Below are 56276 nucleotides of genomic sequence, written 5' to 3'. Positions count from 1 at the left end.
CCCCGCCGCCATCGCGGGCAGGACCGGCGTGAACACCTGGGAGCTGTCCAGCTTCAGCGCCGCCATCGCGCGGGCGGTGGGACCGCCCCAGGGGATGAGGTTCATGACTCCGGCGCCCAGGCAGACGACGCCCGACAGGACGAGCGGGCTCATGCCGAGCCGCCGGTAGACCGGCAGCAGCGCCGAGACCGTGATGAGGAACGTCGAGGCGCCGTCGCCGTCGAGGGCCACACACATGGTCAGTACGGCGGTGCCGACGGCGATGCGGAGCGGATCGCCCTTGGCCAGGCGCAGGATGCCGCGGATGAGCGGATCGAAGAGACCTGCGTCGATCATCAGGCTGAAGTACAGGACCGCGAACGCGATCATGATGCCGGTCGGCGCGACCTTGGTCAGCCCGTCGAGGACCATCTTCCCCAGCTCGCCGCCGAAGCCCCCGGCCAGCGCCGCCAGGACCGGGATCAGCACCAGCGCGATCAGGACCGACACGCGCTTGGTCATGGTGAGCAGCAGGAACAGAACGATCGTGGTGAATCCCAGGGCCGCTAGCATCGGTGTTCGCCTTCTTCCTCGCCCGGCTCGCGGGGGGTGACGTGCCGGAGTGTTACGGAAGAGTTTCCGAGCGAGGAAATCTCAGGTCCAGCATCAAAGCAACATTTATCCATGCGTTCTGCGCAAAAGTTCGGGTCTATGCTCACGCCATGGAGGCGAACCTGCGGCTGCTGGCCGCGTACGCCGCCGTGGCCAGAGCGGCGAGCTTCACGGCGGCGGCGGCCGAGATGCACGTGTCGCAGTCGTCGCTCAGCCGCGCGGTGGCCGAGCTGGAACGGCTGCTCGGCGCGCAGTTGCTGGAGCGCGACACCCGCAACGTGCAGCTGACGGCGGCCGGGGTGGAGACGCTGCGGGTCGCCGAGCAGATCGTGTCCGCGCACCGGTCGGGCATGAAGGAGCTGGAGCGCTACCTGCTCGGCGAGTCGGGCGTGGTGGCCGTGGCCACGCTACCGTCGGTGGCCGCGGTGCTGCTGCCCCGGGTGATCTCCGAGTTCCGGCTGCGGCGGCCGATGGCCGGGCTGCGGATCATGGACGGCCTGGAGCAGGTGGTGCTCGGCCGGGTGCTCTCGGGGGACGCCGACTTCGCGATCTCCACCGTCGGCGCCGCCCCCGAGCAGCTCGAACACCGCCCGCTGATCAAGGACCGCTTCCACGCCGTGCTGCCCGAGGACCACCCGCTCACCGAGCTCCCGGAGATCACCTGGGAGGAGCTGGCCCGGGAGCCGTTCCTCGCGATCGGGCCGGAGTCGAGCGTGCGGCGGCTCACGGACGCGGCGTTCGCGCAGGCCGGGGCGGTCCCGACGCTGGCGGCCGAGGCGGGGAGCGTGGCGACGGTGGGCGGGCTGGTGACGGCCGGGCTGGGGGTCTCGGCGATGCCCGCGCTGGTGCTGCCGCTGATGGGGGCGGGGCGGCTGGTCTACCGTCCGCTCGCCGAACCCGTCGTGGACCGCCGGCTGGACGTCGTGGTCCGGGCCCGCCGCACGCTGCCGGTGGCGACGAGCGCGTTCCTGGACCTGCTGGACGGCTTCCGCCGCGAGCTGCGGGACCTGCCCGCGGGCGTCTCCTGGAACCGCGACTGAGGCCACCTCGGGATTCATGCGCAAAGCGCATTGAATGATGGGTTTCTTGTGCTGGACACGCATTTCACCGCCTCGGCAGGATGAAACGGATCGGGAGGCGAAGGAGCGCGGGTGACAGGCACGGGTCAGGAAACGGGCGGAAGCGGCCAGGGGCAGCTGCGCGGGCTGAAGGTGGTGGAGTTCGCGCACGTGGTGGCCGGGCCGATGGCCGGCTCCATGCTCGCCGACCAGGGTGCGGACGTGGTGCACGTGGAGGCCCCCGGCGCCGGCGACGCCGCCCGCGCGATGGGCCCGGTACGGGACGGCGTGCCCCTGTGGTTCAAGGTCGCCGGCCGCAACAAGCGTTCGGTCACCCTCGACCTGCACCACGCCGCCGGACGCGAGATCGCCCACCGGCTGGTCGCCTGGGCGGACGTCGTGATCGTCACCCTGCGGGCCGGACGGCTGCGCGACTGGGAGCTGGACTGGGAGGCCGTGCACCGGCTCAACCCGAAGGCGATCCTGCTGCAGATCTCGGGGTTCGGGGCGACGTCCTCGCGGGCGAACGAGCCGGGCTTCGGCAAGATGGGCGAGGCCAGGAGCGGGGTGGTGCACCTGACCGGGTTCCCCGACGGGCCGCCCGTGCACACGGGGTTCTCGCACGGGGACGCGGTCACCGGGCTGATGGGCGCGTACGCCGTGCTCGCCGCCCTCCACCGCCGCGCGGGCGACCCCGGCTTCGACGGCGAGTGGATCGACCTGGCCCTCTTCGAGCCCCTCTACCGGCTGATCGAGTGGCAGATCATCGCCTACGACCAGCTCGGCGTCGTACCCGAACGGGCGGGCAACCAGCTCGCCGTCGCTCCCGCCGCGGTGATCAACACCTACCGCTCCGGCGACGGCGAGTGGATCACCGTGACCTCCGCGACCCTCCGCTCGGTACGCAACGTGGCCCGCCTGCTCGGTCTGCCCGAGGAGGACTTCGCCACGTCGGCGCAGCAGCACGAGGGCCGGGAGACCCTGGACAAGGGCCTGCGGGAGTGGGTGGCGGCGCGGACCACGGACGAGTGCCTGGCGGAGTTCGCCCGGGCGGAGGTGGTGGCCTCGCGGGTGTTCACCGCCGCCGACATCGCCGCCGACCCGGTCTACGCCGAGCGCGGCGACATCATCACGGTCGACGACGCCGACCTCGGCCCCGTACGCATGCAGGGCGTGATCCCCCACTTCCACCGGCGGCCAGGGAAGGTCTGGCGCACCGGCCCCGCGCTCGGGCAGGACAACCACCTCGTCTACCACGAGTGGCTGGGGCTGGCCGAGGAGGAGCTGGCGGAGCTGGAGCAGCACGGTGTCATCTGAGCGCCCCCTGCTCCGTTCGCTGCTCTTCGTCCCCGGCACCAGGACGGAGTGGCTGGCCAAGGCGGAGACGGCCGGGGCCGATGCGGTCATCCTCGACCTCGAGGACGCGGTCCCCGACGACGGCAAGTCCGAGGCCCGCCGCGCGGTGGCCGCGGCGGTGGCCGGATATGCGGGGCATCTGGCCCTGTTCGTCCGCGTCAACCCGCTGGACGGCTGGGCGGGGGCCGAGGAGCTGCGGGCCGTCGCGCACGAGCGGCTCAGCGGGGTCGTGCTGCCCAAGGTGAGCGGCCCGGAGGACGTGCGCCTCGCCGACCGGCTGCTCGCCTGGTGCGAACGCGAGCGCGGCCTGCCTCGGGGCCACATCGCCCTGGTGCCGCTGCTGGAGACGGCCTCCGGGCTGCGGGCGGCGTACGACGTCGCCATGGCGGCACCGTCCCGGATCGCCTACCTCGGCGCCGTCACCGCGCCGGGCGGCGACGTCGCCCGCGCCGTCGGCTACCGCTGGACCCCGGAGAGCACGCTCGGCCTGCGCTCCCGCGTGCTCCTCGACGTGCGCGCCGCCGGGATCCCCAACCCCGTCGCGGGCCTGTGGACGAGCATCGGCGACCTGGACGGGCTGCGCTCCTTCGCCGAGCAGAACCGCTCGCTCGGCTACGAGGGCATGATGGCCATCCACCCCTCCCACGTCCCCGTCATCAACGCGGCCTTCTCCCCCTCCCCCGACGAGCTGGCCCGCTACGCCCGGCTGATCGCGGCGGTGGAGGCGGCGCAGGCCGGCGGGTCGGGAGCGGTGACGTTCGAGGGCGAGATGGTGGACGAGGCCATGGCCGCCACGGCACGGGCCGTCCTGGACCGGTACGGCCGATAAACCGGTTGCGGGCGCCGCGAGACTGAACGGCATGGAACGAACGCTGATCAGCTCCATCGCCCACCGTGACCATCCGATCGCCGCTCCCATCACGCCCGGCAACCTCGACCGCCTGCTGCTCCGGGCCGCGCTGCCGGAGGGGGCCCGCATCCTCGACCTGGGATGCGGCGAGGGCGAATGGTCGCTCCGCGCGCTCGAACTCGTCCCCTCGGCCACGGCCGACGGCGTGGACCTCTCCGCGGAGGCCGTGTCCTCGGCGGGGCGGGCGGCGGAAGCACGTGGCCTGTCCGACCGGCTGAGGCTGCACGAGATGTCCGCGGCCGAGTTCTCCTCGGAGCAGCCTTACGACCTGGTGCTCTGCGTGGGCTCGACCCACGCGTTCCAGGGTCTGAAGGGCACGATGGACGCGGTCGCCAGGTTCGTCCGGCCGGGCGGGCTGGCGCTGATCGGGGAGGGCTTCTGGGAGCGGACCCCTGCTCCCGAGGTCGTGGAAGCCATCGGCGCGTACCCCGACCTGGCGGGCACGGTGGCCGCCGCCGAGTCCGAGGGCTGGCTCGCCGTCTACGGCCACGTGAGCACCCTCGCCGAGTGGGACGAGTACGAATGGTCGTGGACCGGCACCCTGGCCCGATGGGCCGCCGCCAACCCGGGCCCCGACGGCGACCAGGCCCTCGCCGTCGCGCGGGAGCACCGCGAGCTGTGGCTCACCGGCTACCGGGAGGCGCTCGGCTTCGTCACCCTCCTGCTCCAGCGGGTCTGAGAGAGCGGCCGGACCTCTCGCCGAGAGGCCCGGCCGGCGGGGACTAGCCGTTGATCAGGGCCACCGCCAGGTCGGGGTCGAACTGCCCGGCCGGCTTGGTGGAGGCGTTGCACACGCCGTCGGAGTCACCGGGCACCTTGACCCAGAAGATGTACTCGGCGCCGCTCAACTGCCTGACCGGCGAGGCGCCGAGCTTACGCCCGGGCGGGTTGCACCAGTTGTCCTCGGGCGTGCTGTCCGAGTAGGGGCCGTTGCCGTTGCGGCTGGTGTCGATCACGTACTTCTTGGCGCCCACGGTGCCCGACAGCTGACCGTTGACCCCGACGGCGTACGTCTCGGAGTCGGTGGTCCAGAAGTAGTTCGACACGTTCACGGAGAAGCCGCGGGTGTTGGCGATGCCCGACTTGACCAGCAGCGGCGCGATGACGTCGGGCGCGAGCCAGGTGGCGTTGGCCGCGTCCAGGTAGACCCACGCGTTGGGGGCCTGGGCCTTCAGCACCTGCGTGGCGTCCAGCAGCATCGCGTACTGGTCCTCGGGATTCTTGCCGATCTTGGTCACGCACCCGGCGGCGGCGACCGCGTCGGGCTCCAGCACGACGATCGCGTGCCTGGTGCCGATGGCCTTGGCGAACTCGGTGATCCACGCGTGATAGCCGGCCGCGTCGCCCGCGCCGCCGCCCGATTGGTTGGCGCACGCGTCCCGGTTGGGGATGTTGTACGCGACCAGCATCGGCAGCTTGTCCTGGGCCTGCGCCGCGCCGACGTAGGTGTCCACGGCCTGGGTGATGTCGCCGAACCAGCCGCCGAACCACTCGAAGATCGGCTTGTTGGCGATGTTCGCGGAGATGGCCGCGGTCTGGCTCGCGTTCGGATTGGCCGTGACCCACTTGGCCGGGTTGGACTGGTTCCACACGAACAGGGAGGTCGGGCGCGTCGTCTGCGTCTCCATCAGCGACACGTTGTCGAACCGGATCGCAGGCGTCCCGCCGGACCCGCCGAGCTGAAACGTCACCTCTGCCGCCGTGTCCGTGGCGGTCGCGGCCGTGAACGGGATGCTGTAGCGCTTGCTCGACGTGGTGAGCTGCACGCCCGTGGCCAGCGACTGGTTGGTGCTGGGCGTGGCCTTGTACTGCACCGTGGCGGTGGCCTTGAAGGCGACGGTGGAGTAGGCGTCGAAGGAGAGGGTGTAGCTCTTGCCCGGGTTCAGGGCGGCGGTGGTGGGGGCGGCCACCATGGCGTCCCAGGGGTTGGCGACGACGGCCTTCACGTCCACCCGCAGCCGCTGGGCGTCGAGCGCGACCGTCGTCTGGCCGATCGCGGCCCAGGGGGCGGTGGAGCTGTCGAAGGCGCCGTTCCCGATGAGCTGGGCGGCGGCTGAAGCGGGCTGGGGGACGACGAGAACTGCTGTCAGGACGGCGGCTAAAGCCGCGGTCTTGCCTGCGATGAATCGCACGTGTGCACCTTTCGGCGGGAGTCGCGGTTGATCATTACCGACCCCGTCTGACAAGGTCAAGAGGCGAAGTATGAACGTACGCACCGGCACCGGCGGTGACGGAGCGTGCGTGCTACGGCTCCGCTATGATCGGCCGCATGGTTCCTGGCACCTTGTTTCTCTGATCCGCGTCCCTGAGCGGACATCGCAGCGCTTCCGGCGACCCGTCGGCACGGGTCCGGCCGAGCGCTCTGTTCCGCGTTCTTCGACGCGTTGACCGCCGGCTTCCGGCATCCACCGAGAAACGAGTGCATTTCCATGACTTCCCGTTCCCTGTCAGGGCACACGACTGTCCTCAACACCCTCGACCCCGCCGACCCCGACCTCGACGACCTCGAGCCGCTGCGCGGCGTGGTCGGCGACGCCCAGGTCGTGGCCGTCGGCGAGGGCGCCCACTTCGTCCGCGAGTTCAACCTCGCCCGTGCGCGGCTGCTGCGCTTCCTCCTCGAACGCTGCGGGTTCACCGACGTGGCGTTCGAGCTCGGATCCGCGGACGCCGCCGCCGTCAACGCCTGGCTGGCCGGCGAGGGCGACGAGGCCGACCTCCTCCGGCTGGCCGGGCCCCTCACCCGCGGTGTGTTCGGAGAGCTGCTGCGCTGGCTGCGCCACTACAACCGGAGCAGGTCACGGCCCGTCCGGATCGTGGGGATCGACCTGCCCAACACCCTCACCCTGCGGCCGGACCTCGACCCGGTCGCCGAATACCTGCGGCTGGTCGACCCGGACCTCGACGACTTCGTGGCCGGCGTCCTGCGCGCGGCCGACGAGATCACCGGCGGCTCGGCCGCCGTGTCGGCGCCCGCGTGGGGCGCTCTCGACCCGGCGTTCCGCGACTCCCTCACGGCGGGCCTGTCCCGGCTGTCGCTGCGGCTGCGGGCGCTCGAACCGCTCTACGTCTCCCGCGCCGACCGGCACCGTTACGACACGGCCCGCCGCCACCTGGATGCCGCCCGCCACACCGACTACATGCTCCGGGCCATGAACGACCTGTTCTCCGGCGCGGGCCTGCCAGGTGACACGTCGGCGCGCGACCACTACATGGCCGCGGCCGTACGGTGGCATCTGGAGAGGGCCGGCGCCGGCGCGCGAGTCGTGCTGGTGGCCCACAACAACCACATTCAGAAGACCCCCGTCACCTTCGGCGGCCACCTGGCCGGCCTGCCGATGGGCCACTACCTGGCACGCGACCTCGGCCCGCGCTACCGCGCCGTGGCGCTGACCCACACCGCCGCCCAGGTGCCGGAGATGATCGTCCCCGCCGAGGGCTCCCCGGTCGGGTTCACGCTCGACGTCGTCGGCCTCGACGCCCCGGCTCCCGGGAGCGTGGAAGGGGCCCTCGTGGACGCCGGGCTCGGCGGGGCCGTCACCCTGACCGACCTGCGTACGGGGCCGCCGCTGGACCGCATCCGGTCGCAGAGCGCGACCGTGGACACGCCGCTGCACCAGGCCTTCGACGCGGTCGTGTGCACTCCCACCACGACGGCGGACTCGTCGACCATGTTTGGAGCATCCTCATGAACCTCACCAACGCCGTCGTCACCGGCGCCGCCGGCGGGATCGGCAGGGCGCTGGCCGCCCGGCTCCGCTCGGACGGGGCACGGGTCGTGCTCGCCGACGTCGACGAGACGGCGCTCGCCGAAGCCGCGGCCGAGCTGGGGGCCGAGGCCGTCCGGACCGACGTCTCCGACGCCGCGCAGATGGAGGCGCTGGCCGCCGCCGCCCCGGACGTCGATCTGGTCTGCCTGAACGCGGGCATCGTCGGCCGGGACCTGGGCGCTCCGTGGGAGGTGAGCCCGCAGGACTGGGACCGGGTGTTCGCGGTGAACGTGGGCGGCGTGGTCAACGGGCTGCGCGCGTTCGTCCCGCGGCTGCTCGCGTCCGGCCGGCCGGCGCACATCCTGATCACGGCTTCGCTGGCGGGGCTCGTCACGTTCCCGGCCGGTGGCGCGTACGCGGCCTCCAAGCACGCCGTCGTCGCCCTCGCAGAACAGGCGGCGCTGTCGCTGGCCGGCACGCCGGTCGGCGTGACGATGCTGTGCCCGGCCCTGGTCCGCACCGGCATGTCGCCCGACGGCGAGGACCCCGCGGACATCGCGGACCAGGCCCTCGCGGCGGTGCGGGCGGGCGCCTTCACCGTGGTGCCGGAGGGCTGGCCGGCCGCGATCACGCGGCGCGCCCACCGGCTGGCGACCGGAGCGCCCCCGGAGATGCCGGCCGCCGGGTGATTTTGACCCCCAGGTCCAGAAACTGCTAGCGTCGTAGCCATGGGGAGGCCGAAGCAGTTCGATCCGGACGTGGCCGTCGGGCACGCCATGGACGTGTTCTGGCGCAAGGGCTACGCGGCCACCACGCCGCAGGACCTGGTGGACGCGCTCGGCATCGGCAAGGGCAGCCTCTACAACGCCTTCGGCAGCAAGCACGCGCTGTTCGAGGCGGCGCTGAGCCGCTACCGCGACAGCCAGGCGGCGGCGCTGATCGAGATGCTGGAGGAGCCGGGCCCCGTCAAGGACAGGTTGCGCAGGGCGCTGCGCCTCCTGTCCGAGATGGACCTGGCCGACCCCGACCGGCGCGGCTGCATGGCCGTGAACACCGCGGCCGAGCTCGGCCAATCGGACGAGAGCGCGGCGCAGCTCGTGCGGCGGATGTTCGACCGCACTGAGGACGCCTTCCGCGCGCTGGTCGAGGAGGGCCGGCGCACGGGCGAGATCGCCGCCGACCGGGACGCCCGGGCGGTCGGGAGCCTGCTGCTGAACACCGTCGTCGGCATGCGCCTGCTGGCGCGCGTCGCCGACGGCCCGGACCGCCTCACCAGAGTGGTCGACGCGGTCGTCGACTCCCTCTGACCCGACCCCCGCCGGGATTTACCGCACCCTCATTTTGTACCTTGAGTTCAAGAAAATGGGAGAGATCATGAAGCTCGGACTCGAATCCAAGACCGCCGTCGTCACCGGCGCCAGCCGGGGCATCGGCCTGGCCACCGTGCGGACCCTGATCGACGAGGGGGTACGCGTCGTCGGCGCCGCCCGCACCATCACGCCCGAACTGGAGAAGTCGGGCGCCATAGCGGTGCCGGCCGACCTGAGCACCCCCGGCGGGGTCGCCACCCTCATCGACACCGCCCTCGCCGAGCTGGGCGGTATCGACCTGCTGGTCAACAACGTGGGCGGCGGAGACGCCGTGGAGCCGGTCGGCTTCCTCGACACCGGCGACGCGGAGTGGGCCGCCATCTTCGACGTCAACCTGCTCAGCGCCGTCCGCGTCACCAGGGCCGCCCTGCCCAGCCTGATCGAGCGGCGCGGCTCGGTGGTGAACGTCTCGTCCATCAACTCCCGGCTCCCGGCCGCCGGCCCCGTCGCCTACAGCGCCGCCAAGGCCGCCCTGACGGCGCTCGGCAAGTCCCTCGCCGAGGAGTTCGGGCCGCGGGGCGTCCGCGTCAACACCGTCTCGCCCGGCGTCGTCCGTACCGCACTCTGGGACGACCCGGACGGCTTCGGCGGCAAGATGGCCGCTCTGGCGGGCGCGGACCACGCCGCGTTCCTGGAGGGGATCCCGGCGGCGTTCGGCATCACCACGGGCCGTATCACCGAGCCGCGGGAGGTGGCGGCGCTGATCGCGTTCCTGCTGTCGGACGTCGCCGGGAACATCACGGGCTCGGACCACATCATCGACGGCGGCACCGTGAAGACCCTCTGACGGCCATGATCGTCTTGGGCGGCGCTGTGTGGTTCTCTGGGGGAATGTGGCCGAGATAACCGGCAGTCACCCGGCGGCTCCGCACGGGATGCCATTCGTCGTGGGCCGCACGCGTCGGCGATCTCCGTAGCACAGAGGGTTACGTCGAGCTACGTTGGGCGCATGATGAAGATCATCACCCAACGGGAGTTCCGCAACAACTCCGCCGCCGTCATGGATCAGGTTGAGGCAGGCGAGGTCTTTCACGTCACCCGCAACGGAGTCGAGATCGCGGAGTTGCGACCGATTTCACGCCGACGGCGCTTGAGCGCTGAAGAGCTCGTCGCCAGACACCGCCGACTTCCAGTCGTGGACTACGCAGCGATGTGTCGAGAGGCGGACGAGTTCTTCGACTCCGAGGACCGCATCGACGACGACCCGCGATGACTGAGAGGCACAGTGCCGGAGTGATAGACACGTGGGTTTACATTGATCTCGCCGAGATCTCTCCCGCTGATCTCCCGGCTTATCCCGAGCTCACAGCCATCACGCTTGCCGAACTTCACCAAGTTTGGCCATGGCCAAGGATCAGGCCACCCGAGCCGCGCGCATGGAGAAGCTGGGGGCTGCGGTGACCGACTTCGAGCCACTGCCCTTCGATGCCGACGCGGCGGCTCGCTACGGCAGCCTTGTCGCACTGACGCTCGCCGCGAAGCGTGACCCGCGACCTCGCCGAATGGACCTCATGATCGCCGCAGTCGCCTCCAGCCGAATGTTGCCGCTCTTCACGCGTAACACCGACGACTTCGTCGGACTGGAAAGCTTGGTCACCGTCGTTCCCGTGTAGACATCAATTCCTGGACGGCCCTACATGATGAGATTGGGGAGACGCCGTCCCAGTGCGCCGTGCGGGAGTCACGCGGTGGACATCCACCCCACGCAATGGCGGCAGCTCGACGACTATCTGTAGGGCGCTTGTCCGCACGTCGATTGACCCGACGGCGAGGTCTGGGGCCCCTGTCCAACGAAGCTTGCCTGATCCAGTCGGCAGGGTGGGCCGAAGTCGGCCCAGTCGCCCGCGATGCATCGATGATCCGGCTTAGAGCTCCTAACACCTGGTTCGGAGCTCTTAGCAGGCTGGAATCGGCACGGCCGACGGCTGCCACTCTCGCCTGATCAACCCGAACACCCATGAGTCGGACACCTCGCCGTTTACGACGCAGTCTTCCCGCAACGTCCCTTCACGTACGAATCCGATCTTCTCCAGAACCCGGGCAGATGCCACGTTGCGCGTATCGGCCTCGGCCTGAACACGATTCAGGTCCAGTGTGTCGAATGCCCACCGCACCAACGCGTGCGCGGCCTCCGTCGCGAAGCCGCGGCCCCACATCGCCCCATCGAGGCAGTAGCCCAGCGCCGCACTGCGGTAGTCCGGGTTCCATCGGGTCAGACTGCACCAGCCGACGAAGGCCCCGTCAGAAGCACGGTCGATGGCCACCCGCGCCCCGGTGCCTTCGTCCGCCATCTTCCGGCAAGCCGCGATGAAGCGCTCGGCGCGGGCCCGTTCGGTCCACGGCGGGGAGTCCCAGTAGCGCATCACGTAGGTGCTGCTGTGCAGCGCGAAGAGGGGGTCCGCGTCGGAGTCGGTAAAGGGGCGCAGTCGCAGGCGAGCGGTGTGCAGTATGGGGGTGGCCAGAGTCATGCGCCTCATCTTGCGTCCTCAGGGGGCGGGCAGACCACCGAATATCCGAGCCCGTCCGGTCCTCACGACTTGGGACCTCCAACACAATGATCAGCGGGCCGAGGGCCATGAAAGCCTCGTGGATGTCATCGCGGATCTCCCAGCGGATACGCAGCCGACCGAACCAGTGCGGCAGTGCGATGGTCTGCTCGATCACCCAGCGGTGGACGCCCAGGCCGGAGCCATGCCCGGCACCTCGGCGGGCGATCATCGGCTTCACGCCGGTGGCCCAGACCAGCCGCCGGTACTTGTCGTGGTCGTACCCTCTGTCGGCGTACAGCACCTTGGGCCGTCGGCGGGGCCGGCCACGCCGCCCGCGCACGGGCGGAATCGACCTCAGCAGCGGCACCAGCTGGGTGACGTCGTTGCGGTTACCGCCGATCAGACTCAGCGCGCCAGAGGGATGCCGTTGCCGTCGGCGATCACGTGATGTCTGGAGCCCGTCTTCCCACGGTCGACCCGGCTCGGACCCGTTTTGGGCCGCTCTTCAGCGCCCGGACGTGAGAGCTGTCAATCACCGCGAACTCTGGCTACTGCCAGCCGAATGCAGCCAGTGCTACGCCGGCTGCGCCGACGACCCGATCAACTGGCGAAGGGCTGATAGACGAGATCAACCGACGACGGGCCCCGCTTCCGGTACTCGCCTTGAGGGCGAGGCTCTACCCATGTCACGCCTGGGCGCGTTACAGCGGGGGGTGGCAGTCGCCTATCGGTGAAGGCTGGAACCGGCATTTACCTTACCCGCCCCGGAACGTAGTCGTACGATTACGATAAGCGACTCGTCTAGACGTAGGAGGCCGGCATGGGAAAGCACAAGGGCGAGGAGCCCAGCCTGAAGCCGTTCACGCCCCCGAAGGAGAGGAAGAGCCAGAACGACGGAGACGGCAGCGAGGGCAAGCGCGGCAGCGGTGACGGGGACAAGAAGGACGGCAAGTGACCCTCGACCTGGACGCCCGCATTGATGGCCTCATCGACGCCATCAGCGAGCGCCGCCCGGTCAGTGGCGCCATCGACAAGGCGTTGCGGTCCGTGCCCCGGCATCGGTTCGTGCCCCCTGCCGGGGTCGTTCTCACCGGAGGCGGCCCCCGCCTCATCGACCGGCACGCCGACCCGGACACCTGGTGGGCCACGGTGTACGGACCGGATGCCATCGTGACGCAGCTCGATGCCGGCGCAACCGACATCCGCGAGGTGGACGGGCGCTACACCTCCTCCAACTCCGCCCCGGGGACCGTCGTCGATCTGCTCACCCTGCTTGATCCGGAGCCGGGTGATCGGGTGCTGGAGATCGGCACGGGCACGGGCTGGACCGCCGCGCTGCTGTCCCACCTGGTCGGCGAGCACGGCGTCGTGACCTCCATCGAGGTCGACCAGGCCGTCGCCGAGCAGGCGGGAAAGACGCTGGCCGCAGCTGACGTGCACCCGCGCCTGATCGTCGGTGACGGGGCGGACGGGTGGGCCGAGGGAGCGCCGTACGACCGGGTCCACGTCACCTGCGCCGTCCACACGGTGCCGTACGCATGGGTCGAGCAGACTCGGCCGGGCGGCGTGATCGTGGCGCCGTTCTCGCCCGGCTTCGACGTCGACCTCTCCGTGCGGCTCGTGGTCAGGCCGGACGGGGTCGCCGTCGGCCGGTTCCCCGGCTGCACGTCGTACATGCTGATGCGCTCGCAGGACGGATCCCCCGTCTCCGACGACGACGGCAGCGGCCGACGGTCCACGACCCGGGTCGACCCGCGCACGATCGCGCACACGCCGGCGGGGGCGGGGCTGGCCATGTCGGCTCTCACCGGCCTGCACATCCGCGAGGTCGACGAGGGGGACCGTTTCGTGCTGTACGTGGTCGACCCTGCCGACCCGGCCCACTGGGCGGCGGCGGTTCACGACCCGGACGGCGATCACCTCGCGTACCAGCTCGGCGATCGGTCCCTGTGGGATGAGATCACCGACGCTTACGCACAGTGGGTGTCCTGGGGGGAGCCGGACCGGGAGCGGTTCGGCATGACCATCACGCGGGAGGGGCAACGGATCTGGCTGGACAATCCGGGGCGTCCGCTGGGCCGCGCCGGGGCCTGAGCATGCGGAGAGCGGCCGTCTCTGGCCAGGCGTCAGGCCCTCGACCAGGGAGATTGTGCACCCGTGCTGGAACTCGTTGTCCGCGGCGATACTCAGCGCGTCGATTGACCTGGCGGGTTCGGCAAGGCTCCCAACCGCGATCGCTCAACGAAGCTTGCCTGATCCAGTTGGCAAGGTGGGCAGAAGGCGGCCCACCGCCTCGTAGGTCAAGGGGTGCGCCGAAGGCGCCCAGACAAGAACGTCTGAGCGCCTTCGGCGCGAAGCGCCCCATTGCGAAGGCCGTTGGCCTCGGGGGGGTCCAGCAGGTTGAACCTGGACGAGCCGCGGTCCGCCTACACCGGGGTGTGCATGTGGCGGGTCAGGGCGTGTTCCACCAGGGTGATCAAGGTGGATTTCACCGACTCCCGCTGCCTGGCGTCCAGGCGCACGATCGGGATGTGGCCGCCGATCGACAGGGCCTCGCGGAGTTCGTCCTCCGCGTGCGCGAACTGCCCGTCCCAGCCGTTGATGCCGATCACGAACGGCAGCTTCGCCTCTTCGAAATAGTCGATCGCGGGGAAGCTGTCCGCCAGGCGGCGCGTGTCCACGAGGACGACCGCGCCGATCGCACCGCGTACCAGGTCGTCCCACATGAACCAGAAGCGGTGCTGTCCGGGCGTGCCGAACAGGTAAAGGATCAAGTCGCGATCGAGCGAGACCCGGCCGAAGTCCATGGCCACGGTCGTGGTGGTCTTGTTCGGTGTGAGGGAGACGTCGTCCACGTGCGCGGAGGCGTCCGTCATGACCGCTTCGGTGGTGAGCGGCAGGATCTCCGATACCGCACCCACGAATGTCGTCTTCCCCACGCCGAAGCCCCCGGCCACGACGATCTTCGTCGAGGTTAGGCCGGGGCTAGAGCCTGCGAAGTCCACTGAGCACCCTTTCGAGCAAGTTGAGGTCCGGCTTTCCGGCGTCCAGCGCAGGCTGGTGCACGCGGATCAGGCCCTCGGACGCCATGTCGGCGATCAGCACCCGGACCACGCCAAGGGGCTGGCGTAAAAGGGCGGAGATCTCGGCAACCGACCGGACGTTCCGGGTCAGTTGAATAATCGCCTGATACTCCGGACTAAGTAGGGAAATGTCTTGGTATTCCGACGTCACGGAGGACACCAATGCCTCCATGGCGAACTTCATCCGCGGAGCGGTACGCCCCCCGGTCACGGCATAGGGCCGTACCAGGGAGCTCTGCTTCTGCGGACGGGGAGCCGCCGGATGCGGCGGAGTGCTATCACCAGCCCAACCCTGACCTGACACCATGATCTCCTGTCACCGCCCCACTAGCGGGGGCGGGCCGCTTGCAGCTCGGCGCGTACGGCCGGCGTCAGCACCTGGCCCGCTCGCTCGACCAGCAGGGTCATCTGGTAAGCTACCAGGCCCATGTCACAGTCGGGAGCAGCCAGGACCGCCAAACAGGACCCATCACTGATGGACATGATCATCAAGAGCCCACGCTGCATCTCGATAACGGTCTGGGTCACCATACCGCCCTCGAAGACCCGCGCGGCCCCCTGGGTCAGGCTGATCACGCCGGACGCCACAGCGGCGAGCTGGTCGGCCCGATCCTTGGGAAAACCCTCGGAGAAGGCCAGCGGCAAACCGTCAGACGACACCACGACCGTGTGGGCGACGCCCGGCACGTTGTTCACGAAATCCGTGATCAACCAACTGATGCCGCGCGCTCCCTGGCTCATTTCTCTCATTTGTCCTCCTCATTCTCTTCGCCCCGGGTGAACGCTCGGCCCTGGCGGACGCCCTGCTGGAAGCTGGAGAGCCGGCTGCGCAGCCGCTCGGGTGAGATCTGCGGTGCCGGTGACGAAGCCTGGGGTTCGGCGAGGCTGGCCGTACCGGGCACCAGGTTGGCCTTCGGCACGCGACGGGGCAGGCCCGAGGACGTCGTGCCGCCCTGCGCGGGCTGCGCGGCGGCCTGCGCGGCCTGGAAGCCGGAGTCCGCGGGCGAGGACCATGTCGCGCCCGCCCCGGACGCACCGGGCGTGCGCCGCGGCAGCCCCGACGGGGACTGCGCGGGAGCGACCGGGGTCGGGTCGGCGGGCACTGCCGGATGCACGGCCGTGGTCTCCGGCTCGGGCTCGTAGGAAGCGGCCTCGTAGGAAGCGGGCTCGTAGGAAGCGGCCTCGTAGGGAGCGGGCTCGCTGTGCGGCTGCAGCACCTCGGGCTCCGGCCGCCGGAACCAGTCGGACCCGACCGACGAGAAGATCGGCAGGAACTCGTCGCCCTGCTCCTCCATGGGCGAGCTGCGCACCACGGGGAGCGGGCCGGTCATGTCCTGCGAGGAGTAGTCGCCGGGCCCGAACCTGTCGTAGTTGGACTGCCCGTTCTGCTGGAACGGGTCGGCGGGCTTGAGGTCATCCGCGAACGGCGAGCGGTACGACTCCCCGAACTGCGGCTGCGGACGATCCTCGGACTCGAACAGCGACCTGCGCGGCACCGGGTCGGCGAACGACGACCACCGCGGCTCCTCCTGCGGCTGCTTGGGCGGCTCGGTGGCGAAGGACGGCCAGCGCGGCTCCTCCTCCTGCAGGGGCGGCGGCTGCTCCGAGAAGGACGGCCACCGGTTCTCCGCGAACGAGTTGGGCTGCGGCGCGGGAGGCGGCGTCTCCTCGGCGAACGACGGCCAGCGCGGCTCCCCGAACGGCTGCTCCCCGAACGGCTGCTCGCCAAACGGCTGCTGCGCGGGCGCAGGGGGCTCCTCGGCGAAGGACGGCCAGCGCGGCTGGTCGCCGTTCTGCGAGCTCTGCGGCTGCTCGGTGTAGGGCGACTGGCGCTCCCCGAACGGCTGCTGCTCACCGAACGGCTGCTGCTCGCTGAAGGGCTGCTGCTCGCTGAAGGGCTGCTCACCGAACGGGCGGTCCGCGGCGGGCCGGTCGTTGAACGCGGCGGGCTGCTCGTTGAACGGCGCCTGCTGGTCGCCGCCGAAGGGAGCCCAGTTGCCGCTCCCCGGCACCGGCAGCGACCCCGGCCACTGCGTGTCCACCACGTGCTCGGGACCGTCGCCGGAGGGCGCCGCGCCGTAGGAGGCGGACCCGTTCCGCGAAGGCTCCGCGAACATGCTCGGGTCGAAGTCCGTGAACGCCTCGTACTGCCCGCCCTGCTGCGGCCCGCCCAGGCCGTTGCTGATGAGCATGTCCGGCATGAAGACCAGCGCGCTCAGACCGCCCGTCTCCCGGGGGCTGAGCTGCACGCGGACGCCGTGGCGCAGGGCCAGGCGGCCGACCACGAACAGGCCCATGCGCCGCGACACCGACACGTCCACGACGGGCGGGTTCGCCAGGCGCCAGTTGGCCTCGGAGAGCTCCTCCTGGTTCATCCCGATGCCCAGGTCGTTGATCGACACGAGCACGCCGCCCTCGGCGGGGGTGCTGGTGACCTGGACCTTGCTCTCGCGGGGGGAGAACGAGATCGCGTTCTCGATGAGCTCGGCGAGCAGGTGGACGGCGTCGGTGACGGCCGGGCCGACGATCAGCGTGCCGGACGGGATCTGGATCTGGACCCGCTCGTAGTTCTCGACCTCGGACAGCGAGGCGCGGGCGATGTCGACCAGCGGCACCGGCTCGCTCCACTTGCGCGCGGCCTCCTGGCCGGCGAGGACCAGGAGGTTCTCGCTGTTGCGGCGCATGCGGGTGGCCAGGTGGTCGAGGCGGAACAGGTTCGCGAGCCGCTGCTCGTCCTCCTCACCCTGCTCCAGACCCTCGATGAGCTGCAGCTGCCGCTCGACCAGCGTCTGGCTGCGGCGGGAGAGGTTGACGAACATGGCGTTGACGTTCGCCCGCAGTTTGGCCTCGTCGCCGGCCAGCCGGATCGCCTCGCGGTGGACCTCGTCGAAGGCCTGCGCGACCTCGCCGATCTCGTCGCGGGTGTTGATGCCGACCGAGGGCGTCTCGGGTATCTGCGCGTTGTCGCCGGACTCGCGCAGCACGCGGACGGTCTCGGGCAGCCGGGTCGTGGCGACCTGGAGCGCCTCGGCGCGCAGCCGGCGCAGCGGGCGGACCAGCGAACCGGCCACGCGGGTGGTGAAGACCAGGACGAGGAGCAGCAGGACCAGGATCACCGCACCGGAGATGATCGCGTTGCGCTGCTCGGTGTCGCTCAGCTCGCGGGTCCTGGCCACGATCTTGGTGGCCAGACCGTCCTCGACCTTGCGCATGGCGTTGCCGGACAGCGTGGTCGACTCGTACCAGTTGCCGAGGTCGCGGCGGGTGGTGACGTCGAGGTCCCGGATCTCGTTGTACTCGCGCATCTGGGCGAGCGCGCGCTGGCGCATGGCGTCGGCGAGGTCGATCTGCAGGCCCCTGACGCCCTTCTGGTACGCGTCCAGGTCCTTGGAGCTGGCCTCCTGCTCGAAGGCGGCCAGCTCGGCCTGCTGCTTGTTCCAGGAGCCCAGGAAGTCCGACAGGTCGTCGTTGTCCAGCTTCCGCTGGACGAGCGCCACGATCAGGATGATCTGCTGGCGGGAGATCTCCTCCTTGACCCGCTGCAGCGAGCCGAGCGCGGCCACGTCACCCTGGAGGGTGTCGTCGTTGACGCCGGCGCCCAGGTCGCCCTCGATCGCGGAGAAGACGCCGATCATGGTGGTGTACGTGCTGATGGCGGCACGCGGCGGCACGTTCGAGACCATCGACTCGCGGAGGCTGTCGAGACCGGCGAGCCACCGGCGCATGTTGGCGACGCCCTCGATGACACGCGCGGAGTGCGCGGCGTCGATGGCGTTCGCCGCGCTGAGCGCCTGCTTCTTGGCCGTGTCCGTCGCCTGCCGCTGCGTCTTGAGCTGGACGAGGCGCTGGCCTCTGCTGCGGTCGGAGACGTACCACGCGGTGAGCGTTCGCTCCTTGCCGAGCTCGTGGTTGAGCGCACCGATGCGCTGCACCAGCTCGGCGACCTGGGTGAGCCGGCGGTACTCGGCGTTGGTGCCGATGGCGTTGGCCAGCTGCACGCCGGCGAGCAGCACGCCCACCACCGTGGGGATGAGGATCAGCGCGACCAGCCTGGAGCGCACACGCCAGTTCCCCAGCCGGAAACGTCCGCCTGTGTACTCCCCTGACCTCGTGTGCCTGGGGTCTTTCGTCCTCACTGACTCTCGCAACCTCTCGCCGATACGTGCTCGAAAGAAATCAGACACGCGTGTGGCGCATGGGATTCGTTCCGGCTGGGTAATTGGAACACAACCCGTACCAGATCGGCCAACCGAACATATCCCATCACACGTGCCCAAAGGGTCACTTTGGGCAACATATCGCCGTACACGTCTTCAGGCGGGCCGGAACGAATCCCGCTCGACCGGTGCCGCGTGCTTCACCATCAGGTGCCGCGTCACCGAATACTCCTGCACCGCCTCCTGGCTCATGTCCTTGCCGAACCCGCTGCCCTTCACCCCGCCGTGCGGCGCCTCGCTGGCGATGGGCAGGTGGTCGTTCACCCAGGTCACGCCCACATCGAGCCGGTGTGAGACGCGCATGGCCCTGGAGACGTCACGCGACCACACCGACGAGGCCAGACCGTACCGCGTGTCGTTGGCCAGTCTGACCGCCTCGTCCTCGCCGTCGAACGGTAGCGCCACGAGCACGGGTCCGAAAAGTTCACCTTGGACGATCTCGCTGTCCTGGGCGACGTCGGTCACGAGCGTGGGCGGGTAGAAAAATCCGGGGCCGTCGATCGGGGCGCCTCCGTGGAGCACGCGCCCGCCGGCCCTGGAGACGAACCCGTGCACCCGGTCCCGGTGCGCGGCCGAGATCAGCGGGCCGATGTCCGTGGCCGGGTCCCAGGGGTCACCGACGGTTATTTCGGCAAGAGTTGCCCGCAGTGCCTCGATCGCGTCCGCGTACACCTCGCGGGCGACGTAGACGCGGGTGGCGGCCGTGCAGTCCTGCCCGGTGTTGTACGTCGCCCCCATCGCCACCCCGCGGGCCATCTCCGCGAGGTCGGCGTCCTCGAAGACCAGCGCGGGCGCCTTGCCGCCGAGCTCGAGGTGCACCCGCTTGAGCGTGGCCGCGGCCCCGGTCATGACCGCCCGGCCCGTCTCCGTGGAGCCGGTGACGCTGACCATGTCCACGCCCGGGTGGGTGACCAGCGCCTGGCCGGCCTCGGCGTCCCCGGTGATCGCCTGGACGAGCCCGTCGGGCGCGCCCGCCTTGGCGAACAGCTCGGCCAGCCGCAACGTCGTACGCGGCGTCTGAGGGGCCGGCTTGATCACCACGGCGTTGCCCGCGGCCACCGCCGGCCCGACCTTCCAGACGGCCATGACGAACGGGAAGTTCCACGGCGCGATCGACCCCACCACCCCGACGGGACGGCGCAGCAGGACCGAGGTGTAGCCGGGGCTGAAGACACCGGCGCCCGAGCCTTCGAGGGAACGGGCGGCCCCGGCGAAGAAGCGCAGGTTGTCGGCGGCGAACGGCAGCTCGCCGTCCCTGAACACCGACGCGGGCTTGCCCGTCTCCTCCACCTCGAGCCTGGTCAGCTCCTCGGCGTCGGCCTCCACCAGGTCGGCCACCCGCAGCAGCAGCCGCGCCCGGTCGGCCGGGGTGGTCTGCGACCACTCCTCGAAGGCCGCGCGGGCCCGGTCGACGGCGGCCGAGACGCCCTCCACCGGGGTGTCGGGAATCTCGGCGCACGGCAGCCCGGTGGCGGGGTTGATCAGTTCACGCATGGAAATTCATGTCCTCACTGGCCGAGCTGCTCGATCAGGTCGGCGGCCTTGCGCAGGCCGTCGCGACCCCTGATCTCCTCGCCCGCGGCGGCGAGCCGGGCGCGCAGCTCGGTGTCCCCGAGCAGCCGCTCGACCGCGCCCTTCAGTTCTTCGTCGGTGAAGGTGTAGGTGGAGAGCCTGACACCATAGCCCAGCTCGTCGGCCCGCTGGGCATTGTCGTACTGGTCCCAGAAGAGCGGCAGCAGGATCATCGGCTTGCCGAAGTGCAGCGCCTCGGTGGTCGTGTTGTTGCCGCCGTGCGTGATGACCAGGTCACACAGTGGGATGATCTTAGTCTGCGGGAGGAACTCCGCGCCCCACATGTTGTCGGCGAGCTTGATCTCCTCGTGCAGCGGGCCCTTGGAGACGATGTACTGGTGCGGCGTGGTGGCCAGCACGTCGATGACGCGCTGCATCAGCTCCACGTCGGAGGAGCCCAGCGAGCCGAGCGAGAAGTAGACCAGCGACCCCTCGGTGCGCGCGTGCTCATGGTCGCGCCCGCTTCGCTCCTCGTTGGCTCCTCCGTCGCTCTCTCGTCGCGAGCTCCTGCGCTCGAAGGGCAGCGTGAACGCCTCATCCGTCTCACGCACCGACGAGTCGAGGCGGTGCCAGGAGTCGCCGAGCGGGCGGGCGTCGGCGTAGTCGAGGATCTCGGGGTAGACGTAGAGGTTCAGGTCGCCCTCGTGGATGAAGTCGAGGTCGGGCAGCGGCTCGGTGCCCTGCTCGACGCACCACTCGTTGAAGGCGGCCCACAGCTCGCGGTGGGTGCGGTCGTACTCGGCGCGGAAGGCCGCCCACTCCGAGCGGTCGTCGGCCGGCAGGCCGGAGAAGACCGGCGCGATGTTCTCGCCGCGCACCTCCAGCGGGTTGCAGGAGACGATGCGGACGAACTTCTTGCCCGCGGTGAGCAGCGCCGGGAACGTGATCACGTTGTCCTCGACGATCACGTCGGGGTTGACGCGCTCGATGATCGCCTTGAGCTGCGGCTCGCAGTACTTCACGCCGTCGATCAGCGAGTCCCAGATCGGCTTGGTGACGGTGTCGAGCTGCTCCAGGGTGCTCTTGCGGTACTCGGGGGCGGTCTCGCGGATGAAGTCCTTCCAGAACTGCCCCGGGTCCTGCTCCTCCGCGGCGTCCTCGGGCGGCGGGGCGAGGTCGACGAGGTCCTCCTCGAAGCCGAGCGCTTCGAGCTTGCCCTTCCACGACGCCTCCGCGGCGAAGACGACGCGGTGGCCGCGGCGGCGGAGGATGTCGCCGATGCCGATCGAGTTGTTGGTGGGCCCGTAGGCGCTTTCCGGCATGAACAGGATGGTGAGAGACATCGAGACTCCGGGGAAACTCATCAATTTGAAGAGGAATTCAAGAACTGATCTAGCGTGAAGGTCAAGTAACAGGCACTATGGTCACGGCTAACTGAACAGCAGCCAAACGAGTGAAGGCGGTGGGGGTGGCTCAGCGTAAGAGCCGTAGTGACCGGCGCATCGACTTGATCGAGGCCGCGCGCAGGGCCATCATCCGTCACGGCATCGACGGCGTACAGCTCTCGCACGTCGCCGAGGAGGCCGGTCTGACCTCCGGCGCGGTGCTCTACCACTACCCCGACCTCAGCGAACTGCTGGTCGAGGCGCAGCACGCGGGCATGGAACGTTTCTACGAGCAGCGCGTGCGGCAGCTCACCACGCTCACCGACCCGGTCGAGAAGCTGGTGCTCACGATCAAGTCCGGACTGCCGACCGGCTCGCTCGACCCCGACGTCCGCCTGCTCAACGAGCTGGGCGGGGCCGCGGGCCGCCACCGGGTCTACGGCGTGCTGCTCACCTCCCTCTACGACCGCCAGGTCTCGATGTACCAGGCGGTCCTGGACACCGGCGCCGCGCTGGGGGTGTTCAGGCTGAGCGCCGACTCGCTGACGATCGCCCGCAACCTGGTGGCGCTGGAGGACGCGTACGGCTACCGCATCACGGCCAGGCACCCGGTGATCGGCCCGGCCGAGGCGGCCGAGCTGATCCTCTCGTACGCCCGCGCTGCCACGGGCAACGACCTGGCCCGCTGAGCTCACCGGTCGACCGCCATGATGACCGCGTCCTCGGCCTTCCAGCGCACCTTGACCTTCGCGCCCGCCTTCACCGTGCTCGCGCCCTGCACGGCGACCAGCACCGGCTTGACGTGGCCCGGCACGTCCACGGAGATGTGCGACACGCCTCCGTAGAAGCTGACGTCCAGGACGCTGCCCTTGAGGCCGCGGGTGGCGCTCTCGCCGGCCAGCTCGACCTTCTCCGGCCGGATCGCCAGCAGCGCCTTGGCGCCCGCCTCGAGCTCTTCGAGCGGGGCGCCGGCCAGCATGCCGAAGTCTTCGGTCTTGATGCCGTCGAGGCCGCTGGCCGTGCCGTGGAAGAGGTTGTTGGCGCCGACGAAGTCGGCCACGAACGCCGTGCGGGGCCGCTCGTAGAGCGCGATCGGCTCGTCCACCTGCCGCACCTTGCCGCTGTCGAAGACCGCGATGCGGTCGGCCAGCGACATGGCCTCCTCCTGGTCGTGCGTGACCACCACGAACGTGATGCCCACCTCGTGCTGCAGCCGCTTGAGCTCCAGCTGCATGTCGGCGCGGACCTTCTTGTCCAGGGCCGACAGCGGCTCGTCGAGCAGCAGCAGGCGGGGCCGCTTGACGATGGAACGCGCCAGTGCGACCCGCTGCCGCTGGCCGCCGGAGAGCTGGGCGGGCCTGCGGTCCGCGTGCGCCGACAGCCCGACGGTCTCCAGCACCTCGCCGACGCGCTGCTTCACCTCCTGGCGGGGCAGCCGCTCGCGCTCCAGGCCGTAGGCCACGTTCTTGGCCACGGTCATGTGGGGGAACAGCGCGTACGACTGGAACATGAGGCTGATCGGCCGCCGGTTCGGCTGCTTGGACAGCAGGTCCTCGCCGTCCAGCGTCACCGTGCCCCGGTCGGGCGTCTCGAACCCGGCGATGATGCGCAGCAGCGTGGTCTTGCCGCAGCCCGAAGGGCCGAGCAGGGCGAAGAACTCACCCTGGCCGATCTCCAGCGACACCTCGTCGAGCGCCGTGACCTCCCCGAACCTGCGGGTGATCCCGTCAATCCTGAGCACGTCTCTCCCCGATCTTCGTCATGCGCTGCCCGGCGATCACCGCCGTGAAGCTCACGAGGAGCAGGATCGCCGCCAGCGCGTTGATCTTCGGGGTGACCCCGAAACGGATCATCGAATAGATCACGATCGGCAGCGTCTGGTCGCTGTTGCCGATCGTGAAGAAAGCGATCACGAACTCGTCCAGCGACAGCGTGAACGCCAGCAGCGCGCCGGCGACGATGCCCGGCGTCAGCTGCGGAAGCGTGATCTTCAAGAACGTCGTGACCGGCCCCGCGCCCAGATCCCGCGAGGCCTCCTCCAGCGAGGTGTCGGAGTTGGTCAGCCTGGTGCGCACCACCGCGGCCACGAACGCCATCGCGAACAGGCCGTGGGCGAGGATCACCGAGTACAGGCCGAGCGTGAGCTGGATCAGGCCGTAGAACAGCAGCAGGCCGATCGCGATCACCAGGTCGGGCAGGACCGCCGGCATGAGCGCGATGGCGTCCAGCGTCTTGGACCTGGTGTGCCGGGCCAGCCCGACGGCCAGCAGCGTGCCGAGCACGGTGGCGATCACCGTGGAGCCGGTGGCCACGATCAGCGTGTTGACCAGGCCGTCCCTGACCAGCTTGTCGTTGACCAGCTCGCCGTACCACTTGAGGCTGAAGCCCTCGTACGTGTACGCCGACTTGCCGGAGTTGAACGACATGACGACGAGCACGACGATCGGCAGGTACAGGAAGACGTACGTGGCCCAGAACGGGACGTACAGGAGCTTTGACCTACGCACGGCGCGCCACCCTGGCCTGCACGATGAGCAGCACGATCAGCACCGCGATGAGCGCCAGCGCGAGCGTGGAGCCGAACGGCCAGTCGCGGGCCTTCAGGAACTGGTCGCGAATCAGATTGCCCACCATGATCGACTTGCTGCCGCCGAGGATCTCGGGGATGACGAAGTTGCCGAAGCTCGGCACGAACACGAACAGGCACCCGGTCATCACGCCCGGGACCGTCATCGGCAGCGTGACCTTCCTGAAGGTGGTGAACGCCGAGGCGCCCAGGTTGGCCGAGGCCTCCCTGAGCTGCGGGTCGAGCCGCTCGATAGCGGAGTAGAGCGGCAGCACCATCAGCGGCAGGTACGAGTAGAGCAGCCCGGTGACGATCGTGCCCTGCTTGTAGAGCAGCTCCAGGTCCGTGCCCAGCAGCGAGTTGACCACGCCGGGGCCGCTCAGCAGGATGATCCAGGCGTACACGCGGATGATGAAGTTCGTCCAGAACGGCAGCACGATGGCGACCAGCGCCACCGTCTTCCACTTCGGCGGCAGCTGGGCGATCAGGTAGGCCGTCGGATAGCCGATCAGCAGCGCGATCAGCGTCGTCAGGGTCGCGATCTTCAGCGAGGTGCCCACCACGCCGAGGTAGAGCGGATCGACCAGGCGCTCGAAGTTCTCGGTGGTGAACTCGTAGACGACGCCGCCGAAGCGGCCGCGCTGGAACACCGTGTTGCTGAGCACCAGCGCGAGCGGCACCAGCAGCAGCACGATCAGATAGGTGACGCCGGGTGACAGGAAAACGAACGCGCCCAGCCGGCGTCCCTTGGACGCCGGCCGGGCCTTGACCTCAGACTTCACCGTTTACTGCTGCGCCGTGATTTCGGTCGACAGGCGCGTGAACTTGGTCGACGCCTGGCCCAGGTCGATGATCGACTCACCGTTGAGCAGCTCGGCGGGCTTGATGTCGAGCAGCGAGCCCTTGGCGACCTGCACCCGCTCCATGGCGGCCTTGTTCGGGACCTTGTAGTTGATGTTCTCGGCGGCCCAGCTGTGGATCTCGGGGTCGAGGATGTAGTTGATCAAGGCGTGCGCGGCCTCCTTGTTCTTGGAGGACTTCATGATCACCATGGTGTCCACCCAGAGGTCGCTGCCCTCCTTCGGCACCTTGAACTTGATGTTGCCCTTCGGGTCCGTGGTCGGGCACCAGCCGTCCCACGCCTCGACCATGACGGCCTCGCCGGACTTCAGCTTGTCGCCGAACGTGGTGTCGTCGTAGGTGAGCAGGTGGGGCTTCTGCGCGACGAGGAGGTCCTTGACCTTGGCGATCTCGTCGTCCTTGTCGGTGTTGACCGAGTAGCCGAGGGCCTTGAGCGCGGGCAGCGCGAGCCAGCGCTCGGTGGTCATCATGGTGACCTTCTTGTCGGCCCAGGCCGGGGGCTTGAGCAGATCGTTCCAACTCGTCGGCTCGGACTTCACCAGGTCGGAGCGGTAGCAGATGCCGGTCGTGCCCCAGGTGTAGGGCACCGAGTACTTGTTGCCCTTGTCATAGGAGAGCTGGGTGGCCTCCGGGTAGAGGTTGGCCAGGTTGGGGATCAGCTCGGGGTGGATCGGCTCCAGCAGGCCCGCCGCGTTGAGCGCCTGGGCGTACTGGCCGGACACGAACGCCACGTCGATGCCGCTGTCACCGGGGGCGGTGAGCTTGGTCATCGCGATCTCGTTGGTGTCGTGCAGGGCGACCTTGATGTCCTTGACCTTGAGCTTCGCCTTGACCTTCGCCGGCAACTCCTCGGGCGTGTAACCCGGCCAGACGGTGATCTGGAGCGACTGCTGCGACAGGTCCGCGTTGGGCTTGAGCTGGTCCGCCGCCGCCGGCGTCGTGCCTTCTGAGCTGGTCGACGACTCACCGCCGCACGCCGCGACGGCGAGCGCGAGGCCGGCCGCTGTGACAGCGACCGGGAGACGACGGGTGAACCGGATACGGGACACGGCCGCTACTCCTTCTGGATTTTGTGCAGTTTTGAGGGGTCGCGCGACCTTACCGGACACAGCAGACCAGAGCAGGAGTGTTGCAGGGGAAATCAACATGAGCAAGACTTTTGCTGACATTGCTACCTGGAAGTTTGGTCTACGAGTTGAATTGGGATTCAATAGCAGATCGGCTGCTCTCTCTCGGTGAGAGGCCCCTCACGGCCCGAGACCGGGGTGTCAGCGCCGCACTTCTCCCGCTGCTGGAGGGTGAGGTGCCGCCGCCGTTCGCGGTGCGGCGCTTCCTCCCGCTGCCCACCCTCTCGTACAGCCTTGGAGATCTCCACACTGGGGCCCCAGGTGAGCGGGACTTCGGCGCGCACGTGGACCAGACGAACTACTCGGTGATCGTGGACGAGAAGGTCGTCGTCAAGTGGATCACCCCGCCCGTCCCCCTGCCCCACCCCACCCCAGAGGTCTTCGCCCACCTCGTTGAGGCGGGGTTCAACGACACAGCACCCCCTTACGCGGCCCTGACCCGCGCTGTGGACGGGACCGAGCAGCTCCTGGCCCTGGTCACGGGCTACCTTCCGGAGGCGCGCGACGGCTGGGAGTGGTGCGTCGACGAGGCCGAGGCCGGCTCCACGGACTTCGCCCCCGTGCTCGGCCGCCTCGCCGCCGACCTGCACCTCGCCCTCGCCACGCTCCCCACCCCCGCGCGGAAGCCCGGCGCCGCGGGTACGGCGGCCAGAGCGGAGGCCGCGCTCGCGGAGGCGCTCGCGCTCACGGACGGCGAGGACGGCGCGTGGCTGGCCACGCGGACCCCGGCGATCCGGCGCGAGCTGGCCGCGCTCCAGGCGCCGATCACCGGCCCCCGCATCAGGATCCACGGCGACCTGCACGTGGGCCAGATCCTCAAATGGCGGGACGGCTACGCGGTGATCGACTTCGACGGCAATCCCACCGTCACCGACGCCGACCCGTGCCAGCCGGCCGCCAGGGACGTGGCCCAGCTCACCACGAGCATCGAGCACGTGGCCCAGGTCGCGATCAAGCGGAGGGGCACCGACCCCGGCGCGGCGGCGGCCTGGGCGGCGAAGGCGCGCGCCGGGCTGCTGGCCGCCTACCGGGCCCGCCTGGCCGAGAAGGACCGGCCGGACCTGCTCGACGAGAGGCTGGTCCGGCCGTTCGAGGTGGAGCAGGAGTGCCGCGAGCTCATCTACGCCGCCCGCCACCTGCCCCGCTGGCGCTACGCCCCCATGGGCGTCCTGCGCACCTGGTACCAAGAGGAGAACATCACGTGAATTCCGAGCTCTACCTGTCCGACCTGGAGGCCAAGCCGGCGGCGCTCAGGGGCCTGGCCGCCGCCCTGAGGGAGGAGAACCCGTTCGCGGCGCTCCCCCCGGGCCTGACCCGGGTGCTCTTCCTGGGCATGGGCAGCTCCCGGTACGCCGCGGGCGTGGCCGCGCTGCGCCTGCGCCGGGCGGGCGTGGACGCGTACGCCGACTACGCCTCCGCGGAGGCCACCTACCCGGCCGCCGCGGACACCCTGGTCGTCCCGATCTCGGCCACCGGTTCGAGCAGGGAGACCCTCGACGCCGTGGAACGGTACACGGGCGGCCCCTCCTACCTGGCGGCGCTGACCAACATCCAGGGCTCCCCTCTCACCGAGCGGGCCGACCTGGTGGTCGACATGCGCGCGGGCGAGGAGCGCGGCGGCGTCGCCTGCCGGACGTTCCAGCACACCCTGGCCCTCCTCCTGGCCCTGGAGGCCCACCTCACCGGGACGGGTCGCGACCTGCCGAAGCTGCTGGAGCGGGCCGCCGAGGCCACGACGGACCTCCTGGACAGGAGGGACGAATGGCTTCCCATGACCATGGAGCTGCTGGACGGCGATCGCGGCGTCTACACCGTCGCCCCCGCCGAGCGGCTGTCGTCGGCCGAGCAGTCGGCGCTGATGTTCCGCGAGGGCCCGCGCCGTCCCGCCGACGCGTGCGAGACGGGCGACTGGTCACACGTGGACGTCTACCTCACCAAGACGCTCGACTACCGCGCGCTGCTCTACCCCGGCTCCCGCTACACCGAGCAGGCCATGGACTGGGTGCGCGAGCGCGGCTCCACGGTGGTCACGGTGGGCGGCGAGGTCAAGGACGCCAGGGCCGCCGTCAGGTACGCGCACGACGACGACCCGGACGTCGCCCTGCTCACCGAGACGCTGGTGGCCGAGCTGGTCGCCGGGAATTGGTGGTCGGCGCGGTAGTCAGTGGGCCCGCGCGGCGAGCGCGTGCTCGACGAGCGCGATGAGGGTGTTCCTGACCGCCGGCCGCGCCCGCGCGTCGGTGCGGATGACCGGTATGTGCGGGGAAAGCGTGAGCGCCTCCCGCACCTCGCTCTCGCTGTGCGGGAACACCCCGTCCCAGCCGTTCACCCCGATGACGAACGGGATGCCGGACTCCTCGAAGTAGTCGATGGCCGGGAAGCTGTCGGCCAGCCGCCGCGAGTCCACCAGCACCACGGCCCCGATGGCGCCGCGGACGAGGTCGTCCCACATGAACCAGAACCGGTGCTGCCCCGGCGTGCCGAACAGATAGAGGATCAGGTCCTGGTCCAGCGAGAGCCGCCCGAAGTCCATGGCCACGGTGGTGGTGGTCTTGCCCGGCGTGAGCCCGATGTCGTCGATGCCCTCGGACGCGTCCGTCATCACCGCCTCCGTGGTCAGCGGCATGATCTCGGACACGGAGCCCACGAACGTGGTCTTCCCTACACCGAACCCACCCGCCACGACGATCTTCGTCGAGGTGAGCCGGCTAGAGCCTGCGAAGTCCACTCAATACCCTTTCGAGCAGGCCCCTGTCGGGAAGGCCCGCGTCCAGCTGGGGCTGGTACACCCTCACCAGCCCATCCGCCTCCATATCGGCCACCAGCACCCTCGCCACCCCGAGAGGAACGCCCAGCAGCGCGGAGATCTCCGCCACGGAGCGCACCTGCCGGCACAGCTCGCTGATCGCGCGATATTCACGGGTGTACGTCATGCCGAGTCGTGCCGAGGTGGCCGACGATACCAGGGCCTCCATGGCGAGCTCCGTACGAGGAGTCGTCCTGCCACCGGTGACGGCGTACATCCGGACGAGCGAGCTGCGCTCCGGCTCCGGTTCATCGTTGTGCCACGATGCCAACGTCTACTCCCATCACCCTGTCTGTCCGGCCGCAGCGGGATCCCATCACGGACGCGCCGCCGACAGTTCCGCCCGCACGGCAGGCGTGAGCACCTGCCCGGCGCGCTCGACCAGGATCGTCATCTGATAGGCCACCAGGCCCATGTCGCAGTCGGGCGCGGCCAGCACCGCCAGGCAGGATCCGTCGCTGATCGACATGACCAGCAGCAGGCCGCGGTCCATCTCGACGAGCGTCTGGGTGACCCCGCCGCCTTCGAACACGCGCGCCGACCCCTGCGTGAGGCTGACGAGCCCGGCCGCGATAGCGGCCAGCTGGTCGGCGCGGTCTTTGGGGAAGCCCCTGGAGTACGCCATCGGCAGCCCGTCGGCGGACACGACCACCGCGTGCGCCACGCCGGGGACCTCGTCGACGAAGCTGCTGACCAGCCAGTTCATGTCCCTGGCCGCCTGGCTGAGCTCCTTCATGAGTCCTCCTCGAGCTCGGCGCGACCCTTGCGCACGCCCTGCTGGTAGCTGGCCAGCCTGTTGCGCAACCGGTCAGGCGACACGGGAGGAGCGGAAGCGGTCGGGGGTTTCGGACTCGCGGTGCCCGGTACCAGATTCGCCCTCGGAGTCCGCTTCGGCAAGCCTGAGTTGGTCATGCCGTTCTGCGCCGGTTCGGCGGCCGCGCCGGCCGCCTGCCAGCCCTGATCGGCGGGTGAGGACCAGGCCGGGTCGCGATGGTCGGCCGTGGGTGTCGTCTTGGTGAACCAGCCGCTCCCCTCGACGGCGGAGTAGATGGGCAGGAACTCCTCGTCCTTGGACTGCGCCGGCGGGGTGGCGAACGACGGGTAGGAGTCCGCCGGCCCGCCCAGGTCCGGCGGTAGCTGCTCGACCGAGTGCGCCTGCGACGAGCTGAACCAGGACGACGGCTCGGGCGCCGCGGGCATGATGTCCAGCGACGGATGCCCGTGCGGGGGCCCGGGAAAAGGGTCGGCGGGCGGCAGGGTCCCGAAGGACGGGTGCCCCGGGAAGGGCGCGGCCGGTGTCGGCGGGTGGGCCTGCCTGGGCACCGGGATGCGCGCCGGCACGGGCACCGCACCCGGCATCGCGCCCGACACCGCCGTGAGCAGCGCGGGCGGGATCAGCACCATGGCGGTCAGCCCGCCGATGTCCTGCATGCGCAGCTGGACGCGGATGCTGTGCCGCAGGGCCAGCCGGCCGACCACGAACAGGCCCATGCGCCGCGACACCGACACGTCCACGACGGGTGGGTTCGCCAGCCGCCAGTTGGCCTCGGCCAGCTCCTCGGCGCTCATGCCGATGCCGTGGTCGGTGACCGACAACATCAGCGAGCCGGTGTCGATGCGGCTGCTGGAGATGATGACCTTGGTGTCCCGCGAGGAGAACGAGACCGCGTTCTCGACCAGCTCGGCCAGCAGGTGCACCACGTCGGTGACGGCCTGGCCGGCGATGGCGACGTCCGACTGGACCTGGATGCTGACCCGGTCGTAGCTCTCGACCTCGCCGAGCGCGGCCCGGACGATGTCCATCAGCTCGACCGGCTCGCTCCACTTGCGGGCCGCCTCCTGGCCGGCCAAAACCAGGAGGTTCTCGCTGTTGCGGCGCATGCGCGTGGCCAGGTGGTCGAGCTTGAACAGGTCGCCGAGCCGGGTGTCGTCGCGCTCGCCGCGCTCCAGCCGCTCGATCAGCGTGAGCTGCCGCTCGACCAGCGTCTGGCTGCGCCTGGACAGGTTGACGAACATGGCGTTGACGTTCGCCCGCAGCTTGGCCTCGTCGCCCGCCAGCCGTACGGCCTCGCGGTGCACCTCGTCGAACGCGCGGGCGACCTCGCCGACCTCGTCCCTGGAGAAGATCCCGATGGGCGGGACCTCGGCCTGGACGGCGCCGTCGCGGGACTCGCGCAGGTGCTGGACGAAGTCCGGCAGCCGCCTGCCCGCGATCTCCAGCGCCTCGCCGCGCAGGCGGCGCAGCGGCCGCACGAGCGACCTGGCCACCCCGGTGGTGATGAGCAGGACCGCCACGAGCAGCGCGAGCACGGCGCCCGCGGTCACGAACGCCTGCTGCCGCTCATCCGCGCTGAGCGCCTCGCTGCGTGCCACGATGCCCTGGGCCTGGCGCTCCTCGACCTCGCGCATGGAGTCGACGACCACGTTGGCCGCGTCAAACCACTCCTTGGCGTCGTCGCGCTTGCTCAGGTCGAGGCCGCGCAGCGGCAGCCCCTTCGTGCTCCTGATCAGCACCAGCTCGCGCAGGAACAGCATGCGGTCGGCGGACCTGCCGTTGACGGTCTCGTCGAAGAAGCGGCGCTCGTCGGCGGTGGCCTCGGTCGAGTACGCCTTGCGCTCGTTCAGCTCCTTGGACTGCTCGCCGAGGAAGCGCTTGAGCTGGTCCTGGTCGAACGCGCCCTCGACGAGCACCGCGGTGACCAGCGCCTGCTGGTAGGAGACGCTCTCCTTCGCCCTGGCCAGGGCGTTCAGCATGCGGGTCTGGCGGAACAGCTCGTCGTCCACGCTGTCCTTGATCAGCTCGTTGTGGACGGAGAGCAGGTCGCCGATCACGGTCGTGTAGAGCTCGACGGCGGGGCCCGGGAGCAGGTTGGCCTCCAGCGCCTGCTTGCGCAGGCCGGTCAGGTCGTCCAGGCGGCTGAGCAGGTTCTCGAGCTGGTCGGCGCTACGGCCGCTGACCTCGGTCAGCAGTTGCCCGGCGGTGCCGCGCACCTGCCTGACGGCCAGGTCGGCCTGGTCCATCTGGGCCTGCACCGTGGAGAGCATGCCCGCCGGCCGGTTGCGCGCGATGTACCAGGCGGTCGTGGCCCGCTCGGCCGCGACCTGGTGGGTGAGCGCACCCAGCTCGGCGGAGAGCTGGGCGAACTGGTTGGTACGCGCGTAGTCACCGGCGGCGGACGTCCTGGCGAGCACCTGGATGCCGCCGAGCAGGACGGCGGCGGCCGTCGGGATCAGGATGAGGGCGACAAGGCGCGCGCGGACGCGCCAATTGCTCAGCCGCCAGTTGCCGTTACTGGCCTGCCTCTCACCCAACGCTGTAGTCACCGAACGCACCTCGCCCGAATCGGCGTATTTGAGGGGGCTGTGTCCCATGGGAAATCAGCTAAGTGCCGGCCAATTAGAACACATCCCACAGCAGTGTGGCCCACCCGAACATAACGCTACAAAAAGCAACTCGTGTGACTCAAGTGCCAAAACCTGGAGCTCCATGATTCATGATCGGAAAGCGGGAAATAACCCTTTAAAGAGTTGAATGTCCCCATGTGGGGCTTTAGTACGTTCCAATCCCATAACACCACAGGAGCATGGAGGTCTCTGGAGTGTCACGGCGTTGAGATTTCCGTTAATCGCGCCATATGTTGTGGCGGTCAAAGAAGGAGGCGAGGGTGGGGGATTCTCCCGACAGCGCGGCCATCACTGTTGAGGGCCTTTGGAAGATCTTCGGATCCAGGGCGCAGAAAGTCCTGGACAGCGAGGACAGGCATCTCGACCAGGCCGCACTGAGAGAGAAGACCGGCTGCACCGCCGCCGTCAGGGATGTGAGCTTCGAGGTGCGACCGGGCGAGGTCTTCGTGGTCATGGGCCTGTCCGGCAGCGGCAAGTCCACCCTCGTACGCTGCCTCACCCGGCTGATCGAGCCCAGCGCGGGCGAGATCAGGATCGGCGGCGAGGACATCGGCCGCGCCTCCCCCGCCCGGCTCCGCGAGATCCGCCGCCACCAGGTCAGCATGGTCTTCCAGCATTTCGGCCTGCTGCCGCACCGCAAGGTGATCGACAACGTGGCGTACGGGCTGGAGATCCAGGGCACCGCCAAGGCGGCCAGGCACGCGCGGGCGGCGGAGATCCTCTCTCTCGTGGGCCTCGACGGGTACGCCGACGCCTACCCCGACCAGCTCTCCGGCGGCATGCAGCAGCGCGTCGGCCTGGCCCGCGCGCTGGCCGTGGACCCGCAGGTGATGCTGTTCGACGAGCCGTTCAGCGCGCTCGACCCGCTGATCAGGCGTGACATGCAGGCCGAGGTGATCCGCCTGCACCGGGAAGTCGGCAAGACGATGGTGTTCATCACGCACGACCTGTCCGAGGCGCTGAAGCTGGGCGAGCGGATCGCGATCATGCGGGCGGGCTCGATCGTGCAGCTCGGCACCGCGGAGGAGCTGGTGGGCGCGCCCGCCGACGACTACGTGGCCGACTTCGTCCGCGACGTGCCCAGGAGCCACGTGCTGACGCTGCGCTGGATCTGCCGCGAGCCCGAGTCCGGCGAGCCGCTGGACGGGCCCGTCCTCCCGGCCACCACGCTCATCATGGACGCCATCGGCGCCTCGTCCGCCTCCTCCCGCCCCATCAGGGTGGTGGACGGCGACGACCTCGTGGGCGTCGTGGACCGCGTGGACCTGCTGACCTTCCTGTCCGGCGCGGACGTCTCGGTGAAGGCATGAGCTCCACCGCGGTCACCACGCCCTCGTCCCGGCTGAAGGTGCCGAGGTGGGCGGTCCCCGCCGGGGTGGCGGTCCTCTTCGTGGTGGCGTACCTGGTCTTCCGCGGCACGGCGACGCTGCCGCACGACAAGGAGGCGCCGCAGTTCCTGGCCGTCACCGACCTGCGCGAGTGGATCGACGACCACCGCAACGACAACCCGCTCTTCCTGTACTTCCTCAACTACATCCGGCTCTTCGTGGGCTGGCTGTACGGCCTCTTCCAGTCCGTCCTGTACGCGCTCGGCTGGCCCGGCATCACCGGCGTCATGGGCGCGCTGGCCTGGCTGGCGGGCGGCCGGCGGATCGGGCTGGCCGCGGTGGCGGGCGTGAGCGCGTTCGGCTTCCTGGGGCTCTGGCAGTCGAGCGTCGACACGCTGGCCCTGGTCGCGGTCTCGGTGCTGCTGTCGCTGGCGATCGGGATCCCGCTGGGTGTCTGGGCCGGGCTCTCGGGCCGCGTCCGGCGGGTGATCACGCCGGTGCTGGACGTCATGCAGATCATGCCGACGTTCGCGTACCTGGCGCCGCTCGCGCTGTTCTTCCACATCGGCGCCCCGGCCGGGGCCATCGCGACGATGATCTACTCGATCCCGCCGGCCATCCGCATCACCGCGCTGGCCATCTCCGAGGTCTCGCCCACGGCCGTCGAGGCGTCCGGCTCGCTGGGCGCGACGGGCCGGCAGACGCTGTTCAAGGTCTACCTGCCGCTGGCCAGGTCGACGATGGCGCTGGCGGTCAACCAGACGATCATGATGGCCCTGTCCATGGTCGTCATCGCCAACCTGATCTCCGCGCCCGGCCTGGGCGGCGACATCATCCGCGGCCTGTCGCGGGCGCAGGTCGGCATCATGCTCCCGGCCGGCGTGGCCATCGTCATCATGGCGGTGCTGCTCGACCGGACCATGATGGCGATCGCCCACCGTCAGCCGCACACGAAACCGAGCCCGGTCGATCTCGTCGCCGCCGGCGTGCTGGCGGTGGCCGGGGTCGCGCTCATTCCCGTGCTGCCCGGGACGTGGCCGGAGAGCCTCACGGTCAACTTCGTGGCCGAGGTGAACGACGCCGTCCGCTGGGCCGAGACCAGCTGGTACGGGGTGACCACGTTCATCAAGGACCTCACGACCGGCGTCCTGCTCAACCCGCTGGAGACGCTGCTCACCTCGTCCCCGTGGTGGCTGGTCGCCCTGGCGGTGCTGGCCGTGGCCTGGCGGGTCAGCGGCGTACGCGCGGCACTGACGGCCCTCGTCTGCCTGCTGGCCATCGCGCTGCTCGGCGTCTGGGAGCACACCATGCAGACGCTGACCACGGTCGTCGTCGCGGTGTTCGTCACGCTGGTCGCCGGCCTGCTGCTCGGCGTGGCCGCGGCCCGCTCGCCGCGATATTCGGCCGTGCAGCGGCCCATACTCGACGCCGCGCAGACCATGCCGGCGTTCGTCTACCTGCTGCCGGCGCTGGCGCTGTTCGAGACCACCCGGTTCACGGCGATCTTCGCCTCCGTCATCTACGCGGTGCCGCCGGTGGTGCGGCTGGTCGAGGACGGCATCAAGGGCGTGCCCGCCACGGTCGTCGAGGCGGCCACCTCGGCGGGCTCGACCTCGGGCCAGCTCCTGTGGAAGGTGCAGCTGCCCATGGCCAGGCGGGCGATCCTGCTCGCGGCCAACCAGGGCATCGTGATGACGCTGGCCATGGTGGTCGTCGGCGGTCTGGTCGGGGCGGGGGCCCTCGGCTACGACGTGGTCGTCGGATTCTCCCAGCGACCCGACTTCGGCATGGGCTTCGTGGCCGGCATCGCGACCGTGCTGCTCGGCGTCATGCTCGACCGCATCACGCAGGGCGCCGACAGGCGCCCCTCCCCCCGAAAAAGGAAAACCACATGAAGATTCGCCTGCTCGCAGGCCTTCTCGCCCTTGGACTCGCCGCTGTCGGTTGCGGCGGAGCCAAGGTCGAGACCTCTCCCAGCTCCTCCGCCGCCCCGGCGGCCTCCGGATCGAGCACCGCCACCGGGACCGTGAAGATCGCGATCAACCCGTGGGTGGGCTACGAGGCCAGCGCGAACGTCGTCGCGTACCTGCTGAAGAACGAGCTCCACTACAACGTCGAGCTGCCCGAGATCAAGGAGCAGCTCGCCTGGGAGGGCTTCGAGACCGGCGACGTCGACGTCATCATCGAGAACTGGGGCCACCCGGACCTGAAGAAGAAGTTCATCGAGGAGAAGAAGGTCGCGGCCGAGGCCGGCTCCACCGGCAACAAGGGCATCATCGGCTGGTACGTACCGAAGTGGATGGCCGACAAGTACCCGGACATCACCGACTACAAGAACCTCAACAAGTACGCCTCCCTGTTCAAGACCTCGGAGTCCAGCGGCAAGGGCCAACTCCTCGACGGTGACCCCAGCTACGTCACCAACGACGAGGCCCTGGTCAAGAACCTGAAGCTGAACTACAAGGTCGTCACCGGCGGCAGCGAGGCGGCCCTGCTCAAGTCCGCCACGCAGGCACAGGAGCAGCAGAAGGCGCTGCTGTTCTACTTCTGGACGCCGCACTGGCTCTTCGACAAGGTGGACCTGGTCCGCGTGAACCTGCCGGCCTGGACCGACGGCTGCGACGCCGACCCCAAGAAGGTCGCCTGCGACTACCCGGAGATGGACCTCGACAAGATCGTCAGCAAGAAGTTCGCGGACACCGGCGGCAAGGCGTACGAGCTGGTCAAGAACTTCAGCTGGACCAACGAGGACCAGAACGCCGTCGCCAACGACATGACCAACAACGGCCTGACCGGCGAGCAGGCCGCCAAGAAGTGGATCGAGGCCAACACCGCCAAGTGGCAGGCCTGGATCCCCAAGTGACCCCCTCTTGACCGCGGCCCCGGGCGGGGCCGCGGTCACCGGGAGACCCTCATGTTGCGAACGAACAAGCTCGTCGGGCCGCTGGTCGCGGCCCTGCTGCTGACGACCGCCTGCTCCGGCGAGGAGCCCGGCTCCGCCAAGGTGTCGAAGGGCGTCGTCAACATCGACATCCACGGCTGGGTCGGGTACGAGGCCCAGGCCGCCGTGCTGGCGTACCTGCTCGAACACGAGCTGGGTTACTCGGTGCACAAGCGGCCCATGAAGGAGAGCGATTCCTGGGAGGATTTCGAGGACGGCAAGGTCGATGTGATCGTCGAGAACTGGGGCCACAACGACCTGAAAAAGAAGTTCATCGAGCAGAAGAAGGTCGCTCTGTCGGCCGGGCTCACGGGGAACCAGGGCGTCATCGGGTGGTACGTCCCCGAGTGGATGGTGAAGAAATATCCCGACATTACGGACTACCGAAACCTCAATAAGTACGTGCACCTTTTCCGGACCGACAAAACCGGAAATGCCGGACAGGTCCTGGACGGAGATCCGACATTCGTGACGAATGACGAGGTGCTCATCAAGAACCTCGGGCTCAATTACAAGGTCGTCTACTCGGGCAGCGAGGCGGCGCTGATCAAGGCGGCCGAGTTCGCCACCAAGAACCGGACACCGCTGCTGCTGTATTTCTACGAGCCGCAATGGCTGTTCACCAAGGTCAAACTGGTCAAGGTGGCGCTGCCGCCCTATGCCCTGGGCTGCGACGACGACGCCAAGCGGGTCGCGTGCGACTACCCGCCGTACCTGCTCGACAAGATCGTCAGCAAGAAGTTCGCGCAGACCGGCGGCAAGGCGTACGAGCTGGTCCGCAACTTCATCTGGACCAACGACGACCAGAACTCCGTGGCCAGCGACATGATCAACGAGAAGATGACCGCCGAGCAGGCCGCCGAGCGGTGGGTGCGGGACAACAAGATCGTGTGGAAGGACTGGATCCCGCGCTGAGGCCCGGCGATCGAGGTGGCATGGGTGACAGTTGTTTCAGCCTAAACTGAACCCATGGCTCCTTCCGACGACCGCGAGCGGACGCTCGAGTGGGTCGAGCGCGTGGCGACCTTCTGCGGCGACGCCTGGGGCCTGGCCCCCATCACCGGCCGCGTGCTGGGCTGGCTGCTGATCTGCACCCCCGCCGAGCAGTCCGCCGGCGAGATCGCCGACGCGATCGGGGCCAGCCGGGCGTCCATGACGTCCAACCTGCGCCTGCTGACCTCCATCGGCCTCGTCCGGCGGCGCACCCGGCCGGGCGAGCGCACCACGTACTACCGCATCGAGGACGACGCTTTCGAGAAGGTCGTGCGGCAGCGGCTGGCCTCGTTCGCCGCGTTCGGGGAGATCGCGGAGGAGGGGCTGGAGCTGGGCGGGGAGGACGAGGAGCGGATCCGGCGCATCCGCTCGGCCCAGCACTCCATCGCCCTCCTCACCGACCGGGTGAAGTGACGCCCTACCGGTCGAGCCGCTGGTAGAGGCGTACCGACAGGACGGAGAAGACGGCGGTGATCACCACCGGCCAGATCATCGCCATCAGGACGGCGTGCTGGGCCACCCAGGAGTCGCCGCCCCAGCCGGGGTTCCCGAAGAGCTCCCTGGCCGCCGCCACCGTGGACGACAGCGGGTTCCACTCCGAGACCGCGCCCAGCCAGCCCGGCATCGTGTCAGGGGCGACGAAGGCGTTCGACAGGAAGCCGACCGGGAACTCCAGCACCTGGATCGCCACCACGCCGCCCGGATCCCTGAGCAGCAGCCCCAGGTACATGCCGACCCAGAGCAGCGAGAAGCGCAGCAGGAGCAGCAGGCCCACGGCGGCCAGCGCGCCCGGGAACGAGGACGGCCGCCAGCCCACCGCCAGGCCGCAGACCAGCAGCCCGCCCAGGATCAGGACCGAGTTGAGCAGGTCGGCCACGGCCCGGCCGATCAGCACGGCCGAAGGCGCCATGGGCATCGAGCGGAAGCGGTCGGTGACGCCCTTGGAGACGTCGGTGGCGACGGCCATCATGGTGGCGCTGAGGCCGAAGAGCATCGTCATGCCGTACATGCCGGGCATGAGGAACGCGAAGTAGCCGGCCCCTGAGGGCACCTTGACCGCGCCGCCGAACAGGTAGCCGAAGGCCAGCGTGATCACCACGGGGAAGAGGATCCCGAACACCACCGTCATCGGCTGGTTCGCCCAGTGGATCAGGTCGCGGCGGGCGACGGTCCAGCCGTCTGCCAGAGCCCATCTCATACGGCGCCCCCTCGGCGGTCGGTGAGGTTCAGGAAGACTTCGTCGAGCGTGGGGCGGCGCACCGCCACGTCCTCGGCCTCGATCCCGGCGGCCGCCAGGGCCGCGAGCGCCTCCGTGAGCGCCCGCACCCGGTCGCTCACCGGCGCGCTCACGTGCCTGGTGTCCCGATCGACCTCGGCCGGCCCCGAGGCCGCCCCGCGCACGATCCCGGCGGCCTCGTCGAGCCGCGCCGGGTCGTGGATCACCACGTCGAGCCGGTCACCCCCGAGCTTGGACTTGAGCTCGTCCGGCGTGCCCTCGGCCACCACCCGCCCGGCGTCGATCACCGCGATCCGGTCCGCGAGCTGGTCGGCCTCCTCCAGGTACTGCGTGGTCAGCAGCACGGTGGTGCCGGCGGCGACGAGGTCGCGCACCGCGCGCCAGATCTCCGTGCGGCTGCGCGGATCCAGCCCCGTCGTCGGCTCGTCGAGGAACAGCACGGGCGGCGCCAGGATCAGGCTGGCCGCGAGGTCGAGCCTGCGCCGCATGCCGCCCGAATACTCCTTGGCCGGCCCCTTGTGGTCCAGCCCGAACCGCTCCAGCAGCTCCTCCGCCCTGGCCCGGGCCCGCGACGGGCCGAGGTGGTGGAGGCGGCCGAACAGCTCCAGGTTCTGCCGCCCGGTCAGGATCTCGTCCACGGCGGCGTGCTGGCCGACGAGGCCGATGCTGCGGCGTACCTGCCGGGGCTGGGTCGCCACGTCGAACCCCGCCACCTCCGCGCGGCCGCCCGAGGCGCGCAGGAGGGTGGTGAGGATGCGGACGGTCGTGGTCTTGCCCGCGCCGTTGGGGCCGAGCAGGCCGTAGACCGTGCCCCGGCCCACGTCGAGGTCGATCCCGTCGAGCGCCGCCTTCTCGCCGTACTTCTTGCGCAGGTCCTGCGCGAGCACCGCCGGCATGCGTGCCCCCTCCCTTGATTCCGTACGCTGTACCGTACAGCATACGGTTCAAGACGACAACCGTACGGTGTACCGTACGGATGTGACCGTTGAGTACCCGGGAAAGGGCGACCCGGCGCGCAGCCTGGCGCTGCTCTGGCGCACCAGCGAGCGCGTCAGCCGCAAGGGCAAGCCCGAGCTGAGCGTCGACCGCATCGTGCGCGCGGCCATCGAGGTGGCCGACGCCGAGGGGCTGGCGGCGCTGTCCATGCGCCGCGTGGCCGAGCGGCTGGGCGTCGGGACGATGTCGCTCTACACGTACGTGCCGGGCAAGCCCGAGCTGTTCGACGTCATGCTCGACACCGTCTACGGCGAGACGGCCAGGCCGCAGGACGTGCCCGGGGGCTGGCGGGGCCGGCTGGAGCAGATCGCCAGGGAGAACTGGGCCCTCTACCTGCGCCATCCGTGGCTGCTGCAGGTGGCGTCGAGCCGCCCGGTGCTCGGGCCCAACGTCACCGCCAAGTACGACTACGACCTGCGCGCCGTGGACGGCATCGGGCTGACGGACCTGGAGATGGACTCGGTGATCACGCTGGTCGCCGGGTTCGTGCACGGGGCGGCGCGCGGCGCGGTCGAGGCGGCGCAGGCCGAGAGCCTGACGGGCATGACCGACGAGCAGTGGTGGGCCGCGCACGCGCCCTTCCTCAGCCGGATCACCGACGCCGCCCGCTACCCCACGGCCGCCCGCGTCGGCCAGGCGGCGGGCGAGGCGCTCAACGCCGCCTACAGCCCGGGGCACGCCTTCGAGTTCGGCCTGCAGCGCGTCCTCGACGGCGTCGAGGCCCTGATAAACCGCCGATCCGCCTGACGAGTTCAGCCCGACAGTTCAGCCCGACAGGGCCTTTTCGTAGGCCATCAGGGTGTCCACGAACATCCGCCGCTGCTCCGGCGTGAGCGGCTCCAGGGCCTCGCGCCAGGCCTTGGCGCCGTAGCCGAGCCACTCGTTGATCGACTCGTGGTGCCGGTCCGCGATGCTCACGATCGTACGGCGCCGGTCCGCGTCGTCCTCGCGCCGGTCCAGCACACCCTTCCTGCTCAGGTCCCCCACCATCAGGCTGACCGTCGCGGGCGCCACCTCCAGCCGGGCCGCCAGCTCGTTCACCGTCATCGGCCCGTCGAACAGCAGGTAGGCCAGCAGCGACAGGTGCCGAGGCGCCAGGGACAACGACTGCAGGTCAGGGGGCACCCCCAGCCGCTTGGCCCGCCCGACCATCCGCGGCATCAGCAGCAGCAGCGTCCTGATCCCGTCGTCCACGCTCAAGCCGTCTGTTGACATGTCCAACACCTTGATGTCTAAATTAGCTTTGCTTGCAAAGCAAATACGAAGCCTCGTCCAAGGATATGACGTGACCGATTTCAATCAGCAGGTGATCGAGGAGTTCCGGGCGAACGGCGGCAAGGTGGGCGGCATGTTCGAGGGCGCGCCTCTCGTGCTGCTCACCACCACGGGGGCCAAGACAGGCCGGCGGCGCACCAACCCGGCCGTCTACCTGCGGGACGGCGAGCGGGTCCTGGTGTTCGCCTCCAACGCGGGCGGCGCCGCCCACCCGGCCTGGTATCACAACGTGCTCGCCAACCCGAGAGTCATCGTCGAGCTGGGAGAGGACCGGTTCGCGGCCCGGGCGGTGCCGCTCGAAGGCGAGGAGCGCGACCGCCTGTACGCCCGCCAGGCCGCGATCGATCCCGCCTTCGCCGCGTACCAGCAGAACACCGAGCGCGTCATCCCGGTCATCGCGCTGTACCCCGAGCGCGAGCGGCTGGAGGCGTTCGGGGACGAGCTGGCCAGGATCCACGACCACCTCAGGGGCGAGCTGGCCAAGGTCCGCCAGGGGGCGCCCGCCGGCGACCTGCGGGCGCACTGCCTGGCCTTCTGCGACGCGATGACCTTCCATCACAACGGCGAGGACCGGGTGGCGTTCCCGCACCTGGAGAAGCTCTTCCCCGAGCTGAAGGAGCCCCTCGACCGGCTGCGCGCCGAGCACGCGGTGATCGCCGGTCTGGTCGCCGAGCTGCGGGAGGCCACCGAGCCGGCGACGCTGGAGCGCATCGCCGGCGAGATGGAGGCCCACTTCGCCTACGAGGAGGAGCACCTGGTGCCGGTGCTCAACTCGCTGGAGAGCGTCCCCTGGGGCTAGCGCACGGGTGCGGCACGCAGCCGTACGACGTGCTCCACCAGCGAGATCAGCGTCGCCTTGACCGACTCGCGGTTGCGGGCGTCGGTACGCACGATCGGGACGTGCGGCGAGAGCGCGAGCGCCTCCCTGACCTCCTGTTCGGCGTGCGGGAACTGCCCGTCCCAGCCGTTGACGCCGACGACGAACGGCAGCTTCGCCTCTTCGAAGTAGTCGATGGCGGGGAAGCTGTCGGCGAGCCGGCGGGTGTCGAGCAGCACGACCGCGCCGATGGCGCCGCGGACGAGGTCGTCCCACATGAACCAGAACCGGTGCTGCCCGGGCGTGCCGAACAGGTAGAGGATCAGGTCGCGGTCGAGCGAGAGGCGGCCGAAGTCCATGGCCACCGTCGTGGTCTGCTTGTTGGGGGTGAGACCGAGGTCGTCGATGCCCGCGGACGCGTCCGTCATCACCGCTTCTGTGGTGAGCGGAAGGATCTCGGACACCGCCCCCACGAACGTCGTCTTACCGACGCCGAACCCACCGGCGACGACGATCTTCGTCGACGTCAGCCCGGGGCTAGAGCCTGCGTAGTCCACTGAGCACCCTTTCGAGCATGTTGAGGTCAGGCTGTCCCTGGCTGAGGCGTGGCTGGTGCAGGCGGACGAGTCCTTCGTCGGACATGTCCGCCACGAGCACCCTGGCCACGCCCAGCGGGACGCGGAGCAGGGCCGAGATCTCGGCGACCGATCGGAACGACCTGCACAACTGCATGATGGCCTCCTGCTCGGGGGTGAGCATGGCCATCTCGTCGTCCGGGATCGACATCGACGAGATCAACGTCTCCATCGCGAGGTGATAGCGCGGCTCGGATCGGCCGCCCGTCACCGCGTAAGGACGAAACAGGGGCTCTTCGTCCCCAGCTCCGTCAACGCCGTACACGGCCCTCTCCCATCAGTTCCATCACATCACCGGGTCCTGGCGGCCTGGAGTTCAGCCCGCAGGGCCGGCGTGAGCGCCTGCCCGGCCCTGTCCACCAACAGCGTCATCTGGTACGCCACCAGGCCCATGTCACAGTCCGGGCCCGCCAGCACCGTCAACACGGAGCCGTCGCTGATGGCCATGACGATGAGCAGGCCGCGCTGCATCTCGACGACGGTCTGCGTCACAGAACCGCCCTCGAACACCCTGGACGCTCCCACGGTCAGGCTCAGCAGGCCCGCGGAGACCGCGGCGAGCTGGTCGGCCCGGTCCGGCGGGAAGCCTTCGGAGGCGGCCAGGCACAGGCCATCGGCCGATACGACGACGGCATGCGCGACTCCGGGCGTGTTACGCACGAAGTCGGTGATCAGCCAGTCGAACCTGTTCGCCTCGTGGCTAAGGGTTGTCACGCATCCTCCCCGGCGGGACGCTCACTCACTCTGTTCCTCCTGTCCACGTACTTCCTGGCGGCCCCGTCGCACACCCTGCTGGTAGCTGGCCATCCGGCTGCGCATCCGATCCGCCGAAACGGGCGGCATCGGAGCCGGCCGCTGCGGCTGCTGCGGCTGCGCCTGCTGGTTCGCCGTACCGGGAACCAGATTGGCCTTGGGGGTGCGCTTCGGGAGCCCGGCGGCGGTCATGCCGCCGAGGCTGGGCTCGGCGGCAGCGGCCGCCGCGCGCCAACCGGCGTCGGCCGCCGTTCGCCACGCTTCCTCCCCAGAGGGTACGGCTTGCGAGGGCTTGTCCTCACCATCTCCGGTCACCTGCGGCGCCGCCTCCTCCGGCGGCCTGCGGAACCAGGCGGACTCCACCGCCGCGAAGATCGGCAGGAACTCCTCCTGCTCCGGCTCCATCGGCGACACCTCGACCGAGGGCGTCGGGTCGGGCCGGCGCACGTCGTTCGTGGGGTACGACTGGGGCGGCGGAGGCGTCTGGAACGCGCCATTTCCGGATGGGTAGGAGCCCGTGCTCGGGAGCGACGGGTAGACGTTGGAGTCGAACGAGGATGGCTGCCTGCGGTAGGAGCCGCCGTCGGTGTCGGCGGTGAATCCGTTCACGCCCGCCCTGCCGGGGTCCGAATGGTACGGCCCGCTGTCGAACGAGCGCGGTCCCGGCGGTGTGCTCTCGGAAGTCTGGAAACCGTGCCTGGGAGCGGGTCCGTTGGGACGCCGGCCACTGTCGAAGGAGTCGAAGCTGCCGAACGACTTGAACGTCCCGTTCTGCAGGGGCGGGCCCGCCGGGGTGGGCACCGTACCGCCGCCGAACGCGGGCCGCTGCGGCAGCGGCTGCTGCTGCGTGCCGTCGACGATCAGCGTGGGCGGGAGCAGCACCATCGCGATCAGACCGGCGCCCTCGCCCCTCCTGAGCTGGACCCGGATGCCGTGGCGCAGCGCCAGGCGGCCGACCACGAACAGGCCCATGCGCCGGGAGACCGACACGTCCACGACGGGCGGCTCGGCCAGGCGGCGGTTGGCCTCGGCCAGCTCCTCCTCGGTCATGCTGATGCCGGTGTCGCTCACCGACAGCAGCGCGCCGCCGCCCTCGATGAGGCTGCTGGTGACGACGACCTGGGTGTTGCTCGGGGAGAACTGGATGGCGTTCTCGACCAGCTCGGCGACCAGGTGGACCAGGTCGTTCGCGGCGCTGCCGAGCACCGAGGTGGCCCGGTGCACCTTGACCTGGACGCGCTCGTAGCCCTCGACCTCCGACAGCGCGGCGCGTACGACGTCGACCAGCTTGGCCGGCTGGCTGCGCCGGCGGGTGGCCTCGTGGCCGGCCAGGACGAGGAGGTTCTCGGAGTTGCGGCGCATGCGGGTGGCCAGGTGGTCGAGCTTGAACAGGTCGGCCAGCCTGGTGCCGTCCTGCTCGCCCTTCTCCAGGCCGTCGATCAGCGAGATCTGCCGCTCGACCAGCGTCTGGGTGCGGCGCGAGAGGTTGACGAACATCGAGCTGATGTTGCTGCGCAGGTCGGCTTCCTCGCCCGCCAGCCGCACCGCCTGCTGGTGCACCTGGTCGAAGGCCCTGGCGACCTCGCCGATCTCGTCGTTGCCCTCGACCTCGATCGGCCGTACCTCGCCGACGGACGCGTCGCCGCTGGCCCGCAGCCGGTGCACCACGTCGGGGAGCCGGAAGCCGGCCACCTCCAGCGCCTCGGTACGCAACCGGCGCAGCGGGGTGACCATGGAGCGGGCGATCGCCACGGTGAGCAGCAGGACCAGCAGCAGCAGCGCCAGGATCAGGATCCCCGCGACGATCGCGTTGCGGATCTCGGACTCGCGCAGCTCCTTGCTGCGCAGGCTCACCTGGCCGGCCAGCTCCTTCTCGATGCCGTGCAGGACGTCGACGGCCACGGAGTTCTCGTTGAACCACTGCTCGCGGCTGCCGTTGGCGGAGATCAGGTTGTCGCTGATCCGCACGCCCGGCGCCCGGCCGCTGGCCAGCGTGACCGCGCGCGCCTTGGTGAGCTGGACGTTGACGTACTCGGGCTGCGAGGTGAGCGCCTTGGACAGCTGGAGCCCGACCTCGACGCCGGCCTCCGCGCCGACCTGGGAGATGTCGCTCTGCTCGCGGGCGTTGGAGGCGATGAACTGCTCGACCTCCTTGGCGTCCACGCGCGCGCTGTCGTAGGAGGCCTGGAGCAGCTGGACGCGCTGCCGGGAGACCTCCTCCTTGGCTGCGGCGAGCGCGCTCAGCGCGCGGAACTGGCCGATGATCTGCGGGTCCTCGGACAGCAGGCTCAGCTCGTCGTGCAGCTTGAGCAGGGTGTCGGTGAGGAAGTCGTACCGGATGGTCTCGGTCTGGCCCTCGGCGCGGATCCTCGGCAGCCGGCCCAGGTCGTACTTCACCTGCTGGGCGGCCTTGACGATGCGGGGACCGTACGAGTCGTCGATCGTGTCGAGGTCGGTGCTCACGGTCTTGACGAGCGTGTCCACCGCGGCCTTGCGCTGCGCGAGCGGCTGGGCGAGCTTCTTGCGCATGGCGCGGTTGGCGCCGATCCAGCCGCCCGTGTCACGCTCCAGCCCGATCGCCTGCAGCAGGTCGCGGATATGGGCCGCCTGCTCCGCCCCGGTCGCCGTGCGGTCGTAGTCACCGATGCTCTGCACCGATCCGACGACTCGCGCTCCCCCGAGCACGACGCCGGCCATGGTGGGCACCAGGATCAGGGCGGTGAGCCGCCACCGTACGCGCCAGTTTCTCAGGCCCAGGCGTGGCAGTGGCCGCTTTCCGCGGTCCCGCTTCACGGCTGGGCCGCTGTCGGAGTTCCCCGTCACTGCTTCCGCTACCCCTCAATCGTCCCGTCCCCGACGGGCCTTCAAGCCGTCCACAAGGTATCCGCAGGTTCTGACTTACCGGGCATTTCGGACACAATCGTTACACATGTGACCGGTAGTCGTGTGCTGTTGGTTATCGCAGTGCGGCCAGGACTTGATCGCGGACTTGTGCCCTCTGCGCGGCATCGCTGAGGGGGCGACCGGCGCGATCCACGACATAGAAGACGTCCACCGCCTCCGCGCCGAGAGTCTCCACGCGAGCGGCCCTCACGTCAAGACCACACTCGCCGAACGCCCGTCCGATACGCCACAGGAGCCCCGGCCTGTCATGGGCCCTGACTTCCACCACGGTGGCGGTCGCGGAGGCGTCGTCGACCAGTGTCACCCGAGGTGGAGCCACAGGTACCCGGGGCGGCCGCATGGCCCGCGCACGGCGGGCCAGCCGCTGCTCGATGTCAAGACGGCCAGCAAGGACGAGACGGAGATCGGACTCCAGCGTCGCGGGGTCGGGCGGGGAGCCGTACTCGGGGATGACGGAGAACTCGATCACCGCGGTGGAGCCCGCGGAGGCGGACGAGGCGGAGCGCACGATGAGCCGGTGCGCGGACAGCACGCCGGCGGCGCTCCAGAGCAGCCCCACCCGGTCGGGGGCGACGACCGTGACGGCTCCCCCGTTGACGCGGACGGCACCGCCGCCGTGCCGGGCGAGCGCGGTCTGGTCGGCCGACAGGGTCGGCGGCTTGGGCGGCGGCGAGCCGGCCAGCACGGACCTGACCCGGCGCACGAGGTCGGCGACGAGCCCGGCCTTCCAGCTGTTCCAGGCGGCCGGCCCGGTCGCGTTGCCGTCGGCCACCGCGAGCGCGGCCAGCAGGTCGAGGACCTCACGGGTGCCGACGGTGGCGGCGACCTTCTCGATCGTGACGGGGTCGTCGAGGTCCCTGCGGGTGGCGGTCTCGGGCAGCAGCAGGTGGTGGCGTACGACGGTGGCGAGGGTGTCGACGTCCTGCGCGGGCAGGCCGATACGGGTGGCGATGTCGCGGACCACGACCTCGCCGGTGGCCGAGTGGTCCCCGGGCCAGCCCTTGCCGACGTCGTGCAGGAGCGCGCTGATCAGCAGGAGGTCGGGACGGGAGACCTCGCGCGTGTGGCTGGCGGCGTTCGCGGCGGCCTCGATCAGGTGCCGGTCGACCGTGAAGCGGTGGATCGGGTTGCGCTGGGGACGGTGGCGTACGCGTTCCCAGTCAGGAAGCAACTTGACAAGGATGCCCGCCTGGTCGAGCTCCTCCCACACGGGCACGGCGGCGCGACCCGCGCCGAGGATCGACACCAGCGAGTCGCGTGCCTCCTCCGGCCACGGCACCGGCATGGGAGGCGACTGAGCTGCGAGCACGGACACCGTCGCGGGGGCGAGCGGCAGCCCGGAGTCGGCCGCCGCGGCGGCGGCGCGCAGCACCAGCACGGGGTCCTTGCGCGGGTCGATCCCCCTGGCGAGCACCACCTCGCCGCCGTGCTCGACCACGCCGTCCGCCAGCGGGCGGCGGCCTCGGGGAGCGGGGCCTGACACGAGTCTGTCAACGGTGCGCCAGGTGCCGTCGAACGCGTGGGAGATGGTACGACCCGCCTCGGCGAGCCTGCGCATGAGCGCCTCGGCGTCGAGCAGGCCGAGCACCCCCGCCACGGCGTCCTGCTCCTGCAGCACCAGCCGGTCGGTGCCGCGGGCGGTGACGACGTGCAGCGCGTGCCGCACGTCGAGGATGAACTCGTACGCCTCGCGCGCCCTGGGGCCGGGCGCCGATGCGACCCAGGCGGCCGCCACCGCCTGCATGGCCTGGACGTCGCGGAGGCCGCCGCGCCCGTCCTTGAGGTCGGGTTCGAGCAGGAAGGCCAGCTCGCCGCTCACCTGCGCCCGCTTGTCGGCCGCGTCACGCAGCTCGCCGAGGCGGCGCCGGGAGTCGGCCCGCCACTCGGCCAGCACCGCCTCCCTGGCCTTCCTGGTCAGCTCGGCGTCGCCGGCCACGTGCCGGGCCTGGATGAGGCCGAGCACGGCCTTCAGGTCCTTCCTGGCGACGGTCACCGCTTCCTCGACCGTCCGCACGGAGTGGTCGAGGTTGACCGCGGAGTCCCAGACCGGATACCAGATCCGGTCGGCGATCCTGGCCACGTCGGCCCGGCCGTTGTGCAGCAGGACCAGGTCGAGGTCGCTGCCTGGTGCCAGTTCGCCCCTCCCGAGGCTCCCGACGGCGACCAGTGAGACGTGGTCGCCGTCGCTCGCCGTGCGGAAGAGATCCTTGAGCCAGCGGTCGGTGTCCGCGGTCCGCTCCTTGCGGGCCGCGGCGTACGAACGGGTCTCTCCCCTCAATGCTGTGCCCCCTTGCCGAGCTCCTTGCTGGGCTCAGCCCGGACGCCGTCGTCCGGGCGTCGCCGTGGATCCGTCGTTTCGGCCGAGCCCCGCCGGGTCACAGGGCCTCAGGACCCCGCTCTCCCGTGCGAACACGGACGACGGTGTCCACCGGGACGGACCAGACCTTGCCGTCACCGATCTTGCCGGTGTGCGCCGCCTTGACGATGACGTCGATCACGTCCTCGGTGTCATCCTCTTCGGCGAGGACCTCCAGGCGGACCTTCGGCACCAGGTCGACCTGGTACTCGGCGCCGCGGTAGACCTCGGTGTGGCCGCGCTGGCGGCCGTAGCCGCTCGCCTCGCTGACCGTCATTCCCTTGATGCCGAACTGCTCCAGTGCGGCCTTCACGTCATCGAGCTTGAAGGGCTTGATGATCGCCGTGATGAGCCTCATGCGTCCACCTTCTTAGCTGCCGGGGCGGTGGGCCCGTTGGGGGAGGTCACGCCGGAGGCGTAGACCGTGCCGAGGTCATACCCCGTCTCGGCGTGCGCGGTGACGTCGATGCCGGTGCGCTCGTCGTCGACGGTGATCCGGAAGCCCATCGTCTTGTCGATGATCTTCCCGAGAACCCAGGTGATGACGAAGGAGTAGCCGCCGACCGCGACCGGGCCGAGCACCTGCAGGCCCAGCTGGCCGAATCCGCCGCCGTAGAACAGACCCTTGCTCTGCTGGTCGAGGAAGGGGTACGCGGCCAGGAAGCCGAGCGAGACGGCGCCGATGACGCCACCCACCAGGTGCACGCCGACCACGTCGAGGGAGTCGTCGAAGCCGAGCTTGTACTTCAGGCCGACGGCGTAGGCACAGAGGACACCGGCGAGCAGGCCGATGAGCATCGCGGCCCACGGGTCCACGAAACCACAGGCGGGAGTGATGGCGACCAGGCCGGCGACCGCGCCGGAGGCGACGCCGAGGCTGGTGGCGTGCCCGTCGCGCATCTTCTCCACGACGAGCCAGGCGCCCGCGGCGACCGCGGTGGCGATCTGGGTGTTCATGAACGCCAGGCCGGCCGTGCCGTCGACGGCCAGCTCGGAGCCGGCGTTGAAGCCGAACCAGCCGAACCACAGCAGGCCCGCGCCGAGCAGCACGAACGGGAGGTTGTGCGGCCGCATCGGCTCCTTGCGCCAGCCGGTGCGCTTGCCGAGCACGAGACACAGGGCCAGGCCCGCGGCACCCGCGTTGATGTGGACGACCGTGCCGCCCGCGAAGTCCTCGATGCCCATCGTGTTGAGCCAGCCGGTGCCCCACACCCAGTGGGCGATCGGGAAGTAGACGATCGTCGCCCAGAGGATGGAGAAGAGGATCCACGCCCCGAACTTCGCCCGGTCCGCGATCGCGCCGCTGATCAGCGCGACGGTGATGATGGCGAAGGTCAGCTGGAAGGCGGAGAAGACCAGGCTCGGCATGCCGGTGCCGTCGTCCTTGGTGGCCGTGTCCACCAGGCTCTGCAGGCCGAGTGCGTCGAAGCCGCCGATCACGTTGTTGATCGCCGAGCTCGGGTTGTCGGTGAACGCCAGCGAGTGTCCGAACAGCACCCAGGCGATGGTGACCGTGATGATGGCGCCGAACGACATCATCATCATGTTCAGGACGCTCTTGGCCCTGGTCATGCCCCCGTAGAAGAAAGCGAGACCCGGAGTCATCAGCAACACCAGCGCGGTGGCCGCGAGCATCCAGGCTGTGGTGCCGCTATCGATCTTCACGACGCGACCCTCCTTACATGTGACGTGTGGCCACAGCGTGTTCGTCCGGGGTTTCATGACTCGACCAGGCGTGTTTCACATTCGTGAATCTCGCCACACTGGTGTTTCGGACGCGTTTCGGTGTTCTCACTCCTCCCATTTCGGCTCAGCAATATCAGCCGTGAGATACTTAGGTTTGCCTAACCTTCGATCAAGGAATGCCGAATGCGTCTTCGCCTGGCCGTCGCCGCCATGCTCCCCGTCCTCGCCCTCGCCGCCTGCGGCACTTCCACGTCCTCGCAGGAGGCGGGACCGACCCGGACCGTCAAGCACGCCATGGGCGAGACGAAGGTGCCGATGACCCCCAAGCGGGTGGTGGTGCTCGACACGGACAAGCTCGACACGATGGTCTCGCTCGGCCTGGCGCCCGTCGGCGCGGCACAGGCCTCCCAGAACCAGAAGTGGCCCGCCTACCTCGGCTCGGCCCTGTCGGCCACCAAGGCGGTCGGCACCACCCAGGCCCCCAGCATCGAGGCCATCATGGCGCTCAAGCCGGACCTCATCCTGGGCAGCAAGTTCCGGCAGGAGGCCTTCTACGACAAGCTCAGCAAGATCGCGCCGACCGTGTTCACCGAGAAGGTGGGCATCACCTGGAAGGAGAACTTCCTGCTCGACGCCGAGGCGCTGGGCAAGAAGGACCAGGCCCAGCAGCTGCTGTCGGGTTATGAGACGCGGGCCAAGGAGGTGGGCGCGAAGTTGTCGAAGCTGAAGGTGAGCATCGTACGGTTCATGCCCACCGAGATCCGCATGTACGGGCCCGAGTCCTTCAGCGGCATCGTGGTGGGCGACGCGGGCATCCAGCGGCCCGAGGCGCAGAAGCTGGCCGACCAGGCCGACAAGCGCTTCGGCAAGCTGAGCCAGGAGAACATCGCCCAGGCGGACGCCGACGCGATCTTCTACACCGCGTACGGGGAGGCGGCCGTCAAGTCGCAGACCACGGTGACCGGCGGGCCGCTGTGGAAGAACCTCGGCGCGGTCAAGTCGAACAACGCGCACAACGTGGACGACGAGATCTGGATGACCGGAATCGGCGTCACGGCGGCCGGCAAGATCCTGGACGACCTGGACAAGTACCTCACGCCGCTGGCGTCGTAGGCCGCGTCAGGCGTACCCGGTCGCCTTTCCTGACCCTCCCGGGCCGCACCACTCGCGCGTACACCCCCGCGCAGGGCTGCGGCCCCATGTCGAACACGGGCACCCGGTTGTGCCTGGCCACCGTGCGCAGCGCGTCGGCATCGCGCCCGAGACTCCCGTGTTCGAGCGTCGGCACCGCGCAGCGCGGGCTGGCCACGATCACCGCCAGCACCACCTCGTCACCGATGCGCAGCTCGCGTCCCACCCAGTCGTTCTCCACGAACCCCTCCGCCTCCGTCCCGATCACCAGATTGGGCCGGTAGCGGAGGGCCTCGACGGTGCCACGCGGGCCGAGCGCGCCGATCCGCGCGATCGCGGAGGTCGTGATGAGGTGGATCGGGGCGAAGTCGAAGAACGTCCCGGCGGGCGAGGCGCCGCCGAGCGTGCCGACGGTGTGGGGGACCTCCGCCTCGATGCCCTCGGCCAGCACCCGTTCCGGCACCGAACGCTCGAACTCGGCGCCCTCCGGAGGCACGTCGATCAGCCGCACCTCGCGCCCGAGCAGCGTCGACAGCTCCTCGTCGCCGGGGACTCCGGTGCCCTCGATCGTGAGCAGGCCGCGCCAGAGGCGGGGGTTCTTGGCGCTGGCGATCTTCCCGGTGGCGACGTCGAGCACCGCCCGCGCGCGGTCCCCGGCCAGCCCGCGCTCGGTCACCTCGCTCTCGGTCAGCTCCTCCCCCAGCATCGACTTGACGGGGTAGCGCCGCACGGCCTCCAGATACATGGGGCGATCTTACGGCTGCGCCCAGAACCGCCTCAGATGCGGCACCAGCTCATCCGCCCGATCGTCGGGGAAGAACAACCGCCCGCCCTCGATCTCGACGATCTCCTTGACGCCGGGGATCGTGTCCCGCAGCCACCGGGCCCAGCTCACGTCGAAGAACACGTCTCCCGTGCCCCAGACCAGGAGCGTCGGCACGGTCAGCACGGTGAGCTGCGGCTCGATGGCGATCATGTCCTTGGCGTCGATGGAGGTCAGCAGGCGCTCGAAGGCACGGCCGCCATCGGGCTTGGCGAAGATCGGCCGCAGGTACGCCTCCACCAGCGCCGCCGGGTCGTCGATCCGCTCGTAGCCCTCGCCGTACGCGGTCTGGGCCAGGAGCTCCGGCTGGTCCAGGACGAGCGCGGTGAGCGGGGCCAGCTCGCCCTTGGCGGCCAGGTCGACCGTGGGCTCGAACGCCTCGGGCGGGGTGTTGGTGTGGACGTCGCAGTTGGTGAGGGTGAGCGTACGCAGGCGCTCGCGGTGGCGTACGGCGAAGACCTGGGCCACGGCGCCGCCGGTGTCGTTGGCGACGAGATCCACCTCGGTGAGCCCGAGCCCTTCGCACAGCTCCTCGACGGCCTCGGCCAGCGCGGGGATCGACAGATCGTCGCGCGGGTCGCTGCCGCCGTGCAGCGGCAGGTCGATGGCCACGCAGCGGCGCTCGTCGCGGAACGCGGCGATGACGTTGCGCCACAGGTACGAGCTGGTGCCGACGCCGTGCACGAACAGGCTGACCGGCCCGTCCCCCACGTCGACGTAGCTGATGCCCTCCATGGAACCCTCCTTGAGCCAGATTACAAACCGACTGTCGGTCTACGAAATTACCGACTGACGGTCGGTTTGTCTACAGTGGGTCCATGAACCTCAAGGCGGAGCGCGGCGCGGCCACCCGCGACAGGGTCCTGGCGATCGCCACGCGGCTGTTCGCCGACCGGGGCTACGACGACACCTCCATCGAGGTGGTGCTGCAGGAGTCGGGGCTGAGCCGGGGGGCGCTGTACCACCACTACGCCGGCAAGGACGCCCTCTTCGAGGCGGTGCTGGAGGCCACGGAGTCGGCCATCGGCGGCAAGATCCTGGCAGCCGTCCGCGGCATCACCGACCCGGCGGCGGCCCTCCGCGCCGGCGTGCTGGCCTGGATCTCACTCGCCGGGGACCCGGTCATCCAGCGCATCGTCCTCATCGACGCGCCTGCGGTGATGGGCTGGGAACGGTGGCGGGCCATGGAGGAGCGCTACTCGTTCGGGATGCTGAAGGAGGCTCTGGGGGCCACGGGGGCGGTGCCGGCCGAGTTCCTGGACCTGCACGCGCACATGCTGCTGGCGGCCGTCAACGAGAGCGCCCTGATGGTGGCCCGCGGCGGCGACCCCACCACCGCGGTGGCAGCCGTCGAAGAGTTCCTCCGCCGCCTCCTCCGGCACTGAAGTCCAGCGCCTCGGCCAACGCGGGCCGCCCGCCGTCGAAGGCGCCGGGCTCCACCGCACACCGACCCACCGACGTGCCACACCGCCACGCCCACCCGCGCCCGTCACCCCGAAGCGCCGCGTCGGCGGGACGTGGGACGGCGGGGCCCGGCGCCCACCACAGCGCCCAGCCCGACAACGCCCGCACCCCGGGCAGCCCCCGGGGTCAGGCGTGGGTGGGGCCGGTCAGGCGGCTGCGGTGGCCATTTTGCGGAGGCGGGCCAGGGCGTCGCGTTCGATGCGGCGGGCGCGGTCGCGGCCGATGCCGTAGCGCTCCCCCACCTCCGTGAGCGTGTGCTCGCGCCCGTCCACCAGCCCGTACCGCCACCGCAGCATCTCGCTGGTGTCGCCCTCGAGCCCCGTCAGCCACTGGTCCAGCCGCTCGCGCTCCAGGATGTCGATGGCCTGCTGCTCGGGATCGGCCCACGTCTCGTCGGCGATCATGTCGCCGAGCTCCGTCTCGTCCTCGTCGCCCACCCCGAGCTGGAGCGAGACCGGGTCGGAGGCCCAGCGCCGCAGCTCGCGCACGCGCTCGATCGGCAGGTCGAGGATCTCGGCGAGATCGTCGTCCGTGGGCTCGGCGTCGAACTCCGCCAGTATGTCGCGGCGGACCCGCATCAGCCGCGTCATCTGCTCCCCCGCGTGCGTGGGCAGGCGCACCGGGCGGGCCTGCTCGTGGATGGCACGCCCCACCGACTGCCGGATCCACCACGTCGCGTACGTGGAGAACTTGTAGCCCCGCCGGTAGTCGAACTTCTCCACCGCCCTGACCAGCCCCAGGTTCCCCTCCTGCACCAGGTCGATCAGGGGCATCCCCCGCCCCGAGTATTTCCGGGCCACCGCCACCACCAGGCGCAGGTTGGCCTGGATGAACTCGTCCTTCGCCCGCTGGCCGGAGATGGCCAGGCGCTCCAGCTCCTCGTCGGCCGCATCCCCGATGCGCGGCTCCGAGCCCCCACTGTCGAGCAGCTGCTCGGCGAAGAGACCCGCCTCGATCCGCTTGGCGAGCTCCACCTCTTCCTCCGCCGTGAGCAGCGGGACCCGGCCGATTTCGGCCAGATATGTCCCCAGCAGATCGCGCTCAGCGATGTGCTGCTCCTGCGTGCGACTCCCCGTAGGCCTTGCCATCCCCTGGCACCTCGTTCCGCAGCTGCGTTCTATATCCGGCCAACGTGCGGCCAGACGCAAAGATTCCCTAAAGCAGTACGTCGCTGGGATGGTTCTGGATGTCCTCCTAAAGGAGGAGACCGCCGCGAAACACCTGGTGAACGAGGGGGACGCCGGGCCGGTAAGCAAGGTGTACATAGGAGGGGGCATCGAGCACGACGAGGTCCGCACGGGTCCCGGGGCGTAGCCAGCCTACGTCCGTACGGCGCAGCGCGCGCGCCCCGCCGTACGTCGCGGCCCTGATCGCCTCCAGCGGCGTCATCCGCATCTCGCGGACGGCCAGCGCCACGCAGAACGCCATCGACGACGTGAACGACGACCCCGGGTTGCAGTCGGTCGCCAGCGCCACGGTCGCCCCCGCGTCGATCAGCCGCCGGGCGTCCGGGTACGGCGACCGCGTCGAGAACTCCGCCCCCGGCAGCAGCGTCGCCACCGTGTCCGACGACGCCAGCGCGTCCACGTCGGCCGGCGTCAGATGGGTGCAGTGGTCGGCCGAGGCGGCGCCCAGCTCGCACGCGATGCGTACGCCGGGCCCCTCCCCGAGCTGGTTGGCGTGCACCCGCACCCCCAGCCCCGCCTTGAGCCCGGCGCCCAGGATCTCGCGCGTCTGGTCGCCGTCGAAGGCCCCACGCTCGCAGAACACGTCGACCCACTTGGCGTGCGGGGCGCACGCGTCGAGCATCTCCCCGGCGACCAGCCGCACGTAGGAGTCGGCGTCCATGCCGGCCGGCACGACGTGCGCCCCCAGGAACGTGGTCTCGCCGGTCAGCCCGGCGGCGATCTCCAGCGAGCGCCGCTCGTCCTCGACGGTCAGGCCGTACCCGCTCTTGATCTCGACGGTCGTGGTGCCCTGGGCCAGCATCTCGTCCACCAGCGCACGCGCGTGGGCGGCCAGCTCGGCGTCGCCGGCTTGCCGGGTGGCGGCGACCGTGGTCCTGATGCCGCCACCGGTGTACGGCTCGCCGGACATGCGGGCCTGGAACTCGGCCGTCCGGTCACCCGCGAAGATCAGGTGGGCGTGGCTGTCCACGAAGCCGGGGATGACGGCGCGGCCCTCGACATCCACCCGCTCGTCGGCGTCGGGGGCCTGCGCGGCGGGCCCGGCCCAGGAGATCAGGCCGTCCTCCATGACCAGCGCCGCGTCGGGGATCTCCTCGCGCTCGGGGTCGCCGGTGTACAGCGAGCCGATCCCGTCGATCAGCGTCGTGCTCATCTCACCCTCCGTATCGCCTCTGCCAGCAGGGATCCGACGTCGCCGAGCCGGTGCCGCCCGTCCGTGACGACGCGGCGGCCGCCGGAGACCACCGAGTGCACGTCCGATCCCTGCTGGCAGAGGCGATACGGAGGGTGAGATGAGCACGACGCTG

55 protein-coding genes and 1 pseudogene (1 of these 56 running past the window's edge) are annotated in these 56276 nt (G+C 69.9%); 24 read left to right on the top strand and 32 right to left on the bottom strand.

All coding sequences use genetic code 11. The features are described 5' to 3' along the window. Positions 1-552 carry the start of a CitMHS family transporter gene (locus tag ACWDX9_RS06615; protein ID WP_449949797.1) on the bottom strand. The gene continues 753 nt to the left of window position 1, outside the view, so 552 of the gene's 1305 nt are visible here — the first part of the coding sequence; the start codon lies at positions 550-552; the stop codon falls past the left edge of the window. A gap of 149 nt (positions 553-701) precedes the next feature. Here ACWDX9_RS06615 and ACWDX9_RS06610 point away from each other — a divergent pair, with 149 nt between their 5' ends. The 4 genes from ACWDX9_RS06610 (at position 702) to ACWDX9_RS06595 (ending at position 4594) form a co-directional block, all read left to right on the top strand. Further along, positions 702-1631, top strand: a complete 930-nt coding sequence (locus ACWDX9_RS06610) for a LysR family transcriptional regulator (RefSeq protein WP_357743098.1) — start codon at positions 702-704, stop codon at positions 1629-1631. A 111-nt stretch (positions 1632-1742) separates the two neighbouring features. Continuing rightward, a complete protein-coding gene (locus tag ACWDX9_RS06605) occupies positions 1743-2966 on the top strand; it encodes a CaiB/BaiF CoA transferase family protein (protein ID WP_449949796.1) in 1224 nt (407 codons plus the stop codon). Then, entirely contained in the window at positions 2956-3834 is an 879-nt protein-coding gene (locus ACWDX9_RS06600) for an HpcH/HpaI aldolase/citrate lyase family protein (protein WP_449949795.1), read from the top strand. The genes ACWDX9_RS06605 and ACWDX9_RS06600 overlap by 11 nt, the downstream gene beginning before the upstream one ends. A gap of 31 nt (positions 3835-3865) precedes the next feature. Then, positions 3866-4594, top strand: a complete 729-nt coding sequence (locus ACWDX9_RS06595; RefSeq protein ID WP_449949794.1) for an SAM-dependent methyltransferase — start codon at positions 3866-3868, stop codon at positions 4592-4594. 43 nt (positions 4595-4637) lie between these two features. Here ACWDX9_RS06595 and ACWDX9_RS06590 read toward each other — a convergent pair whose 3' ends face one another. Next, on the bottom strand, positions 4638-6047 hold the full coding sequence (locus ACWDX9_RS06590) for a glycoside hydrolase family 6 protein (protein WP_449949793.1): 1410 nt from the start codon (positions 6045-6047) through the stop codon (positions 4638-4640). 297 nt (positions 6048-6344) lie between these two features. Here ACWDX9_RS06590 and ACWDX9_RS06585 point away from each other — a divergent pair, with 297 nt between their 5' ends. The 6 genes from ACWDX9_RS06585 to ACWDX9_RS06560 all read left to right on the top strand — a co-directional run bounded on the left by ACWDX9_RS06585 (position 6345) and on the right by ACWDX9_RS06560 (position 10605). Beyond that, the gene (locus ACWDX9_RS06585; protein WP_449949791.1) at positions 6345-7604 is read left to right on the top strand and encodes an erythromycin esterase family protein; all 1260 of its coding nucleotides are present in this window, start codon (positions 6345-6347) and stop codon (positions 7602-7604) included. Beyond that, entirely contained in the window at positions 7601-8311 is a 711-nt protein-coding gene (locus ACWDX9_RS06580; protein WP_449949789.1) for an SDR family NAD(P)-dependent oxidoreductase, read from the top strand. Before ACWDX9_RS06585 ends, ACWDX9_RS06580 begins: the two co-directional genes overlap by 4 nt. A 39-nt stretch (positions 8312-8350) precedes the next feature. Continuing rightward, positions 8351-8929, top strand: coding sequence for a TetR/AcrR family transcriptional regulator (locus tag ACWDX9_RS06575; protein ID WP_449949787.1), 579 nt, complete (start codon positions 8351-8353; stop codon positions 8927-8929). A 67-nt stretch (positions 8930-8996) separates the two neighbouring features. After that, entirely contained in the window at positions 8997-9779 is a 783-nt protein-coding gene (locus tag ACWDX9_RS06570; RefSeq protein WP_449949785.1) for an oxidoreductase, read from the top strand. Positions 9780-9941: 162 nt separating this feature from the next. Further along, the gene (locus ACWDX9_RS06565) at positions 9942-10205 is read left to right on the top strand and encodes a type II toxin-antitoxin system Phd/YefM family antitoxin (protein WP_449949782.1); all 264 of its coding nucleotides are present in this window, start codon (positions 9942-9944) and stop codon (positions 10203-10205) included. A gap of 130 nt (positions 10206-10335) precedes the next feature. Beyond that, positions 10336-10605, top strand: coding sequence for a hypothetical protein (locus ACWDX9_RS06560; protein WP_449949779.1), 270 nt, complete (start codon positions 10336-10338; stop codon positions 10603-10605). Positions 10606-10887: 282 nt separating this feature from the next. Here the strand turns inward: ACWDX9_RS06560 and ACWDX9_RS06555 are convergent, their stop codons facing one another. Both ACWDX9_RS06555 and ACWDX9_RS06550 read right to left on the bottom strand, forming a co-directional pair. Beyond that, positions 10888-11460 (bottom strand): GNAT family N-acetyltransferase, encoded by a 573-nt coding sequence (locus ACWDX9_RS06555; protein WP_449949777.1) that lies wholly within the window; start codon positions 11458-11460, stop codon positions 10888-10890. Between the two features lie 85 nt (positions 11461-11545). Further along, positions 11546-12014, bottom strand: a pseudogene (locus tag ACWDX9_RS06550) (transposase); the annotation flags it as partial. Positions 12015-12301: 287 nt separating this feature from the next. Between ACWDX9_RS06550 and ACWDX9_RS06545 the strand changes: the two are divergent. Beyond that, positions 12302-12436: a hypothetical protein gene (locus tag ACWDX9_RS06545; protein ID WP_264086028.1), complete on the top strand. Its 135-nt coding sequence runs from the start codon at positions 12302-12304 to the stop codon at positions 12434-12436. Then, positions 12433-13575 (top strand): methyltransferase domain-containing protein, encoded by a 1143-nt coding sequence (locus ACWDX9_RS06540; RefSeq protein ID WP_449949773.1) that lies wholly within the window; start codon positions 12433-12435, stop codon positions 13573-13575. Before ACWDX9_RS06545 ends, ACWDX9_RS06540 begins: the two co-directional genes overlap by 4 nt. 332 nt (positions 13576-13907) lie before the next feature. Here ACWDX9_RS06540 and ACWDX9_RS06535 read toward each other — a convergent pair whose 3' ends face one another. From ACWDX9_RS06535 to ACWDX9_RS06510, 6 genes are all read right to left on the bottom strand, one after another. Then, positions 13908-14486 (bottom strand): GTP-binding protein, encoded by a 579-nt coding sequence (locus tag ACWDX9_RS06535; RefSeq protein WP_192790701.1) that lies wholly within the window; start codon positions 14484-14486, stop codon positions 13908-13910. Continuing rightward, positions 14467-14871: a DUF742 domain-containing protein gene (locus ACWDX9_RS06530; RefSeq protein ID WP_225964010.1), complete on the bottom strand. Its 405-nt coding sequence runs from the start codon at positions 14869-14871 to the stop codon at positions 14467-14469. Before ACWDX9_RS06530 ends, ACWDX9_RS06535 begins: the two co-directional genes overlap by 20 nt. Before the next feature lie 20 nt (positions 14872-14891). Further along, positions 14892-15314, bottom strand: coding sequence for a roadblock/LC7 domain-containing protein (locus ACWDX9_RS06525; protein ID WP_090935862.1), 423 nt, complete (start codon positions 15312-15314; stop codon positions 14892-14894). After that, positions 15311-18625: a nitrate- and nitrite sensing domain-containing protein gene (locus ACWDX9_RS06520; RefSeq protein WP_449949770.1), complete on the bottom strand. Its 3315-nt coding sequence runs from the start codon at positions 18623-18625 to the stop codon at positions 15311-15313. Before ACWDX9_RS06520 ends, ACWDX9_RS06525 begins: the two co-directional genes overlap by 4 nt. Positions 18626-18877: 252 nt before the next feature. Continuing rightward, positions 18878-20275, bottom strand: a complete 1398-nt coding sequence (locus ACWDX9_RS06515; RefSeq protein WP_449949767.1) for an aminobutyraldehyde dehydrogenase — start codon at positions 20273-20275, stop codon at positions 18878-18880. 14 nt (positions 20276-20289) lie between these two features. After that, positions 20290-21636, bottom strand: a complete 1347-nt coding sequence (locus tag ACWDX9_RS06510; RefSeq protein ID WP_449949764.1) for a glycosyltransferase — start codon at positions 21634-21636, stop codon at positions 20290-20292. Between the two features lie 125 nt (positions 21637-21761). Between ACWDX9_RS06510 and ACWDX9_RS06505 the strand changes: the two genes are divergently transcribed. Beyond that, entirely contained in the window at positions 21762-22367 is a 606-nt protein-coding gene (locus ACWDX9_RS06505; RefSeq protein ID WP_449949761.1) for a TetR/AcrR family transcriptional regulator, read from the top strand. A gap of 2 nt (positions 22368-22369) precedes the next feature. Here ACWDX9_RS06505 and ACWDX9_RS06500 read toward each other — a convergent pair whose 3' ends face one another. The 4 genes from ACWDX9_RS06500 to ACWDX9_RS06485 are packed head-to-tail and all read right to left on the bottom strand — an operon-like array spanning position 22370 to position 26154. Continuing rightward, positions 22370-23419, bottom strand: coding sequence for an ABC transporter ATP-binding protein (locus tag ACWDX9_RS06500; protein ID WP_449949758.1), 1050 nt, complete (start codon positions 23417-23419; stop codon positions 22370-22372). Next, entirely contained in the window at positions 23406-24185 is a 780-nt protein-coding gene (locus tag ACWDX9_RS06495; protein ID WP_355207130.1) for an ABC transporter permease, read from the bottom strand. The genes ACWDX9_RS06500 and ACWDX9_RS06495 overlap by 14 nt, the downstream gene beginning before the upstream one ends. Next, positions 24178-25026 carry an ABC transporter permease gene (locus ACWDX9_RS06490; protein WP_350730233.1) on the bottom strand — a complete coding sequence of 283 codons (849 nt, stop codon included), beginning with the start codon at positions 25024-25026 and terminating at the stop codon, positions 24178-24180. The genes ACWDX9_RS06495 and ACWDX9_RS06490 overlap by 8 nt, the downstream gene beginning before the upstream one ends. A 3-nt stretch (positions 25027-25029) precedes the next feature. Next, positions 25030-26154, bottom strand: a complete 1125-nt coding sequence (locus ACWDX9_RS06485) for a polyamine ABC transporter substrate-binding protein (protein ID WP_449949755.1) — start codon at positions 26152-26154, stop codon at positions 25030-25032. 254 nt (positions 26155-26408) lie between these two features. Between ACWDX9_RS06485 and ACWDX9_RS06480 the strand changes: the two genes are divergently transcribed. Then, on the top strand, positions 26409-27437 hold the full coding sequence (locus ACWDX9_RS06480; RefSeq protein WP_449949752.1) for a hypothetical protein: 1029 nt from the start codon (positions 26409-26411) through the stop codon (positions 27435-27437). Then, positions 27434-28393, top strand: coding sequence for an SIS domain-containing protein (locus tag ACWDX9_RS06475; protein WP_449949749.1), 960 nt, complete (start codon positions 27434-27436; stop codon positions 28391-28393). Before ACWDX9_RS06480 ends, ACWDX9_RS06475 begins: the two co-directional genes overlap by 4 nt. On the opposite strand, the gene ACWDX9_RS06470 is transcribed toward ACWDX9_RS06475, so the two are convergent. From ACWDX9_RS06470 to ACWDX9_RS06455, 4 genes are all read right to left on the bottom strand, one after another. After that, the gene (locus ACWDX9_RS06470; protein ID WP_363962879.1) at positions 28394-28960 is read right to left on the bottom strand and encodes a GTP-binding protein; all 567 of its coding nucleotides are present in this window, start codon (positions 28958-28960) and stop codon (positions 28394-28396) included. Further along, positions 28941-29255, bottom strand: coding sequence for a DUF742 domain-containing protein (locus ACWDX9_RS06465; protein WP_350730360.1), 315 nt, complete (start codon positions 29253-29255; stop codon positions 28941-28943). The genes ACWDX9_RS06470 and ACWDX9_RS06465 overlap by 20 nt, the downstream gene beginning before the upstream one ends. A 99-nt stretch (positions 29256-29354) precedes the next feature. Further along, a complete protein-coding gene (locus tag ACWDX9_RS06460) occupies positions 29355-29774 on the bottom strand; it encodes a roadblock/LC7 domain-containing protein (RefSeq protein WP_185071497.1) in 420 nt (139 codons plus the stop codon). Further along, positions 29771-32362 carry a nitrate- and nitrite sensing domain-containing protein gene (locus ACWDX9_RS06455; RefSeq protein WP_449949747.1) on the bottom strand — a complete coding sequence of 864 codons (2592 nt, stop codon included), beginning with the start codon at positions 32360-32362 and terminating at the stop codon, positions 29771-29773. Before ACWDX9_RS06455 ends, ACWDX9_RS06460 begins: the two co-directional genes overlap by 4 nt. Before the next feature lie 311 nt (positions 32363-32673). Between ACWDX9_RS06455 and ACWDX9_RS06450 the strand changes: the two genes are divergently transcribed. Genes ACWDX9_RS06450 through ACWDX9_RS06430 form a run of 5 tightly spaced genes read left to right on the top strand, consistent with a single transcriptional unit; the run spans position 32674 to position 38119 of the window. Further along, positions 32674-33753, top strand: coding sequence for a quaternary amine ABC transporter ATP-binding protein (locus tag ACWDX9_RS06450; protein WP_449949745.1), 1080 nt, complete (start codon positions 32674-32676; stop codon positions 33751-33753). Further along, on the top strand, positions 33750-35666 hold the full coding sequence (locus ACWDX9_RS06445; RefSeq protein ID WP_449949742.1) for an ABC transporter permease: 1917 nt from the start codon (positions 33750-33752) through the stop codon (positions 35664-35666). The genes ACWDX9_RS06450 and ACWDX9_RS06445 overlap by 4 nt, the downstream gene beginning before the upstream one ends. Then, the gene (locus ACWDX9_RS06440) at positions 35663-36634 is read left to right on the top strand and encodes an ABC transporter substrate-binding protein (protein WP_449949741.1); all 972 of its coding nucleotides are present in this window, start codon (positions 35663-35665) and stop codon (positions 36632-36634) included. The genes ACWDX9_RS06445 and ACWDX9_RS06440 overlap by 4 nt, the downstream gene beginning before the upstream one ends. Before the next feature lie 51 nt (positions 36635-36685). Continuing rightward, positions 36686-37627, top strand: coding sequence for an ABC transporter substrate-binding protein (locus ACWDX9_RS06435; protein WP_449949738.1), 942 nt, complete (start codon positions 36686-36688; stop codon positions 37625-37627). Positions 37628-37681: 54 nt separating this feature from the next. Then, positions 37682-38119, top strand: a complete 438-nt coding sequence (locus ACWDX9_RS06430; protein ID WP_449949735.1) for a GbsR/MarR family transcriptional regulator — start codon at positions 37682-37684, stop codon at positions 38117-38119. A 4-nt stretch (positions 38120-38123) separates the two neighbouring features. Here ACWDX9_RS06430 and ACWDX9_RS06425 read toward each other — a convergent pair whose 3' ends face one another. After that, positions 38124-38903 carry an ABC transporter permease gene (locus ACWDX9_RS06425; RefSeq protein WP_449949733.1) on the bottom strand — a complete coding sequence of 260 codons (780 nt, stop codon included), beginning with the start codon at positions 38901-38903 and terminating at the stop codon, positions 38124-38126. After that, on the bottom strand, positions 38900-39838 hold the full coding sequence (locus ACWDX9_RS06420; RefSeq protein ID WP_449949730.1) for an ATP-binding cassette domain-containing protein: 939 nt from the start codon (positions 39836-39838) through the stop codon (positions 38900-38902). Before ACWDX9_RS06420 ends, ACWDX9_RS06425 begins: the two co-directional genes overlap by 4 nt. 82 nt (positions 39839-39920) lie before the next feature. Between ACWDX9_RS06420 and ACWDX9_RS06415 the strand changes: the two genes are divergently transcribed. Beyond that, complete coding sequence (locus tag ACWDX9_RS06415) at positions 39921-40685, top strand: TetR/AcrR family transcriptional regulator (RefSeq protein WP_364250880.1); 765 nt, start codon at positions 39921-39923, stop codon at positions 40683-40685. Positions 40686-40703: 18 nt separating this feature from the next. Here ACWDX9_RS06415 and ACWDX9_RS06410 read toward each other — a convergent pair whose 3' ends face one another. Next, the gene (locus tag ACWDX9_RS06410) at positions 40704-41153 is read right to left on the bottom strand and encodes a MarR family transcriptional regulator (protein WP_449949728.1); all 450 of its coding nucleotides are present in this window, start codon (positions 41151-41153) and stop codon (positions 40704-40706) included. A 70-nt stretch (positions 41154-41223) separates the two neighbouring features. Between ACWDX9_RS06410 and ACWDX9_RS06405 the strand changes: the two genes are divergently transcribed. Then, positions 41224-42012: a nitroreductase/quinone reductase family protein gene (locus ACWDX9_RS06405; protein ID WP_449949727.1), complete on the top strand. Its 789-nt coding sequence runs from the start codon at positions 41224-41226 to the stop codon at positions 42010-42012. Here ACWDX9_RS06405 and ACWDX9_RS06400 read toward each other — a convergent pair. The 7 genes from ACWDX9_RS06400 to ACWDX9_RS06370 all read right to left on the bottom strand — a co-directional run bounded on the left by ACWDX9_RS06400 (position 42009) and on the right by ACWDX9_RS06370 (position 50343). Beyond that, entirely contained in the window at positions 42009-42587 is a 579-nt protein-coding gene (locus tag ACWDX9_RS06400) for a GTP-binding protein (RefSeq protein WP_192790679.1), read from the bottom strand. The genes ACWDX9_RS06405 and ACWDX9_RS06400 overlap by 4 nt on opposite strands. Continuing rightward, complete coding sequence (locus ACWDX9_RS06395; RefSeq protein ID WP_185071484.1) at positions 42568-42930, bottom strand: DUF742 domain-containing protein; 363 nt, start codon at positions 42928-42930, stop codon at positions 42568-42570. Before ACWDX9_RS06395 ends, ACWDX9_RS06400 begins: the two co-directional genes overlap by 20 nt. 26 nt (positions 42931-42956) lie before the next feature. Then, positions 42957-43379: a roadblock/LC7 domain-containing protein gene (locus ACWDX9_RS06390; RefSeq protein WP_185071483.1), complete on the bottom strand. Its 423-nt coding sequence runs from the start codon at positions 43377-43379 to the stop codon at positions 42957-42959. Positions 43380-43400: 21 nt separating this feature from the next. Next, positions 43401-46211 carry a nitrate- and nitrite sensing domain-containing protein gene (locus ACWDX9_RS06385; protein WP_449949725.1) on the bottom strand — a complete coding sequence of 937 codons (2811 nt, stop codon included), beginning with the start codon at positions 46209-46211 and terminating at the stop codon, positions 43401-43403. A 163-nt stretch (positions 46212-46374) separates the two neighbouring features. Further along, positions 46375-48600 carry a [protein-PII] uridylyltransferase gene (locus ACWDX9_RS06380; protein ID WP_449949722.1) on the bottom strand — a complete coding sequence of 742 codons (2226 nt, stop codon included), beginning with the start codon at positions 48598-48600 and terminating at the stop codon, positions 46375-46377. Positions 48601-48697: 97 nt separating this feature from the next. Next, positions 48698-49036: a P-II family nitrogen regulator gene (locus tag ACWDX9_RS06375; RefSeq protein WP_185071480.1), complete on the bottom strand. Its 339-nt coding sequence runs from the start codon at positions 49034-49036 to the stop codon at positions 48698-48700. Beyond that, the gene (locus tag ACWDX9_RS06370; protein ID WP_449949719.1) at positions 49033-50343 is read right to left on the bottom strand and encodes an ammonium transporter; all 1311 of its coding nucleotides are present in this window, start codon (positions 50341-50343) and stop codon (positions 49033-49035) included. The genes ACWDX9_RS06375 and ACWDX9_RS06370 overlap by 4 nt, the downstream gene beginning before the upstream one ends. Before the next feature lie 204 nt (positions 50344-50547). On the opposite strand from ACWDX9_RS06370, the gene ACWDX9_RS06365 reads away from it, so the two are divergent. Further along, positions 50548-51477, top strand: coding sequence for an ABC transporter substrate-binding protein (locus tag ACWDX9_RS06365; protein WP_449949716.1), 930 nt, complete (start codon positions 50548-50550; stop codon positions 51475-51477). Here the strand turns inward: ACWDX9_RS06365 and ACWDX9_RS06360 are convergent. Further along, positions 51458-52240, bottom strand: a complete 783-nt coding sequence (locus ACWDX9_RS06360; RefSeq protein ID WP_449949714.1) for an MOSC domain-containing protein — start codon at positions 52238-52240, stop codon at positions 51458-51460. The two genes, ACWDX9_RS06365 and ACWDX9_RS06360, sit on opposite strands and share 20 nt — an antisense overlap. A gap of 9 nt (positions 52241-52249) precedes the next feature. Further along, positions 52250-53053 (bottom strand): alpha/beta fold hydrolase, encoded by an 804-nt coding sequence (locus ACWDX9_RS06355; protein WP_449949712.1) that lies wholly within the window; start codon positions 53051-53053, stop codon positions 52250-52252. A gap of 83 nt (positions 53054-53136) precedes the next feature. Here ACWDX9_RS06355 and ACWDX9_RS06350 point away from each other — a divergent pair, with 83 nt between their 5' ends. Next, positions 53137-53703, top strand: a complete 567-nt coding sequence (locus tag ACWDX9_RS06350; RefSeq protein ID WP_449949710.1) for a TetR/AcrR family transcriptional regulator — start codon at positions 53137-53139, stop codon at positions 53701-53703. 225 nt (positions 53704-53928) lie between these two features. Here the strand turns inward: ACWDX9_RS06350 and ACWDX9_RS06345 are convergent, their stop codons facing one another. Beyond that, positions 53929-54870: a sigma-70 family RNA polymerase sigma factor gene (locus ACWDX9_RS06345; protein ID WP_357742941.1), complete on the bottom strand. Its 942-nt coding sequence runs from the start codon at positions 54868-54870 to the stop codon at positions 53929-53931. A gap of 106 nt (positions 54871-54976) precedes the next feature. After that, positions 54977-56122, bottom strand: a complete 1146-nt coding sequence (gene hutI / locus ACWDX9_RS06340; protein WP_449949707.1) for an imidazolonepropionase — start codon at positions 56120-56122, stop codon at positions 54977-54979. Between the last annotated feature and the right edge of the window lie 154 nt (positions 56123-56276).

This window comes from Nonomuraea sp. NPDC003201, from assembly GCF_053590415.1.
The sequence above is the reverse complement of the archived record's forward strand: the minus strand, read 5'-3'. Positions and strand labels throughout refer to the sequence as shown.

Coding starts and splice junctions, on each gene's coding strand:
- ACWDX9_RS06580 (WP_449949789.1), top strand. CDS start 7,601: ATGAACCTCACCAACGCCGTCGTCACCGGCGCCGCCGGCGGGATCGGC.
- ACWDX9_RS06350 (WP_449949710.1), top strand. CDS start 53,137: ATGAACCTCAAGGCGGAGCGCGGCGCGGCCACCCGCGACAGGGTCCTG.
- ACWDX9_RS06365 (WP_449949716.1), top strand. CDS start 50,548: ATGCGTCTTCGCCTGGCCGTCGCCGCCATGCTCCCCGTCCTCGCCCTC.
- ACWDX9_RS06570 (WP_449949785.1), top strand. CDS start 8,997: ATGAAGCTCGGACTCGAATCCAAGACCGCCGTCGTCACCGGCGCCAGC.
- ACWDX9_RS06555 (WP_449949777.1), bottom strand. CDS start 11,460: ATGACTCTGGCCACCCCCATACTGCACACCGCTCGCCTGCGACTGCGC.
- ACWDX9_RS06445 (WP_449949742.1), top strand. CDS start 33,750: ATGAGCTCCACCGCGGTCACCACGCCCTCGTCCCGGCTGAAGGTGCCG.
- ACWDX9_RS06375 (WP_185071480.1), bottom strand. CDS start 49,036: ATGAGGCTCATCACGGCGATCATCAAGCCCTTCAAGCTCGATGACGTG.
- hutI (WP_449949707.1), bottom strand. CDS start 56,122: ATGAGCACGACGCTGATCGACGGGATCGGCTCGCTGTACACCGGCGAC.
- ACWDX9_RS06560 (WP_449949779.1), top strand. CDS start 10,336: ATGGCCAAGGATCAGGCCACCCGAGCCGCGCGCATGGAGAAGCTGGGG.
- ACWDX9_RS06565 (WP_449949782.1), top strand. CDS start 9,942: ATGATGAAGATCATCACCCAACGGGAGTTCCGCAACAACTCCGCCGCC.
- ACWDX9_RS06345 (WP_357742941.1), bottom strand. CDS start 54,870: ATGGCAAGGCCTACGGGGAGTCGCACGCAGGAGCAGCACATCGCTGAG.
- ACWDX9_RS06465 (WP_350730360.1), bottom strand. CDS start 29,255: ATGTACGCCGTCACCGGTGGCAGGACGACTCCTCGTACGGAGCTCGCC.
- ACWDX9_RS06510 (WP_449949764.1), bottom strand. CDS start 21,636: ATGTCTCTCACCATCCTGTTCATGCCGGAAAGCGCCTACGGGCCCACC.
- ACWDX9_RS06610 (WP_357743098.1), top strand. CDS start 702: ATGGAGGCGAACCTGCGGCTGCTGGCCGCGTACGCCGCCGTGGCCAGA.
- ACWDX9_RS06450 (WP_449949745.1), top strand. CDS start 32,674: ATGTTGTGGCGGTCAAAGAAGGAGGCGAGGGTGGGGGATTCTCCCGAC.
- ACWDX9_RS06525 (WP_090935862.1), bottom strand. CDS start 15,314: ATGAGAGAAATGAGCCAGGGAGCGCGCGGCATCAGTTGGTTGATCACG.
- ACWDX9_RS06435 (WP_449949738.1), top strand. CDS start 36,686: ATGTTGCGAACGAACAAGCTCGTCGGGCCGCTGGTCGCGGCCCTGCTG.
- ACWDX9_RS06410 (WP_449949728.1), bottom strand. CDS start 41,153: ATGTCAACAGACGGCTTGAGCGTGGACGACGGGATCAGGACGCTGCTG.
- ACWDX9_RS06595 (WP_449949794.1), top strand. CDS start 3,866: ATGGAACGAACGCTGATCAGCTCCATCGCCCACCGTGACCATCCGATC.
- ACWDX9_RS06460 (WP_185071497.1), bottom strand. CDS start 29,774: ATGAAGGAGCTCAGCCAGGCGGCCAGGGACATGAACTGGCTGGTCAGC.
- ACWDX9_RS06575 (WP_449949787.1), top strand. CDS start 8,351: ATGGGGAGGCCGAAGCAGTTCGATCCGGACGTGGCCGTCGGGCACGCC.
- ACWDX9_RS06515 (WP_449949767.1), bottom strand. CDS start 20,275: ATGCGTGAACTGATCAACCCCGCCACCGGGCTGCCGTGCGCCGAGATT.
- ACWDX9_RS06440 (WP_449949741.1), top strand. CDS start 35,663: ATGAAGATTCGCCTGCTCGCAGGCCTTCTCGCCCTTGGACTCGCCGCT.
- ACWDX9_RS06530 (WP_225964010.1), bottom strand. CDS start 14,871: ATGGTGTCAGGTCAGGGTTGGGCTGGTGATAGCACTCCGCCGCATCCG.
- ACWDX9_RS06425 (WP_449949733.1), bottom strand. CDS start 38,903: ATGAGATGGGCTCTGGCAGACGGCTGGACCGTCGCCCGCCGCGACCTG.
- ACWDX9_RS06355 (WP_449949712.1), bottom strand. CDS start 53,053: ATGGAGGGCATCAGCTACGTCGACGTGGGGGACGGGCCGGTCAGCCTG.
- ACWDX9_RS06360 (WP_449949714.1), bottom strand. CDS start 52,240: ATGTATCTGGAGGCCGTGCGGCGCTACCCCGTCAAGTCGATGCTGGGG.
- ACWDX9_RS06420 (WP_449949730.1), bottom strand. CDS start 39,838: ATGCCGGCGGTGCTCGCGCAGGACCTGCGCAAGAAGTACGGCGAGAAG.
- ACWDX9_RS06585 (WP_449949791.1), top strand. CDS start 6,345: ATGACTTCCCGTTCCCTGTCAGGGCACACGACTGTCCTCAACACCCTC.
- ACWDX9_RS06430 (WP_449949735.1), top strand. CDS start 37,682: ATGGCTCCTTCCGACGACCGCGAGCGGACGCTCGAGTGGGTCGAGCGC.
- ACWDX9_RS06545 (WP_264086028.1), top strand. CDS start 12,302: ATGGGAAAGCACAAGGGCGAGGAGCCCAGCCTGAAGCCGTTCACGCCC.